The organism is Aliiroseovarius sp. F20344 (assembly GCF_023016155.1).
GTDB lineage: Bacteria > Pseudomonadota > Alphaproteobacteria > Rhodobacterales > Rhodobacteraceae > Aliiroseovarius.
In genome coordinates this window covers 1,365,275-1,422,945 of sequence record NZ_JALKBG010000008.1, presented here as the reverse complement: position 1 = coordinate 1,422,945, position 57,671 = coordinate 1,365,275, and the positions used below count along the sequence as shown (strand labels likewise).

General features: G+C 56.8%; 53 protein-coding genes (2 of these 53 running past the window's edge). 23 read left to right on the top strand and 30 right to left on the bottom strand.

The features are described from left to right. Nucleotides 1-206, top strand: the final stretch of a protein-coding gene (hemA, locus tag MWU55_RS15945; RefSeq protein WP_246937815.1) for a 5-aminolevulinate synthase. The gene continues 1,018 nt to the left of window position 1, outside the view; only the last 206 of its 1,224 coding nucleotides appear in the window; the start codon falls outside the window, past its left edge; the stop codon is at nt 204-206. 1 nt (nt 207) lies between these two features. Next, nucleotides 208-711, top strand: coding sequence for a DUF2478 domain-containing protein (locus MWU55_RS15940; protein ID WP_246937813.1), 504 nt, complete (start codon nt 208-210; stop codon nt 709-711). A gap of 3 nt (nt 712-714) precedes the next feature. Here the strand turns inward: MWU55_RS15940 and MWU55_RS15935 are convergent, their stop codons facing one another. The 9 genes from MWU55_RS15935 to cobA form a co-directional block, all read right to left on the bottom strand. Next, entirely contained in the window at nt 715-1,431 is a 717-nt protein-coding gene (locus tag MWU55_RS15935) for a CbiX/SirB N-terminal domain-containing protein (RefSeq protein WP_246937811.1), read from the bottom strand. Between the two features lie 67 nt (nt 1,432-1,498). Continuing rightward, nucleotides 1,499-3,061, bottom strand: coding sequence for a nitrite reductase (locus MWU55_RS15930; RefSeq protein ID WP_246937809.1), 1,563 nt, complete (start codon nt 3,059-3,061; stop codon nt 1,499-1,501). Continuing rightward, entirely contained in the window at nt 3,036-4,250 is a 1,215-nt protein-coding gene (gene nirJ, locus MWU55_RS15925; RefSeq protein ID WP_246937807.1) for a heme d1 biosynthesis radical SAM protein NirJ, read from the bottom strand. The genes MWU55_RS15930 and nirJ overlap by 26 nt, the downstream gene beginning before the upstream one ends. A gap of 1 nt (nt 4,251) precedes the next feature. Next, nucleotides 4,252-4,740 (bottom strand): Lrp/AsnC family transcriptional regulator, encoded by a 489-nt coding sequence (locus tag MWU55_RS15920; protein ID WP_246937805.1) that lies wholly within the window; start codon nt 4,738-4,740, stop codon nt 4,252-4,254. Then, nucleotides 4,737-5,189, bottom strand: coding sequence for an AsnC family transcriptional regulator (locus tag MWU55_RS15915; protein WP_246937802.1), 453 nt, complete (start codon nt 5,187-5,189; stop codon nt 4,737-4,739). Before MWU55_RS15915 ends, MWU55_RS15920 begins: the two co-directional genes overlap by 4 nt. Then, a complete protein-coding gene (locus MWU55_RS15910; protein ID WP_246937801.1) occupies nt 5,186-6,184 on the bottom strand; it encodes an Lrp/AsnC family transcriptional regulator in 999 nt (332 codons plus the stop codon). The genes MWU55_RS15915 and MWU55_RS15910 overlap by 4 nt, the downstream gene beginning before the upstream one ends. A gap of 3 nt (nt 6,185-6,187) precedes the next feature. After that, nucleotides 6,188-7,339 carry a cytochrome D1 domain-containing protein gene (locus tag MWU55_RS15905; RefSeq protein ID WP_246937799.1) on the bottom strand — a complete coding sequence of 384 codons (1,152 nt, stop codon included), beginning with the start codon at nt 7,337-7,339 and terminating at the stop codon, nt 6,188-6,190. Further along, nucleotides 7,336-7,641 carry a cytochrome c gene (locus MWU55_RS15900; protein WP_246937797.1) on the bottom strand — a complete coding sequence of 102 codons (306 nt, stop codon included), beginning with the start codon at nt 7,639-7,641 and terminating at the stop codon, nt 7,336-7,338. The genes MWU55_RS15905 and MWU55_RS15900 overlap by 4 nt, the downstream gene beginning before the upstream one ends. Further along, on the bottom strand, nt 7,634-8,398 hold the full coding sequence (cobA, locus tag MWU55_RS15895; protein ID WP_246937796.1) for a uroporphyrinogen-III C-methyltransferase: 765 nt from the start codon (nt 8,396-8,398) through the stop codon (nt 7,634-7,636). The genes MWU55_RS15900 and cobA overlap by 8 nt, the downstream gene beginning before the upstream one ends. Nucleotides 8,399-9,196: 798 nt before the next feature. Between cobA and MWU55_RS15890 the strand changes: the two genes are divergently transcribed. From MWU55_RS15890 to MWU55_RS15855, 8 genes are all read left to right on the top strand, one after another. Further along, nucleotides 9,197-11,401, top strand: a complete 2,205-nt coding sequence (locus MWU55_RS15890; protein WP_246937794.1) for a NosR/NirI family protein — start codon at nt 9,197-9,199, stop codon at nt 11,399-11,401. Beyond that, entirely contained in the window at nt 11,398-13,311 is a 1,914-nt protein-coding gene (gene nosZ / locus MWU55_RS15885; protein ID WP_246937792.1) for a TAT-dependent nitrous-oxide reductase, read from the top strand. The genes MWU55_RS15890 and nosZ overlap by 4 nt, the downstream gene beginning before the upstream one ends. Before the next feature lie 4 nt (nt 13,312-13,315). Then, complete coding sequence (locus MWU55_RS15880) at nt 13,316-14,575, top strand: nitrous oxide reductase family maturation protein NosD (RefSeq protein ID WP_246937789.1); 1,260 nt, start codon at nt 13,316-13,318, stop codon at nt 14,573-14,575. Next, nucleotides 14,565-15,461: an ABC transporter ATP-binding protein gene (locus MWU55_RS15875; protein WP_246937787.1), complete on the top strand. Its 897-nt coding sequence runs from the start codon at nt 14,565-14,567 to the stop codon at nt 15,459-15,461. Before MWU55_RS15880 ends, MWU55_RS15875 begins: the two co-directional genes overlap by 11 nt. Further along, the gene (locus MWU55_RS15870; protein ID WP_246937784.1) at nt 15,458-16,279 is read left to right on the top strand and encodes an ABC transporter permease subunit; all 822 of its coding nucleotides are present in this window, start codon (nt 15,458-15,460) and stop codon (nt 16,277-16,279) included. Before MWU55_RS15875 ends, MWU55_RS15870 begins: the two co-directional genes overlap by 4 nt. Further along, entirely contained in the window at nt 16,276-16,794 is a 519-nt protein-coding gene (locus tag MWU55_RS15865) for a nitrous oxide reductase accessory protein NosL (protein WP_246937782.1), read from the top strand. The genes MWU55_RS15870 and MWU55_RS15865 overlap by 4 nt, the downstream gene beginning before the upstream one ends. Further along, on the top strand, nt 16,791-17,690 hold the full coding sequence (locus tag MWU55_RS15860) for an FAD:protein FMN transferase (protein WP_246937779.1): 900 nt from the start codon (nt 16,791-16,793) through the stop codon (nt 17,688-17,690). The genes MWU55_RS15865 and MWU55_RS15860 overlap by 4 nt, the downstream gene beginning before the upstream one ends. Before the next feature lie 139 nt (nt 17,691-17,829). Beyond that, complete coding sequence (locus MWU55_RS15855; protein ID WP_246937777.1) at nt 17,830-18,528, top strand: Crp/Fnr family transcriptional regulator; 699 nt, start codon at nt 17,830-17,832, stop codon at nt 18,526-18,528. 12 nt (nt 18,529-18,540) lie between these two features. Here the strand turns inward: MWU55_RS15855 and MWU55_RS15850 are convergent, their stop codons facing one another. From MWU55_RS15850 to MWU55_RS15800, 11 genes are all read right to left on the bottom strand, one after another. Continuing rightward, complete coding sequence (locus tag MWU55_RS15850; protein ID WP_246937774.1) at nt 18,541-18,960, bottom strand: plastocyanin/azurin family copper-binding protein; 420 nt, start codon at nt 18,958-18,960, stop codon at nt 18,541-18,543. 64 nt (nt 18,961-19,024) lie between these two features. Next, the gene (locus MWU55_RS15845; protein ID WP_246937772.1) at nt 19,025-20,851 is read right to left on the bottom strand and encodes a NapC/NirT family cytochrome c; all 1,827 of its coding nucleotides are present in this window, start codon (nt 20,849-20,851) and stop codon (nt 19,025-19,027) included. A 101-nt stretch (nt 20,852-20,952) separates the two neighbouring features. Beyond that, on the bottom strand, nt 20,953-22,629 hold the full coding sequence (locus MWU55_RS15840; RefSeq protein ID WP_246937770.1) for a cytochrome D1 domain-containing protein: 1,677 nt from the start codon (nt 22,627-22,629) through the stop codon (nt 20,953-20,955). Between the two features lie 274 nt (nt 22,630-22,903). Beyond that, a complete protein-coding gene (locus MWU55_RS15835; RefSeq protein WP_246937767.1) occupies nt 22,904-24,457 on the bottom strand; it encodes a phosphomannomutase/phosphoglucomutase in 1,554 nt (517 codons plus the stop codon). A gap of 45 nt (nt 24,458-24,502) precedes the next feature. Then, the gene (locus MWU55_RS15830; protein WP_246937765.1) at nt 24,503-25,714 is read right to left on the bottom strand and encodes an ABC transporter permease; all 1,212 of its coding nucleotides are present in this window, start codon (nt 25,712-25,714) and stop codon (nt 24,503-24,505) included. A gap of 1 nt (nt 25,715) precedes the next feature. After that, nucleotides 25,716-26,420: an ABC transporter ATP-binding protein gene (locus MWU55_RS15825; protein ID WP_246937762.1), complete on the bottom strand. Its 705-nt coding sequence runs from the start codon at nt 26,418-26,420 to the stop codon at nt 25,716-25,718. Further along, complete coding sequence (locus tag MWU55_RS15820; protein WP_246937760.1) at nt 26,413-27,657, bottom strand: efflux RND transporter periplasmic adaptor subunit; 1,245 nt, start codon at nt 27,655-27,657, stop codon at nt 26,413-26,415. The genes MWU55_RS15825 and MWU55_RS15820 overlap by 8 nt, the downstream gene beginning before the upstream one ends. Nucleotides 27,658-27,785: 128 nt before the next feature. Beyond that, the gene (nagA, locus tag MWU55_RS15815) at nt 27,786-28,928 is read right to left on the bottom strand and encodes an N-acetylglucosamine-6-phosphate deacetylase (RefSeq protein ID WP_246937757.1); all 1,143 of its coding nucleotides are present in this window, start codon (nt 28,926-28,928) and stop codon (nt 27,786-27,788) included. Next, nucleotides 28,925-29,956 carry an SIS domain-containing protein gene (locus MWU55_RS15810; protein ID WP_246937754.1) on the bottom strand — a complete coding sequence of 344 codons (1,032 nt, stop codon included), beginning with the start codon at nt 29,954-29,956 and terminating at the stop codon, nt 28,925-28,927. Before MWU55_RS15810 ends, nagA begins: the two co-directional genes overlap by 4 nt. A gap of 26 nt (nt 29,957-29,982) precedes the next feature. Further along, nucleotides 29,983-30,738, bottom strand: coding sequence for a GntR family transcriptional regulator (locus MWU55_RS15805; protein ID WP_246937751.1), 756 nt, complete (start codon nt 30,736-30,738; stop codon nt 29,983-29,985). Beyond that, entirely contained in the window at nt 30,725-31,612 is an 888-nt protein-coding gene (locus MWU55_RS15800) for a BadF/BadG/BcrA/BcrD ATPase family protein (protein ID WP_246937748.1), read from the bottom strand. The genes MWU55_RS15805 and MWU55_RS15800 overlap by 14 nt, the downstream gene beginning before the upstream one ends. Before the next feature lie 170 nt (nt 31,613-31,782). Here MWU55_RS15800 and MWU55_RS15795 point away from each other — a divergent pair, with 170 nt between their 5' ends. The 6 genes from MWU55_RS15795 (at nt 31,783) to MWU55_RS15770 (ending at nt 37,806) form a co-directional block, all read left to right on the top strand. After that, the gene (locus MWU55_RS15795) at nt 31,783-32,676 is read left to right on the top strand and encodes an N-acetylmuramic acid 6-phosphate etherase (protein WP_246937745.1); all 894 of its coding nucleotides are present in this window, start codon (nt 31,783-31,785) and stop codon (nt 32,674-32,676) included. Nucleotides 32,677-32,698: 22 nt separating this feature from the next. Then, complete coding sequence (locus MWU55_RS15790; protein ID WP_246937743.1) at nt 32,699-33,952, top strand: ABC transporter substrate-binding protein; 1,254 nt, start codon at nt 32,699-32,701, stop codon at nt 33,950-33,952. A 64-nt stretch (nt 33,953-34,016) separates the two neighbouring features. Beyond that, nucleotides 34,017-34,931: a sugar ABC transporter permease gene (locus MWU55_RS15785; protein ID WP_246937741.1), complete on the top strand. Its 915-nt coding sequence runs from the start codon at nt 34,017-34,019 to the stop codon at nt 34,929-34,931. A 12-nt stretch (nt 34,932-34,943) separates the two neighbouring features. Then, nucleotides 34,944-35,783: a carbohydrate ABC transporter permease gene (locus tag MWU55_RS15780; protein WP_246937738.1), complete on the top strand. Its 840-nt coding sequence runs from the start codon at nt 34,944-34,946 to the stop codon at nt 35,781-35,783. Beyond that, the gene (locus MWU55_RS15775; RefSeq protein WP_246937734.1) at nt 35,780-36,814 is read left to right on the top strand and encodes a Gfo/Idh/MocA family oxidoreductase; all 1,035 of its coding nucleotides are present in this window, start codon (nt 35,780-35,782) and stop codon (nt 36,812-36,814) included. The genes MWU55_RS15780 and MWU55_RS15775 overlap by 4 nt, the downstream gene beginning before the upstream one ends. Next, entirely contained in the window at nt 36,811-37,806 is a 996-nt protein-coding gene (locus MWU55_RS15770) for an ABC transporter ATP-binding protein (protein ID WP_246937732.1), read from the top strand. The genes MWU55_RS15775 and MWU55_RS15770 overlap by 4 nt, the downstream gene beginning before the upstream one ends. Nucleotides 37,807-37,904: 98 nt before the next feature. Here the strand turns inward: MWU55_RS15770 and MWU55_RS15765 are convergent, their stop codons facing one another. From MWU55_RS15765 to MWU55_RS15740, 6 genes are read right to left on the bottom strand one after another with little or no spacing between them, the layout of a single operon-like run. Then, the gene (locus MWU55_RS15765) at nt 37,905-38,708 is read right to left on the bottom strand and encodes a carnitinyl-CoA dehydratase (protein ID WP_246937729.1); all 804 of its coding nucleotides are present in this window, start codon (nt 38,706-38,708) and stop codon (nt 37,905-37,907) included. Continuing rightward, complete coding sequence (locus tag MWU55_RS15760; RefSeq protein ID WP_246937727.1) at nt 38,705-40,732, bottom strand: acetate--CoA ligase family protein; 2,028 nt, start codon at nt 40,730-40,732, stop codon at nt 38,705-38,707. The genes MWU55_RS15765 and MWU55_RS15760 overlap by 4 nt, the downstream gene beginning before the upstream one ends. Nucleotides 40,733-40,734: 2 nt before the next feature. Continuing rightward, nucleotides 40,735-41,895 (bottom strand): acyl-CoA dehydrogenase family protein, encoded by a 1,161-nt coding sequence (locus MWU55_RS15755; protein ID WP_246937725.1) that lies wholly within the window; start codon nt 41,893-41,895, stop codon nt 40,735-40,737. After that, complete coding sequence (locus tag MWU55_RS15750; RefSeq protein WP_246937723.1) at nt 41,895-43,295, bottom strand: carnitine 3-dehydrogenase; 1,401 nt, start codon at nt 43,293-43,295, stop codon at nt 41,895-41,897. The genes MWU55_RS15755 and MWU55_RS15750 overlap by 1 nt, the downstream gene beginning before the upstream one ends. Next, on the bottom strand, nt 43,296-44,072 hold the full coding sequence (locus MWU55_RS15745; protein ID WP_246937721.1) for an SDR family oxidoreductase: 777 nt from the start codon (nt 44,070-44,072) through the stop codon (nt 43,296-43,298). After that, entirely contained in the window at nt 44,069-44,980 is a 912-nt protein-coding gene (locus MWU55_RS15740; protein WP_246937719.1) for a 3-keto-5-aminohexanoate cleavage protein, read from the bottom strand. The genes MWU55_RS15745 and MWU55_RS15740 overlap by 4 nt, the downstream gene beginning before the upstream one ends. Before the next feature lie 82 nt (nt 44,981-45,062). Here MWU55_RS15740 and MWU55_RS15735 point away from each other — a divergent pair, with 82 nt between their 5' ends. Further along, a complete protein-coding gene (locus tag MWU55_RS15735) occupies nt 45,063-46,037 on the top strand; it encodes a helix-turn-helix domain-containing protein (RefSeq protein ID WP_246937717.1) in 975 nt (324 codons plus the stop codon). Here the strand turns inward: MWU55_RS15735 and MWU55_RS15730 are convergent. Genes MWU55_RS15730 through MWU55_RS15715 form a run of 4 tightly spaced genes read right to left on the bottom strand, consistent with a single transcriptional unit; the run spans nt 46,012 to nt 50,087 of the window. Beyond that, a complete protein-coding gene (locus MWU55_RS15730) occupies nt 46,012-46,668 on the bottom strand; it encodes an NnrU family protein (protein ID WP_246937715.1) in 657 nt (218 codons plus the stop codon). The genes MWU55_RS15735 and MWU55_RS15730 overlap by 26 nt on opposite strands. Nucleotides 46,669-46,720: 52 nt before the next feature. Continuing rightward, nucleotides 46,721-47,683 (bottom strand): glucokinase, encoded by a 963-nt coding sequence (locus tag MWU55_RS15725; RefSeq protein WP_246937712.1) that lies wholly within the window; start codon nt 47,681-47,683, stop codon nt 46,721-46,723. Next, on the bottom strand, nt 47,683-49,023 hold the full coding sequence (locus MWU55_RS15720) for a GH1 family beta-glucosidase (protein WP_246937709.1): 1,341 nt from the start codon (nt 49,021-49,023) through the stop codon (nt 47,683-47,685). Before MWU55_RS15720 ends, MWU55_RS15725 begins: the two co-directional genes overlap by 1 nt. A 38-nt stretch (nt 49,024-49,061) precedes the next feature. Then, on the bottom strand, nt 49,062-50,087 hold the full coding sequence (locus MWU55_RS15715) for a substrate-binding domain-containing protein (RefSeq protein ID WP_246937707.1): 1,026 nt from the start codon (nt 50,085-50,087) through the stop codon (nt 49,062-49,064). A 259-nt stretch (nt 50,088-50,346) separates the two neighbouring features. Between MWU55_RS15715 and MWU55_RS15710 the strand changes: the two genes are divergently transcribed. The 6 genes from MWU55_RS15710 to prfB all read left to right on the top strand — a co-directional run. After that, the gene (locus tag MWU55_RS15710) at nt 50,347-51,699 is read left to right on the top strand and encodes an ABC transporter substrate-binding protein (RefSeq protein ID WP_246937704.1); all 1,353 of its coding nucleotides are present in this window, start codon (nt 50,347-50,349) and stop codon (nt 51,697-51,699) included. Nucleotides 51,700-51,791: 92 nt separating this feature from the next. Continuing rightward, nucleotides 51,792-52,787 (top strand): sugar ABC transporter permease, encoded by a 996-nt coding sequence (locus MWU55_RS15705; RefSeq protein ID WP_246937702.1) that lies wholly within the window; start codon nt 51,792-51,794, stop codon nt 52,785-52,787. Then, nucleotides 52,784-53,920, top strand: coding sequence for a carbohydrate ABC transporter permease (locus MWU55_RS15700; protein WP_246937953.1), 1,137 nt, complete (start codon nt 52,784-52,786; stop codon nt 53,918-53,920). Before MWU55_RS15705 ends, MWU55_RS15700 begins: the two co-directional genes overlap by 4 nt. Nucleotides 53,921-53,923: 3 nt before the next feature. Further along, nucleotides 53,924-55,558 (top strand): alpha-amylase family glycosyl hydrolase, encoded by a 1,635-nt coding sequence (locus MWU55_RS15695; protein WP_246937699.1) that lies wholly within the window; start codon nt 53,924-53,926, stop codon nt 55,556-55,558. Between the two features lie 2 nt (nt 55,559-55,560). Next, nucleotides 55,561-56,670: a sn-glycerol-3-phosphate ABC transporter ATP-binding protein UgpC gene (gene ugpC, locus MWU55_RS15690; RefSeq protein ID WP_246937695.1), complete on the top strand. Its 1,110-nt coding sequence runs from the start codon at nt 55,561-55,563 to the stop codon at nt 56,668-56,670. Between the two features lie 168 nt (nt 56,671-56,838). After that, on the top strand, nt 56,839-57,671 hold the 5' portion of the coding sequence (prfB, locus tag MWU55_RS15685) for a peptide chain release factor 2 (RefSeq protein WP_246937691.1). The gene runs 295 nt beyond the window's last position; 833 of the gene's 1,128 nt are visible here — the first part of the coding sequence; the start codon lies at nt 56,839-56,841; the stop codon falls past the right edge of the window.

The window sequence follows — 57,671 nt, the reverse complement described above, 5'->3', positions numbered from 1 at the left end:
GTAAATTCATCACAGATACGCTGATGCGCGACTTCGGGGTCTACATTCAACCGATCAACTACCCAACCGTACCCAAAGGGACCGAGCGATTGCGGATCACTCCGTCACCGGTTCACACCGATGCTGACGTTGCGCATCTGTTGGGCGCACTGGAAGAATTGTGGTGCCAGTGCGAGATCGCGCGCGTTCCCTTGGCGGCGCAGTAAGATGCGGATTGCGTCTGTTTCGGCGTCCGGGCGTGGGGAAACGGATCGGTTTTTGGCGGACCTCGCGGCGACCTTGGAACGTGAAGGGAAGCGGACGGTTGGAGTTGTTAAGGACCTTGGCCACCAAAGCGCATTTGAAAACGGGTGCGATATGAAGGTGCGCGTTTTGCCCGATGGCCCGGCGATTGCGATAACCCAAGCGCTTGGACCCGGATCTGATGCCTGTCGTCTAGACCCCGCTGGAATTGCTGAAGCGGTCATATTGGTGACGAAGCGCGGGGTGCGAGACGCGGATGTATTTATCCTAAACAAATTCGGACCAGAAGAAGCTGAGGGCCGAGGGTTTCGCGCGGCCATCGCCGAAGCAATCGAAAATGATGTACCAGTTTTGGTCGGGCTTGGGGCGGGGGCAAACACCCATAAGGGCTTTGCTGCCTTCACGGGCGATATGGCCGAGACGTTGCCAGCAGACCTAGGTGCCGTCCTGACCTGGGTCAGCGGCTGACGTTCATCCCATTGCTGCGATCAGGGGTGTGCCTTGTCCGTCCAGATGTGATTTGATCGCACGGGCAACCATTACGTCCACGCCCGGCAATTGGCTGATCACGGGCAACACCCGCCCGTCGAATCCGGCAGCTTTCAATTCTTCATGCACATCGCGGCGCACGTGGTCGCCCTCCATCGCGAAAAAGGGCAGGCAAAGGCTTTCGGCGTTGAACTTGTTTGCTTTTTCAGGGATCGAAGGGGCCTGTTCCAGAAAGCCGATTTCGATGGATGTGTCCCCTAATGCACCTTCCAACTTCTGGGCAAATTCCCGGGTCGCACGCTCTGGAGCAGGACGGCCGCTACCGGACCCGTGTGCCACAAGAAGCAATGGATTGCCATTCTGTCCTTCGACCCGCAGTCCTGCCGCTGCTAAACCGGGTAAGTTCGGGTCCATTCCGAAAGGCGACATCAATTCGACCGGAGCATCGCCGAGCCGCCCTGCCAAACACGTGCGCACAAACCAACCATCGGACATGAAAAGCGGGTAAACAGGTGCTCCGGGTTTCGTATTCTCAAGTGCATCTTTTACACGCCCTTGGGCAGCCAGTGTCGCACAGCCCAGCTTTACACCCGGAAGGTGGGATTGCACGCGAGTGACATAGTCGGCCAGAGCCTCTTCTGCAGGTTCAGGCGAGGACGGTTGGCCGTGCGAGATGATCAGCGCGTCGAATTGTTCCATGGCTGGCTCCTTCTAGGGCTGGCGACGAAGGTGGTGACCGGGGCGGGATTGAGCCCGCCCCAGAAGCTTAGTGGCTGGTACCTTCTTCGAAGGTGATTTTGTTCCAAACGTTGTATTTTCCAGACGGCTTGCGCATGGGCAGACGTTTCACAATCTCAAGTGTCTTGGCGTCGTAAACCAAAACCTCGCCATCATCCTCCCAGACCGAGACCAATGCGTGGCTGCCATCTTTGGTAAACTCAACATGTGCAACGGTCGCGTCAGGTACGGGCCGCAGGGTTTTCACGATCTCAAGGCTTTGCTTATCGATGATATGCATCGCGTCTTTGTTTGGTCCGAAGAATACATCAGCCCAGACATAGGGCGAGTTTTTGTGGCTGCGCATGAAGAAGCCGGGGCCTTCGGTTTTAACCCGTTTGATGGTTTCCCAGCTTTGCATGTCGATCACCGAGACGACGCCCTCTTTCAAATGCGGCGTGGCCATCACGGTCGTGTCGCCATACGCCCATGTGATACCTGATCCAAGATGCGGCATGCCGGGCAAATCAAGATCTGCTGCTTTTTGGCCGATGACAAGATCGATGACCAATCCATCTTCGCCTTTGCGCGACGCGCCCATCACGTGTTCATAGCTTTGGTCAAAGAAGAAATCGTCCAGAAAGTCGGGCGTAGTGATCCTGCGGATCGGGAAATCGGTTTCTTGCGGCGTTGGGCCTTCGATGCGCCAGTCGTGAGTAAAGCCACCTGCAAAGATATTCAAATCGGGGGTTTTGCTGTACGAGACCTCCCAAATCTCGGGCACATCTTTCAGCGCCAACACAAAGCTTTCGCGTGGAGGTGCTTGGTACACGGCGGATACGCGACTGGGGGTGCCATCTTTACCGATGACGTCATGGACTTCCACAACAGACAGGTCGTCGGTAGACAAAATGGTCAGCGTGTTGGGCAGATAATTCGCCACGGCCAGCCATTTGCCGTCTCCGGACATGGCGATGTTGCGGCTGTTCAGGCCCGCGCGGATGCGACCAACCTGTTTCAGCGCATAGATATCATATTTCTGAACCCAACCGTCCCGTGACATGATGAAGACGAACTTGCCATCTGGGGTGAATTTTGGCCCGCCATGCACAGCAAAGGGCGTTGCAAACCGGTCGAGAACCTCAAACGTGTCGCCATCCAGAACGGATACATGATGGTCACCAGTCTCCACCACAAGCGTGATGTTCATCGGGTCTGAAGACCAGACCGGTCTATCAACAGGCGCATAGTCTTCGTCCAGCACGCGGCTGGCCATGATCTGTTCCTCACCCCAAGGCGGGACAACCTCAAGCGGGGTTTTCAGATAGGCGGCCAGTTCGGCGATGCGTTCGTCTGACAGATCCTCGGCATAGCCAGGCATTTGCGTGGCTACACGGCCATCGCGGATCACCGCTTCGATTTTTGGCCCACGCATTCGTTTCAGGCTTTCCGGAATAAGTGCCGGCCCTTGCGCGCCCAAACGGTTGGCTTCGTGACAATCGGCGCAGAATTCCATGTAGTCCGCTTGAGGATCTGCACTTGCACCGAAAGGAAGCGCGGCAAAGGCCAAAGCTAGGACAGCGGCTTTAAAAGAACTGATGTTTCGGGTCATTGCTTTTTCCTCGGAAAGGGGTGACTTCCAATCGGTCGGCATCAGCCACACCGATTTCGTCATTCGTCAGATAACAGGCCGGATCTTCGGCCCATGGATCGCCCGTGACTTGCAAGGCGCGGATGCGTGTGTTGCCACCGCAGACATCTTGGATTGCGCAGGCTCCACAGCGCCCTTTCAAGGGGCGGGGACGGGTACGCAGTGTGGCCAGCATTTGGTCGTCGCCGGTCCAAAGGTCTGAAAACTTTTCGTCTTTTACATTTCCGACCGTGTAATCGGACCAATAGGTGTCTGGGTGAACTTTGCCCAGAAAGTCGATGTTTGCGACCCCCAGACCGGAGGAGTTGCCACCCCAAGCCACAAGGTGTTCACGCAAATGGGCAACCTTATCGGCGTCGAACTTTTCCGCCGCCCATCGCAGGAAGTAACCCGCATCAGCGTCATTGTTGCCGGTTACGATGTCCAGCTGACGGCCGCCATTCGCGCTTTCCCAAGCGCGCTCAAGCAGCAGGTCCAGGCCCTTGCGGGTCATCAGGTGATGAGCGTCTTCGCCGCGGTTTTTGTCGCCGCGTCCGGCGTAGACCAAGTGGGACAGATAGAACTTGTCCACCCCTTCATCTTCGCAGAGCTTGATCAGGTCGGGCAGATGATGCTGGGTGCCTTCTGTCAGGCAGAACCGCAATCCGACGCGTACATCGCGTTTTTTCAGCTCTCGCACGCCGCGCACGGCCGCATCAAACGCTCCATTCACACCTCGAAACCAGTCGTTCGTCTCGCCAATCCCATCGATCGAGATGCCGACATAGTTGAACCCGATCTCAGCGACCTGATCGGCGGTCTTCCCGAATATCTTGGTGCCGTTGGTGGACAATGCCAGCACGCGGGTTAGTTTGCGGGCGCGTTTGGCCAGTGGGAACAGATAGGGGCTGTCTAGGGGTTCACCACCCGACAAGATGATCGCAGGAACTTTGAATTGTCCCAGGTCTTCAAGCGTCTCAAATGCTTGTTCCTCAGACAATTCGCCGGGAAAATTCACGTCTGCGGACACGGTATAACAGTGGCGACAGCGCAGGTTGCAGCGACGTGTCAGGTTCCAGATCACCACAGGTTTCACCATGCCCGAGCCTCGGCGCTGACGCACCGGTGTTGGGTTGGCAAGTTGGTGCATGTATTCAGTCAGGCGGAACATATTAGTCCCCTTTCTTACGAAGCCGCAGCCCCGTCTTTTTCAAAATACGTGTGGAATAGAGTGTGTCTGAAGCACGCAGTGCATCGCCCAACAACGCCACAATCTCTTGCCGCTTTTCCTCGACTTCGTCGCGTGACGATCCGTGAACCATGGCAAACAAATTGTAAGGCCAGTCTGGCAGCGCGCGCGGACGTTCGTAACAATGGGTCACGAAAGGCAGGGCACCGATTTTGGGGCCAATCTTGCCGAGAGCGTCGTCATCAACATCCCAAACAGTCATGCCATTGGCGGTCATACCCAGCTTATAGTGATTGGGGGCAGCAGCGATCCGGCGGATGACACCGCTTTCTTTCATTGCAGCCAAACGGGTTATCAGGTCGTTTTCGTCAAGTCTCAACCAGCCAGCCACTTCGGCATATGGGGCCGGGACCAACGGCAGGCCAGATTGCAGCGCTTCGATGATGGCGCGGTCTGTTGCGTCAATGCTCATGCTGCCACCCTGAACCCAATAAAGAATTCCCGAAGTTTGGGAAATTGCATGACCTCAAGACCTGTCTCTTGCTCGATCCGCGTTGCAATCTGGTCGATGCAATCGGGCGTTTCACAGGCAAGCACGAACCACATGTTCAGCTTGTGCGAACGTTCATAATTGTGGGCGACTTCGGGGTGAGCATTCACTTGCTCGCACACCTCGTCAAAGCGATCGGCGGGCACCTCCATGGCGCAGAGGCAAAAAGCTCCACCCATAGCTGCCGCGTCAAAAAACGGGCCAAAGCGGGTCAACACTCCCGACGCGCGCAGGTTTGCGACGCGGGTTAAAAGTTCGTCTTCGGTCAAGCCCATTTTTTCGGCCAATGGGGCAAAGGGGCGATGGTCAAGCGGCAAGTCATCCTGCAACGCGTTCACCAATGCTCGGTCAACTTCGTCGATTGTACTCATATTGCGGCCTCCTTTGATCTTGCGATCATTGCGCCGGTTTGGCGGAAACAGCGGGTTGAGAAGAGAACTTTGTGATCCACATTCGACAGCGCGGGCAGGGCCTTTGCGTTATCCAGAACTGCCAGTGCATCTTCGCGGGACTGAGCATGAATCATGCAATAAAGCCGATAAGGCCAGACGCCCGCGACGGGGCGACGTTCATAGCAAAGCGTCACGCCGGGCAAGGCAGCCAACTGTGTGCCGGCTTCATAGATGCGGCCTTCCGGCACGTTCCACACAACCATCGCATTAGATTTCCAACCCAATTTGCGATGACGTACAATCACACCAAAGCGCGACAGGATACCCGCGTCTGACAAGGCGCGAATGCGGGTGATGACCTCTTGTTCAGTCCGCAATAACTGGTCGGCAACCACGGCATAAGGGGCAGGGACCAATGGCATGCCAGTGGTCAGAATGCTCATCAACTCTTTGTCACCTTCGCGGATTGCGGATTGGTCCAAACTGCGCGGGCTGGAATGAGTGACAGGGGCTGCCTTCCCGTTCATCTTAAAGCCAAGGTCGATGTTGAACGGCTGCTTCAATCGCAGATCCAACACGCGCAGCCCTGTGCGACCCGCGATACGTTCAAGTGAGGCATTCACCGCATCGCGATCCGGACCCGTCGCAACAAACCAGATGTTCCACTGGTCTTCACGCTCATAGGAATGATTGACGCCGGGGTCTTCGTTGATGATCGCCGCGACCTTTTCGACCTGATTTTCAGGGACGGCAACCGCCGCCAAGGTCGAGGCCGATAGGGTGTTCGGGGCGCAGGTTGCACCTACCCGTGTGACGTGACCCGACTCCTGCAGGTCAGCAAGGCGGGTCAGCACGTCTGTCTCGCTGGTGCCGATTGCAGTCGCAAGCGCTGCGAAAGGGCGTGGCACCACAGGGAAGCCACGCTGCCAATCGTCCAAAAGGGCACGGTCGATGGGGTGGGCGATATCTTTCATCGCTTATAGCCCCGTCCTGTGCGCGCGAGCGGTGAAAAAGATGCCTGAGGGGCTGTCAGCCTCAATCTCGCGCAGCAGGTCGAACGTGTGGGTGTCATAGACTTTCACCTTGTTCTCATCCCGCACACTGACCCAGATTTCGTGGCCGCGCGAGGTGAACTCCATGTGCAGCACGGCTGGGCCGGGTTTGAATTCGTGGATGATTTCCTTGGACACGGTATCGATCACCTGAATGGTGTCGTTTTTTGGGTGGGCGAAGTTGACCCAGACCTGACGCCCGTCAGGGCGGGCCATGGCAAATACCGGCTGGCTATAGGTTTTGGTGCGGCCGGTTTCTTCCAGCGTGTTGGCGTCGATCCAGAGCACCTCGTGGTGACCAACGGCAGGCAACACAAACTCAGCGCCGGTCAGCGCCCAACCTTCAAGGTGAGGCATCTTGTAGACCGGCATATCTTTTTGTCCGCGCCCATAATTGGGCAAAACACGGATGGGTTTCGGGTTGTCCTGCCAAAGGTCGAGCGCGGTCAGGCCATCCTCGCCAAAAAGCCCCGTGATATAGGTGCGTCCATTGCCAGTCACCAATGCGTCATAGGGGTTTTCACCCATCTCAGGGATCTTGGTGATCGCAGGGGCGCCTTCACCAGACATGTCGGCAATCCAGGTCTCGCCCGTGTCCCACATGGTGAACACAAAGCGGCGGCCCGGCGCGTCGACCAGCCCGATGGTTTTTGATCCGGTCGGGATGTCGGCCACCATCTCCAGCGTGTCGGCATCAAAGACGCGCACGCCGCCCGGTTTGTAGTTCGATACGGCAACCAGTTTGCCATCGTCTGATATAGCCCCTCCGATCGAGTTGCCACCTTGCACAACACGGTTCGCGATCTTGCGTTCCACGATGTCGACTTTGGTCAGGCCTCCGTCGCGGCCAAACACATAGGCAAAGCGTTCGTCGGGGGAATACACCATCGAGGCATGAGATAGATCGCCCAAGCCTTCGATCCGCGCGAGCGACGCGCGCTCGGACTGATCAATCAACAAAACCGAGCCTTTGGCACGTTCGATGATCAATCCTAAGTCCCCTGTCGCGATGGTCTCGGCAATGGCTGTGGTGCCTAGCGTTGCGGCCAGCGCAAAGGTGGAAATCAACGTTTTCATTGGGTGTCCCCTTTCAGAAGATAGTCAGCGATCCAAGCGGCCTCTTTTTCGGTGATCAAAGGGCGCCACGGGGGCATTGCGGTGTCCGGGATGCCGTCGAGGATGACAGTCGTCAGAACCTCGGCGTCGTAATGCTCGATGGTCTCGGGGCGAATGTCCGGGCCAAGCCCACCTTTCAGCGTCAGTCCATGGCACGAGCCGCAATCCTGATGCACCAGACGTGTCAAGGCCGTCGGGTCCAAAGCAGGCTCACCAGAATGGGCGGCCCCAGTCAGAAGCAGCAGTGCCAGGAGGTTACGCATGGGCGGCGACCTCTTGGGCAGGATCGGGCATGGCGTCTGCGTAAAGCGTGACGACCTTGCCGATGACAAACAGTGTTGGCGGTTTTAAACCCGCCTCACGCGCATCCTGAGCCACGTGATCAAGCGTCGATACCAATCGCCGTTCGTCTTTTGTGGTTGCCTGCGAAATCGCCAGCACAGGTGTGCTGCCCGGCAACCCTTCGGTCATAAGGCCGACCGCGATCTGGCCGATATTGGCCACACCCATATAGATAACCAGCGTCGTGTCGGGATTTGCCAGCCGTTTCCAGTCAAGATCCAGCACGCCATTGGCTTGGCGATGCCCCGTCACATACTGCACCCCAGTAGCCAACCCACGATGGGTCAATGGGACCCCTGTGACACTGGCCACACCTTGGGCGGCGGTGATGCCCGGTGCGTATTCGACCTCAATCCCTTGGGAGTGCAAATAGGCGGCTTCTTCCGAGCCACGCCCAAAAATCAGAGGGTCTCCGCCTTTTAGCCGGGCAACAATGCGTCCTGCGCGTGCCTCTTGGGCCAAAATCTCGTTTATGCCGTCTTGGGGAACTGTGTGGCGGTCTGAAGACTTGCCCACGAATATCATTTTCGCGTCTGCACGCGCCATTCCCACAATCTCGTCCGAGACAAGGCGGTCATAAACCACGGCATCGGCCTCACTCAGCATGCGGGCGGCCTTCATGGTCATCAATTCCATGTCTCCGGGGCCTGCGCCGATTAGATATACTTTACCGGTCATTTTCTCTCTCGCTCGTCAAATGGCTGGCTGGACGCCACACACCACTTAGGAGACGAAAGCGCTGCTGAGCGCGTACAAAACATCGCCAGCGGGTGAGGCTTGGGCCGGTTCGTGGCGGTAAGATGGGCTGGCAAATGCCTCCGCGCCTTGACGAATGTTAAGTAAATGGAAGAACCAAGTTCAGATTGGAACTGCGACCTCCAAACACCGTTCCACTTACGTGTCGCGCATCAGATGCAATTGACAGTTGTCAAGGCGAGGCGCTGGCCCGCGCCCCATTGTCTCATGGAATCATCGATTGGGGCCATGGATGCTATTTCACCGGCAAAAGACAGAAACGAATGCGTCAGGAGGCCGGAGTGGCCGCCTGTCTTTCCGTGCGCTTCTTTCACTGTTGGGTGTTGTTGCACTGGTTTTACAGCCACTAACGGCTTCAATCGGACATGCCAGCAACATGACTTGGATTGAGATCTGTTCTGACGGTGAAGGCACCTTTGTTCAGATTGATCTGGGCAGCGGCGAATCCGATTCCGAGGACAATCAAACTTGCTGTGAGGACTGCTCAGATTGCGGAATCTGCTCGTCTTCAATGACAGGCCTGTCTTATGATCCGGTTGAAAGGCATTTTGCCGGATCCGGTTTGACCCAAGCCACAAGTTTGCAGACCCAGACATTTGGCTTAGACCAAGATCGCGCTTGGCCTGAAACCCGTGGACCTCCAGCCGCGAACACTGAAAAATCGAATTGCGCCGCGCGTGGCGCATTCACAGCAATCCCTCATCTAAAAGGAGGTGCGCTGTGATCTTAAAGCGCGCAATCTATTCTTGGCTCTGTGCCCTTGTCTTGATCCTGTCCGGGGTTATGACCGATACGGCAAAGGCCGACAGCCTTGCCAAATTCCTGCCAGACCTGACACCTGCGGATCTTGCCCCCGGCGCTGATGCGTTTGGTCCGATCCGCGACGATGTGCCTGTCGCTCCGATCCTGAAGGGTGGCGAGGCAATCGCCTATGCGTTCCTGACCTCGGACTTCGTGGGCACGACGGGATACTCGGGCAAACCCATTCACGTTGTCGCTGCGATTGACCCTGATGCCGTACTGACCGGTGTTAAGCTTGTAGAACACTCAGAACCCATTGTTTTGATTGGCATTCCCAACTCGAAAATGGTCAAGCTAACCGAGGGCTATGCCGGGCTCGACCTGAAAGCCGAGGCTGCTTCGGGCGGTGATGCACATGACCTTGATATTATCTCGGGTGCGACGGTCACCATCATGGTGATTGATGACAGCCTTGTGCGGGGCGGCATTAAAGTGGCGCGTGCGCTGGGACTGGGCGGATTGTCTCCGCGCCAGGCCGATGGGCCGAAGCGCGAGATTGACCTGACAAATGAAGAGGTGTCGGACTGGACGACCCTGTCTGGCGACGGGTCGGTGCGCCGATTGACGCTGGATATCGGACAGATCAACGCGGCGTTTGAGGCGACTGGTGACCCCAAAGCCATCGCACGCCCCGAACGTGGTGCGCCTGAGGATACGTTCATCGACATGCACATGGCGGTCGTGTCCGTGCCTTCGATCGGCAAATCCCTGTTGGGCGAGGCCGAGTTTGCCAACCTGACCGGCTGGCTGGAAGAGGGTGAGCACGCCATCCTTTTGCTGGGCCGCGGGGCTTACAGCTTCAAAGGATCCGGATATGTACGCGGTGGCATCTTTGACCGTATTCAGTTGATCCAAGGCGACAATTCGGTGCGCTTCTTTGACAAGCAGCAGCGCCGCTTGGGCGATCTGGCCACTACGGACAGCCCAAGTTTTGCTGAACTTGATCTGTTCAAAATCCCTGCCGAAGCCGAGTTTAATCCCGCTGAACCCTTCCGCCTGCAATTGCTTGCGCAGCGCGCAATTGGCGCGGTCGAAAAGACGTTCTTAACCTTTGATCTGGGTTACAAGCTGCCCGACCGTTTCCTGATGCCGGTTGCCGCAGCCGCGCCGATTGTTGATGACGCAGATGCCGAAGCCGCCGCAAAGTCGGCCCTTTGGAAACGCATCTGGAAGGACAAAACGGTCGAGATCGGCATCCTAGGTGCGATGCTTTTGGTGCTGACTGGTGCGTTCTTCTTCCAGTTCCACGCGACACGCAACGCGCGCGCATTCTATTGGTTCCGCATTGGCTACCTGACCTTCACGTTGGTGTTCCTTGGTTGGTATGCAAACGCACAGCTGTCCATCGTGAACCTGATGGCGCTGGCTGGCAGCCTGCGGTCGGGCTTCACTTGGGACGCTTTTCTGATGGATCCGCTGGTCTTCATCCAGTGGTTCGCGGTGGCCGCTGCCCTGATCTTCTGGGGCAGGGGGGCTTACTGCGGTTGGCTGTGCCCCTTCGGTGCGTTGCAAGAGCTTTTGAACAAAGCCGCCCGTGCGTTGAAAGTCCCGCAATGGACCTTGCCGTGGGGCCTGCATGAACGCCTGTGGCCAATCAAATACATGATCTTCTTTGGGCTGTTTGGACTGTCCATGGTCTCGATCCCGTTGGCCGAAACCTATGCTGAGGTCGAGCCGTTCAAGACTGCGATCATCTTGAAGTTCGTACGCGAATGGCCCTTCGTGGTCTTTGCGGTGGTCCTTCTGATTGCCGGGCTGTTCGTCGAACGCTTCTATTGCCGCTACCTGTGCCCACTGGGCGGAGCACTGGCGATCCCCGCCCGCATTCGCATGTTTGAGTGGCTCAAGCGCTATCACGATTGCGGCCATCCCTGTCAGACCTGCCGCAACGAATGCCCTGTTCAGGCCATCCATCCGACAGGCGAAATTAATCCAAACGAGTGTGTCGACTGCCTGCATTGCCAGGTTCTGTATCAGTCGGCCGACAAATGTCCGGTGGTCATCCGCACGCTTAAGCGGCGGGCCAAGACCGGCGTGGCGGACCTGAATATCCCGTCAAAGAAACCACCGGCGAACCATCCAAACGCCAAAAGAACGTCAGCTCCTAAGGAGGAAACACAATGACTGATAAGAACGAAAAACTCTCAATGACCCGCCGGGGTATGCTGGGGGCCACCGCTACGGGCGCGGTCTTCGCAGGTACCGGTATCGGTTCGACACTGATGTCAGCCAAAGAAGCAAGTGCAGCTGCCAACGCGCATCTCGAGCCTGGTGAACTGGACGATTATTACGGTTTCTGGTCTTCAGGCCAAACTGGAGAACTGCGCATCTTGGGTGTGCCGTCCATGCGTGAATTCATGCGTATCCCCGTGTTCAACCGTTGCTCGGCAACTGGTTGGGGACAAACGAATGAATCGCTGAAGGTTCTGACCGAAGGTCTTCTGCCTGAAACCAAGCAGTTCCTCGCGTCGAACAACAAAGTCACCTATGACAACGGCGATTTGCACCACCCACACATGTCTTTCACAGACGGTACCTATGACGGTCGCTTCCTGTTCATGAACGACAAAGCCAACACCCGTGTGGCGCGTGTGCGTTGCGACGTGATGAAATGCGACAAGATCATCGAGATCCCGAACGCGCATGACATCCACGGCCTGCGTCCGCAGAAATTCCCGCGCACTGGCTATGTCTTCGCCAACGGCGAACATGAAGCACCACTGGTCAATGATGGCAAAATCCTGGACGAGCCAGAGCAGTATGTGAACATCTTCACCGCCATTGATGGCGACGAGATGGAAGTGGCTTGGCAGGTGATTGTCTCGGGCAACCTTGATAACACTGACTGTGATTATCAGGGCAAATACGCCTTCTCGACCTCGTATAACTCGGAAATGGGGATGACCTTGCCCGAGATGACCGAGAACGAGCTGGACCACGTTGTTGTGTTCAACATCGCAGAAATCGAAAAAGCGATTGAGAACGGCGATTATCAGGAAATGAAAGGCGTGAAAGTCGTGGATGGCCGTAAAGGTCAGAACAAGAACTACACCCGCTACATTCCGATCCCGAACTCGCCCCACGGCGTAAACGCGGCCCCTGACAAACAGCACATCATGATCAATGGTAAACTGTCGCCCACCGTTTCGGTGATCGACGTGACCAAGCTGGATGATGTCTTTGCTGGCGCGGACGAGCGTTCGTGCATCGTGGCCGAGCCCGAACTGGGTCTTGGACCGCTACACACTGCATTTGATAACCGCGGCAATGCCTATACCACGCTGTTCTTGGACAGCCAGGTTGTGAAGTGGGACATCGCCAAGGCGATCAAAGCTTATGCTGGCGAAGAAGTTGATCCGATCGTTGACAAAGTGGACGTGCATTATCAGCCCGGTCACAACTCGACTTCGATGGGTGAAACTGCGGATGCTGATGGTCAGTGGCTGATTTCGATGAACAAGTTCTCGAAAGACCGCTTCCTGAACGTGGGCCCTTTGAAGCCTGAAAACGAGCAGCTGATTGATATCACCGGCGACAAGATGAAGGTGGTCCATGATGGCCCGACCTTTGCCGAGCCGCACGATTCAATCATCGTTCGCCGCGACATCGTGAACCCGGTCAACGTATGGGATCGCAACGACCCGATGTGGGAAGATGCCCGCAAACAGGCCGAAGCCGATGGCGTCGATCTGGATGAAGGCTCGGACGAGATCATCCGCGATAAGGACGATCCCACCAAGGTACGTGTCTACATGTACTCGATCGCGCCGACATTCTCGCTTGAGAAGTTCACTGTGAAGCAGGGTGACGAAGTTACGGTTTACGTGACCAACCTTGATGACGTGGATGACGTGACCCACGGGTTCTGTATGGCCAACTTCGGTGTCGCCATGGAAGTCGGTCCGCAGGCAACTGCATCGGTGACCTTCGTCGCTGACCGTCCGGGTGTTCACTGGTTCTATTGCCAGTGGTTCTGCCACGCACTCCACATGGAAATGCGCGGCCGGATGATGGTCGAGCCACGGGACGCTTAAGACGATGCGCTGGCTCCTGACCCTTGGATTTGTCCTTTCTGCCACCTGCATGCAGGCGGCCGATTGGGACGTGCCCAATACGCCAGGGGCTATTCGCGAAACACTGGCTCGGGCCGCAGAGGGCGACACGCTTCGCCTGCGGCCCGGGACCTATCTGGAAACTGTTGTGCTGGACAAGCCCATCACGCTTGACGGGGCTGGCCATGCCACCATCGACGGGCAGGGCAAGGGCAGTGTGATTACCGTGACGGGTGATGACGTCACCGTTCAAGGGCTGACCGTGATCGGCTCAGGGTCTGAACATGAAGGCATCGACAGCGGCATCCAGCTTACAAAAACCGCACATGCCCCGATTATTCGGAACAATGTGGTTCTGGGCAATCTTTACGGCATCGATATCCACGGTGCGGATGATGCGCTGGTGTCAAACAACCAGATCGAAGGCCGCCAAGACCGCCGCATGAATGCGCGTGGCAACGGCATCTATGTCTGGAACGCCCCCGGCGCGATTGTCGAAGGAAACGAGGTTCGTTGGGGCCGCGATGGCATCTTCGTCAACTCGTCTAAGAAAAACATATTTAGAAACAACACTTTCCGAGATCTGCGATTTGCCGTGCATTACATGTATGCCGATAATTCCGAGGTCACGGGTAATGTATCGATCGGTAATCACCTTGGTTATGCGGTCATGTTCTCAACCCGCGTGAAAGTGACCGACAATGTGTCGATCGATGACCGCGACCATGGGGTTATGCTGAACTATGCCAATCGCAGCGTGATCACCGGAAACTATGTTAAGAACGCGGCTGAGAAATGCACGTTCTTATACAATTCGAACAAAAACGATTTCTCGGGCAACTGGTTTCAGGGCTGCGGGATTGGCATTCATTTTACTGCCGGGTCCGACAACAATCGCATTGTTGGCAACAGCTTCATCGGCAATCGAACACAAGTGAAATACGTGTCGACCAAATGGGTCGAATGGTCTGAGGACGGGCAGGGTAACCACTGGTCCGACTTCGCCGCGTTTGACGTGGACGGAGACGGCGTGGCCGACGCGCCCTATCGTCCCAATGACAGCATGGATCACGTACTGTGGACCCAACCCGCTGCAAAAATGCTTCTTGGCTCTCCGGCTGTTCAGCTGGTGCGCTGGTCTCAATCCGCTTTCCCCGCGCTTTTACCGGGCGGGGTGGTGGACTCTCACCCACTTATGCAAGCACCGAGACCGCCTGCAATCGCAAAGGTGCCCCATGACGGATAACGCACTGACTATTGAAAACGTCCGGAAGGATCGCGGCAGCGCGACTGTTCTTGATGACGTGTCCCTGATCGTACAACCCGGCGAGCGCGTGGCGCTTCTGGGTCACAACGGGGCCGGAAAATCGACCCTGATCAAAACTATTCTGGGCCTGACACCACTCACGGCTGGCCGGATAAGCGTCGATGGCGCGAATCCCGGCTCTGCTCAGGCCCGACGGCTGACCGCTTACCTCCCCGAAGCGGTCAGCTTCCACCCTGCTCTGACGGGCCGCGAACAGCTAACCTTGTTTGCGCGCCTTGATGGGCAGGCCGCGGATGTGCCTGGTCTGTTGGACCGTGTGGGGCTGTCCGACGCGATGGACCGCCGGATCGGTGCCTATTCCAAAGGCATGCGGCAACGGCTTGGGTTGGCACAGGTACTGCTTGGTAATCCCAAAGTGGCGTTGTTGGACGAACCCACCAGCGGTCTTGACCCGATCTCGCGGCAGGATCTGTACGCCATCATAGATGAGCTGGCCGGGCAGGGGACAGCAGTTTTGATCGCCAGCCATGCCTTGACCGAGGTGGAAGCCCAGACAGATCGGATCGCCATTTTGCGCCAAGGCGTGAAGGTGGCTGATGATGCGCTTGAAAGCTTGTCGGCCCAAGCTGGCCTGCCGACCAAACTGCGCATTCGCGCAACGGGCACCCATGCCGATCAGATTGCCGAAACGATGGGCGGCACACGCATAAACGGCGCCTCGGTCGAGGTCCTTTGTACACCTGACCAGAAGATGGCCCGGCTGCGCGATGTGGCCGCCATGGGCGAGGCTGTTGCGGACATTGAAATGACACCGCCGCGGCTGGAAGACCTCTATCGCCATTATGCCAAGGAGGGGATGCAATGACCCGTTTCCTGTCCATCGCTGCTACAGAAATGCTGATCCTGCGTCGCAACCGTTGGCTGCTAATGGCGACCATCATCATGGTGTTATTCGCGCTTGCGTTGACCTTTGCTGGCAGTGCGCCTACGGGCACGTTGGGCGTTGATATGCTGACCATTTCGGTCACGTCGATGACGACGCTATCCGTCTACCTCGCGCCATTGCTGGCGTTGATGATCAGCTTCGATGCTATCGCAGGCGAGGCTGAACGGGGCAGCTTGTCGCTGCTACTGTCCTATCCTGCCGGGCGCGGAGAAATCTTGCTCGGCAAATTCGCAGCCCACCTCGCGGCGCTTGGATTTGCCATGACCGTCGGCTTCGGTTCGGCGGGCGCCATTGCGGCGTGGTCAGGCGGGGCAGGGGCAGACAGTCTGATTGCTCTGGCGCGTCTGATCGCGACCTCGATCCTGCTGGGCGCGGTTTTCCTTGGGCTTGGTTATCTGGTGTCTGCCCTGTCGCGCAGCGCGACCGCCGCGGCAGGCCTATCCGCCGGGCTGTGGCTGGTCTTTGTTGTGCTCTATGACCTCGGCCTTCTGGGCGCAGTGGTAATGGATGGCGGCGGCAGCTTCACACGCTCAATCTTCCCGTGGCTGATGGTGGCCAACCCGGCGGATGCATTCCGGGTCTGGAACATCGCTGCCTCGGACGGTGTTGCTTTGGCATCTGGCATGGCGGGCGCGGCGCAAACCTTGCCTGCATGGGCAGCGCCTGCTTCGTTGGCCATCTGGCCGGTTCTGGCATTCCTTCTGGCCCGCGCCGCTTTCAAGAGGGTCGAACCATGAAACGCATATTCTTTCTCGCGGTACTAACGCTCGCCGCTTGCAACGAAGACGAAGCGAAAACGCCCCCACCGCCTGCCGATCTGACGGAACAAGCGCTGAGTTATTTCTGCCAGATGAACATCGCCGAACATGGCGGCCCGAAGGGGCAAATCCATTTGGAGGGCCACCCAGCCCCGCTTTTCTTTGCGCAGGTGCGTGATCTTATGGCGTATCTGAAAAGCCCCGAACGCGAGGCTGCGATTACGGCCGTTTACGTCAGCGATATGGGCGTTGCCCCCAGTTGGTCGGAACCGGGCATTTCGAACTGGATCCCCGTTGGCGAAGCGAGCTTCGTGGTCGGTGCCCGCGTTGCGGGTGGCATGGGAGCCCCTGAAATTGTGCCCTTCGCTGAACCAGAAAATGCCACCGCATTTGTTGAAACCTATGGCGGAGAGGTGTTGCCGCTTGATGCAATCCCCGATGATGCCGTTTTGGCCCCAGTCGACCTGACTCTCACTCTGGAGACCCCATCATGACACGCTTTGATCGCCGTCGCTTCTTGACAATCACAGCGGCTGCCATGGCTTTGCCATCCGCTGCTGCGGCCTCTACTGTTGCGCGCTGGACCGGGCGGGCCTTGGGCGGGCCTGTTTCCATGCAACTCACCGGTCTGAGCGACGCCGAGGCGCAGCCTATTTTTGCTGCAGTCGAAGCCGAGCTTGTGCGACTAGAGGCAATTTTCAGCTTGTATCAGGACAATTCTGAGTTGGTCCGCCTAAACCGGGATGGGCAGTTATCAGCGCCATCGGCTGAGCTTTTGTCCGTGCTCAGCCTGTGCAACGCACTGCATTCTGCAAGTGACGGAGCATTTGATCCCAGCATCCAACCCTTGTGGCGCGCGATCGCGATGACCAAAGGGGATGACGATATTTCCGCAGCGAAACAGTCGGTTGGTTGGGCTCGTGTTCGCTTTGACACAAAGAATGTCCATCTTCCAAAGGCGGGTGCTTTGACCCTGAACGGCATTGCGCAAGGGGCGATCACGGATGCCGTGGTTGATCTTTTGAAACGCCATGGGCTTCAAAACGTGTTGGTCGATATGGGTGAAATTGCAGCTGTTGGGAACGGACCAAACGGTCCTTGGGGTATTGGCGTGGTGTTCCCCGATGGCACGCTGGTACACCGGTTGACCGCTCATGATCGAGCCATAGCCACGTCTGTCCCCGATGCGATGACCATTGGCGCTGGCAGTGGCCATATTCTGACCCCGTCAGGGACGCGCGCGCGCGTGAAAATAGCATCGGTTTCTGCCCCTCGTGCGGTGCTTGCGGATGGGCTTTCCACAACGCTATGCCTCGTACCCAAAGAGCAATCATTAGACGTCTTAAAGGCATTTAACGGCGCGCGTTTGGAGTATTTCGAACGAGCTTAGATCATTCTAGTTGGGTCTTTTGGGGACATTAAACAGATTGGCCAAACCCGATCTGATTTGCCCTCTATACAATCCGGCAAGTTGCAATGCGCCTAAGGAACGGCGTATTCATTTACATATCAAGCTAAGGGAGCCAGATATGCAGCCAGAGCATAAGGCGGTGGCGCATCAGTCGTTGCTGTTAAGCAGTATGCCATCGGATGATGCCGAAGCATTGCTTTCGCGCGCCAGCGTGAGCAACTATGACCGTGGACAAACAGTTTTTCTGCAAGGTGAACGGGCAACCGCCATCTTCATTGTGGTTGCTGGCTGGGCAAAGCTTTATCGTATTGCACCAAGTGGAGCCGAAGCCGTTGTGGGTGTGTTCACCAAAGGACGCAGCTTCGGCGAGGCACTGGCTTTTAGGGGGGATGTCTACCCGGTTTCATCGGAAGCTGTGACGCAATGTACCCTTTTGCGCATTGATGCCGAGGATTATCTGCGCCGTATCCGAGAGGCACCGGAAGCTGCAATTTCATTGTTGTCAGCAACTTTTGTGCATTTGCACAACCTCGTTTCCCAGATCGAAGCCCTAAAAGCGCGCACTGGAGCCCAGAGGGTGGCCGAGTTCCTGTGCGAGCTTGCCGAGTGTCAGACAGGCGAGTGTGAAGTTGTGCTTCCCTATGACAAGATCCTGATTGCAGGCCGTCTTGGTATGAAGCCCGAAAGCTTAAGCCGAGCTTTTGCCCGGCTGAAGGATGAGGGGGTTCAGGTCAAACAGAATCGCGCCAAAATCAGAGATATCGATCACTTGCGTATCTATTGTGAAGAAGATCCCGCACAAGCGTGGTTGCGGTAAGAGTTAGCCAGTTTATTTCCCGGCGACTGTAATCATCCCGATCATCTTCTGCGTTTCCCAATGCGGACCACAAAGATATTCCTGGTCACCCTCGGTCAAGAATGTGAACTCGATGGCCTCCTCGGGGAAGGCGCGATCACTTTCGGGCTCGTTCGGGACAATGACGCTGTGGCTGGTGCGTTTATCGACATTCACCCAACGGACGGTGGTTCCGACGGGAACGACCAGTTCGGCGGGGCAGAAATTGTACTTGTACATCTTCACCACAATGACGCCCTCTGCTTCAGCCGAGGGTGTGCCGGTGAGCTCGACATAGCGTTCTTCTGCTTCAGCGCAGATGGTCGCGGTTTTGTCGTCGTCAGCAAACACAGGAAGTGCTGCACATAGTGCGACAGAGAAGGGCAGGGTCAGTTTTTGCAAGATATGAAACATGGGTGAACCTTTCCTACTTTGGAAAAAAACGCGGCGGTCGGTTGAGGTGACCGCCGCGTCAGTTTTACTGTGCGACCACGTTAATCGCGGCTTCTGCATTATCCAACGCGAGCGTGGTATTTAGCGTTACATGGTGGAAACGAGCAGCTGCATAGTCATCGTGGATTGCAAAGCCAACAGTATAAGTTTGGCCTGCTTCCAAGCTGACGTCTCCGGTCCCTCCGGCCAGAGGTCGTGAGAATGTCACCGTCCAGGTGCCGTCCGGAGCGAGGTTGGCTTCGGCAGCCATTTCACCATCATTCTCGACCCGTCGATCCAACAGATACCCGTTCGAAGACGATCCATCAGCGTACACGCGCATCAGATCCAAGAACGTACCATCAGCCAGAAGCTGATCGATTTCTGCGGGGTCTTTCAGTTGATCCCAACCGCCTTGGGCTTTACCACGACGACCTTTGATCTCGATCTTCGTCCGGCTTTCGGCCAGATATTTGGTGATCGTTTTATCGGCTTGAAGCTGAGAAGCTACAGCGCTGTTGGCTGCGATTGCTTCAGTGCCCGGGTCAAATGACATGTAGCTGTTATCTGCGTGACAGCTTGCCCAACACCCGACTTGTGAGCCCAATTCAATCCCAGTTCCGGTGATCATCATGCCAACCTTGATCTGGTTGTCAGGGTCCATTTTGCCGCCTTCAACAAACGGGACGGGATTGTGGCCACCATCCGTCCATTGCAGACGGAAGTAGATGTTCTGGTCGTCGTATGTGGCCTGTAGCGAGGCATTGATGAAGCCGCGTTTGCCAGAGATCGGAGTGGGTTCAAGCTCATCTCCTTTGCCGCCACCGCCAGCCACAATTTTGTTGCCAATCGTCTCAAGCTCTTGTGCGTGACAGGTGGTACATTGATCGCCACCTTTGGTCAGCGGACGCGCGCCCCCGTGTTGCTTTCCGTTCTGCACCCACTCGAACGAGGCCTGGCCCGGGTAGAAGAGGGTTAAATCGGTGGTGGGCACACTATCCCATGCCACATTCCCGGCAACCGCATCACCTGATGGTGCAGCGGCTGGATTGCCTGTGGTCGCCTCCTGTGTTGGGGTGGATGTATTGGCCAGTTCTGCTTCTACCTTGGCACGTTCATCCGTGCGTGCGGCTTCAACGGCCGCCATGATACGTGCTTTCTGGGCTTCTTCATCGGCTTTGCGTGCTGCGGCTTCTTCCGCTTCTTTCGCTTCTACGCGGGCAAGGCTGTCCAAATACGCCTGAGGAATTTCGCGGATGAATTTCGGGTTTGGTGCCTCAAGGACCTCCAAATACTCCTCTTCGGCGCGATCACGTACATCAAGGTGCGCGATACCTTTGTGACAGTCGATACATGTCTGACCGCTTTTCATCGCATTAAGGTGCTGTTGGCGCGCACGGGGGGCCTGATACTCGGGCATCATGCTGTCGAAGTGGTGACAGTTGCGGCATTCGCGGCTGTCTGTGGCCTTCATCCGTTCCCATTCGTTCATCGCCAAATGCAGTCGTTTGGCATCGAATTTCTCGGGCGTGTTGATCGTGCCGACCGCTTTGCCCCAAAGCTCTCGCGAGGCTTTGATCTTGCGGATGATTTTGTGGGTCCAATCCTTGGGCACGTGGCAGTCGGAACAGACAGCGCCAACGCCCGAACGGTTCACGTCGTGGATTGTCCCTTTGTATTCTTCATAAACATAGTCTTCCATCTCGTGGCACGAAATGCAGAAATCCTTGGTGTTCGTGGCTTCCATGGCGGTGTTAAATCCACCCCAGAAGATAATCCCGGCGACGAAGACGCCGGCAACGCCTGCAAGCGGCATGCCCCAAAATAGCGTGCGTCGCCAAAGTGGCTTTTTGGGTTTTGGACCGTTGGTCATTGTCCAGGCTCCGTATTAGCTGGGTTGATGGTCGGCCCCGTGAGGGACAGCAAAAAAGGGCGGGCGCTTGGCCCGCCCCCTTGGGTGTCTTTAGGTCGCCATTAGGTGACGTGGTTCGAACGGTTGTAGACGTTGAACTTGCCGGTCGGGGCGTAAAGGCCTTTCACACGGGCTTTTTCTTCAAGCGTCTGGGCGTCATAGATAACCATTTCGCCGTTCGGCTCTTTCGAAGAAGCACGGTTCCATTTTGAAACCCAGACCTCGGTACCATCCTTATTGAACTCGAAGTGAACGGCGACGTTGCCTTCCTCTTCGGTGATCTGGATGGTTTTCACGATCTCACCGGTTTCTTTCGAGATGACCTGAACCGACTGCTGCACTTCAAGCTCTGGGTGCTTCGTCTGGTCAGCCCAAACGTAGTTAGAGTTCGGGTGCGTCCGGATGAACAGACCTGCACCATCGGTTTCAACCTCGTAGCAAGTCTTCCACGCGTTGTCGGCGTTGCCTTCAGGGTCGTTGCCCCAAACTGTTACAGTGCCTTCACCCAAGTGGGTTGTGCCAGCAACAGGACCACAGTTCGGATCGTTCCAGTTGGCGCCTGGGCCGGGGTGCGGCAGCGGAGCAGTGTCGATCATCGCCTCAAGCTTGCGCTCTTTGGTGTCGACAACAACCATCTTGTTCGAGGCGTTCGCCGCGATCTGGAAGTAACGACCTGTTGGGTCGAAGAAACCATCGTGCAGGAACTTGGCTGAGTTGATCTTGTCGATCCGCAGGTTGTCCAAGTCAGAGTAATCAACCTGCCACAACTGGCCCAGTTCTTTCACGGCAACGATCCATGTGGGTTCGTTCGGCGTGGTGTAGATGGCAGCCACACGGCTTTCTTCTACATAGTCGCCGTCCACGTTGGTGCCGCGGGTCGAAACCACTTTCAGCGGCTCCATGGTTTGTGCGTCCACGATCGCGAAGTGCGGAGGCCAGTAAGCGCCACCAATGACGTACTTACCATCACCGGACACAGCCACGTCACGCGCGTCATACCCAATGGTAACCTCTGAGACCAACATCTTGTCTGGCGTCTGCCAGAGGTCGATTTTAGTCATCTTGCCGTCGCGGCCCATTGTGTACCAGAAGCGGCCCGGATTTTCCGGTTCTTCCAGCTTGTGGTGTTCGGACGCTTTCAGAACGTGCACAGCATAACCCGTTGGGATGTGTGCCAGAACTTCTTTGGTGTCACCGTCGATTACGGCCACTTTACCTACGTCACGCTCGATGACGACGAAGAAGTTTTCCCAGTTGCGGCCGTGCAGCGGCTCGGTTGGGTAATCGGCTTCTTCGACATAGACCTTGCGGGTCTCTTTCATCATGGCCAGTGACATTTCTGGCGGCTTGGGCGGATCCATTTGGATATAGGTCGCCATATCCTTGATTTCCTGCTCGGTCATGATGTCCGAGAAGTTGTTCATACCGCCTTCGGTACCCCAGGAGATGATTTTCTCCAGGCGTTCCTGACCAAGCTTCAGTGTGCCACTGACGGTTTCTGTGCCGTCAGCGTTCTTGGTTTTAACAACCGGCTCAAGACTTTTACCGGTTGCACCTTTGCGCAACACGCCGTGACAACCGGCGCAGCGTTCAAAGTAGAGTTGTTTAGAGGCTTCGAAAGCCTCATCGCTTAATGTGGGACCTTCGGCCATAGCTGGCAGAGCGACGCTGCCTAGCATCATGGCAAAGCCAATCCCTAGCGAACTGCGGATTTTCTTTTGGGTGGTTCCAAGTGACATGATCACTCTCCGTTTGCTTGGTGAGGCAACGGGACAGTGCGCCCAAAAGCGGCGGGGGAACTTGACAATAGTCAACGAAGCTCTCGAAAATGTGAGTTCTCTTCTTTCAGCCTTGGTCGCGGACCATTACATCGCATGGATTGGCTGCGTCATCCGGTAACCGATTGAGCGCCGATCGTTGACTGCATCTGAGGGCCTACATCGTACTTATTGCAAGCGCCGCGAGCGTTGTGGCAATCTCGAACCGTTTTGCCGGAACATCTAACGATGCCGATCAGGTCGTCGTGTCAGCGTTCTTTTCTATGAGCTGCACAATCTCAGAAACCAGCGTTTCGATAGCTGGGCCATCTTTGTTCGTTTCGACGTTCAGTCTTAAAAGGGGTTCTGTGGAAGACATGCGCAGATTCATGCGCCACGTGTCAAAACTCATGCTCAGGCCATCCAGCCGGTTGATGTTATTTGCTGTTGCTTCATAGGCAGTGAAAACCTTCTTCATGCAGGCTTTTGCGTCGCTCACAACAAAATTCCGTTCACCGGATGATGGGAAGTCAGCTTTCATCTCGGCCACCAGCCCTGCAAGGGTCTGTTCTGTGCGCCCCAAATACTCAATCAGTTTTAGCCAAGGGATCATCCCGCTGTCGCAGGACATGAAGTCGCGAAAATAGTGGTGGGCGGACATCTCTCCGCCATAGATGGCGCCAGTGTCACGCATGGCCTGCTTTACATGAGCATGGCCGGTCTTTGAAGTCGCGGCAGTGCCGCCGTGGCGTTTGATCTGATGTGTGGTGCTCCAGATGACACGCGGATCATGAACGATCGTTTCGCCGGGAGTGTCCGTAAGAAATGCGGAGGCCAGCAGTCCCACAACGTATTCCCCTTCGACAAACGCGCCTGTGTGGTCAAAGAAAAAACAACGATCGAAATCTCCATCCCACGCGATCCCAAGATCAGCTTTTAAACGACGCACGGCGTCGGCTGTTTCTTGGCGGTTTTCGACAAGCAGAGGGTTTGGAATGCCTTTGGGAAAGCGACTGTCAGGCGTGTGGTTGATGCGGACAACGTCTAAGGAATTTGCCGCGTCACCCAGCGCGTCAAGAATGGCGTCGAAAGCGGGTCCAGCCACCCCATTGCCTGCATTCACCACCAGCTTCAGGTTGCCGATCTCCGCCTTGTTAACAAGGTTAATGACATGCGCGGCATAAGCGGGCCGGGGATCTTGCTTGGACACGGTGCCGGGGGTGCTGACCTTAGCCTTTGCCGAAGGCCTTGTGGAGGCCAGCATGGCCACTTCATCAAACTCTTGCGGTGTCAAAGGGCGGCTGCCGGGCCCAACCAATTTCATCCCGTTGTAATCGGCCGGGTTATGCGATGCCGTCACCTTAATCCCGCCGCAGGCACGGTAGTGATCGGTGGCAAAATAGACCTCTTCAGTGCCGGCAAGCCCAATGTCGATCACATCTACCCCCAGCGACACCAAACCATCGGAAAGTGCCTTGTGAAACTCGGGGCTGGTGTGTCGGCAATCATGCCCTAGAACTACAGTCTTGGGTGTCATGACCTGCACAAATGCCAAGGCAATGTCGCGCACCACAGAGGCATCAAGATCAACACCGATTTGCCCCCGGATGTCGTAAGCTTTAAAGCAGGTTAGACGTGAGGGATGTGAAGTCTTGCTCATGTCATATCCCATTGTTCCGGCAAAGAAAGCGCCCGTCTTCCATGGGTATTGCGCCTTTGCACCCATACCCAAAATTGTCATGTGATTGTCGTCGTTTCGATCATGGTCGGATGGAACGCCAATGTCCACAACGGGCGAAGGAAATCTCATAAACCTTGGCTGGTTGACCTTGCCTGATCTGCACGGATGCGTTTGTCATTCGTGACGCAATGCCTCGATTGGATCAAGACGTGCGGCGCGACGTGCGGGGAAGTAGCCGAAGATAACGCCAACCAGCGCCGAGAACCCGAATGCAAGCAGGATCACACTGAAGTCCGGCGTGAAGGGGATCGAGAGCCATTTCGCACCTAAGATCGCGAAGCCGAGGCCCAGACCAATACCGATCAACCCACCGATCAAAGACAGGATTACGGCTTCTACAAGAAACTGTAAAAGAACCTGACGCGCCTGCGCGCCAATCGCTAGACGGATGCCAATCTCACGCGTGCGTTCTGTGACCGAGACCAGCATGATGTTCATGATCCCAATGCCGCCAACCAGAAGACTGACCGCTGCAACCGCCGAAAGAAGGCCAGTCAGGATGCCGGTGATCCCGGATAGCATCGTCGCGAATTGCTTCATGTCGAGCACTTCGAAATCGTCCTCTTCCCCCCGGCCTATGCGCCGCAGATCACGCATCAAAAGGGTGATTTCCTCCATCGTGTCTTCAACCGATGCACCGTCGCGTACAGAAATGTAGAAGGCCAGAACTTCGGTATTGCCTGCAATTCGGCGATGATAGGTCTTCAGAGGTAGGATTACGAAATCATCCTGATCACTGCCAAAGGTGGATGCGCCTTTCGATTTCAAAAGGCCGACGATTTCGCAGGATAGCGTCTTTACGCGGACTGTTTCTCCAATAGGGTCCGAGTTTCCAAACAGGCTTTGGCGTACGGTTTCACCGATGATGCAGACAGTTCGCCCAGACTGTATTTCGCCGGTTTCGAAGAAGCGGCCACGGAGCAGCTCCCAGCGTGCGGCTTCGAAGTAGCGGTTGTCAGTTCCAACCACGTCCGTGCGGCGGTTTTCGTTTCCAAATATCACGCGGGCGCGAGTTTGACTGATCGGCGCAGAAATAGCGACATCGGGGATCTGGTCCTGCACCTCGTCGTTCATACGTATTGAGAACATCTTTGCCGCGGTTCCACCGGGGCCGCCTTGCATGACGTCTTGTCCCGGCATCACCATGACGACGTTGGTGCCCAGTTTCTCGACATCAGCGGTGACTTGTGCGGTTGATCCTTGTCCGACGGTGACCATCGCGATCACAGCGGCCACGCCGATGACGATGCCCAAGACCGTCAAAAGCGAGCGCATCGTGTTCCGGAAAATGGCCTGAATGGCCAAGCGAACGGTTTCCCACAACATCTCAGGCAGCCCTCGGTTTACGGTCGTCGCGTTCGATGCGTCCGTCCACCATCCAAATCAGCCGTTCCGCATAGTCCGCCATGTCTTGTTCGTGTGTCACCATGATGATGGTCAAGCCTTCGTCACGGTTAAGGTGCTGTAACATCTCGATGATTTCGACAGACGTTTTGGTATCAAGGTTTCCCGTCGGCTCGTCTGCAAGAACCACTTTCGGATTGCTGACAAGTGCTCTGGCGATTGCGACCCGCTGCTGTTGGCCTCCTGACAGCTCGCTTGGGTCGTGATGGGCACGTTCCTCAAGGCCAACTTTTCGCAGCGCTTCAAGCGCCGCCAGTTGGCGCTCAGCGCGTGGGACGCTCTTGTAGATCAACGGAAGCTCAACATTTGCCAAAGCACTTGTGCGCGGCAAAAGATTGTAACCTTGAAATACAAACCCCAGATATTGCCGCCTAAGCAATGCGCGCTGGTCGCGCGTTAACGTGCCGACTTCAACCCCGCAGAACCTGTAGTTGCCACTTGTCGGGGAATCGAGGCATCCGATCACATTCATCGCAGTTGATTTGCCGGACCCGCTGGGGCCCATGATGGCGGTGAACTCTCCGGATTCGATGGTCAGGTCAACATGATCCAGCGCCCGCACGGCAATCTCGCCTTCGCCATAAACGCGGCTGATATCTTCAAGTTCGACAACAGCGGTCTCAGCCATCGATCTGATCCGTAATCAGCACGTCGCCTTCCACAAGTGACCCATGCTGAATGACCGTCATACGCCCATCGGTTTGACCCGCAGTGACGGCGATTTCTTGCGGTACTCCATCCTTCAGAATCCAGAGCGTCTTATTGTCAATTTCAGCACCCGCATCCTGCATATCAGGGATCAGCATACCAAGAAGTCCGCTGCGGTCTTCGTCATCACCCGTATCCATTTCTTGCGGAGGCGTATATCGAAGTGCCGCATTCGGAACCACGAGAGCATCGGAGATCTCGGCAACGACGATGTCGGCCGTTGCGGTCATTCCAGGGCGCAGCAGAAGATCCGAATTATCAACGGTCAGGATTGTCTTATAGGTAACCACCCCGTCCACAATCTCGGGCGAGACGCGGACTTGCGTGATTTCGGCGAGGAATTGTTTTTCATCATAGGCATCTACGGTGAAAGAGGCCTTTTTCCCAACCGCAACACTGCCGATATCAGCTTCGTCGACATTCACCTGCAACTCCATCTGCTCCAAGTCTTGGGCGACGGTGAAAAGTATCGGTGCGGACAAGGACGCGGCAACGATCTGTCCCGGATCTACCGTGCGATCCAGCACCACGCCATCAATGGGGGAACAGATACACGCGCGATCAAGATCGGTCTGGTGCAGATCAAGGTTCGCCTCGGCCAGGGCTCTGTCAGCCACCGCTGATTGAAGCTCCGCCTGTGCCCGTTTGAAGGCCGCTTGCTTTGTGGAAAACACCTGCTGAGAGGTCACGCCGCGTGCTTCCAGATCAAGCGCGGCTTCATATTTCTCGCGCGCATCGTCTAGCAATGCCTGTGCGACAGCAACACGAGCGATTGCCGCGTCAAGCGACGCCTTTGCAATCAGCAACTGGGCCTCAAGTTTGCGCGTGTCGAGCCGCGCCAGCACTGTGCCAACGGTCACGGTGTCGTTAAAATCGACTTCAACCGATGCGAGCGTGCCTGATAGCTCGCTTGAAATCTCAACCAAGTTCGTTGGTTCGATTGTCCCCGTCGCTGTGACCGTCACAACAAGATCGCCGCGACTGGCAGTGGCAGTTTCGTATTCAACTCTCTCGGCCCCTCCGGGTCGAAGGACAGCAAACCAAAGAGCCGCTACAGCAATGAGTGCAGCAAGAGACGACCACAGCCAAAGCCGCCCGCGCCACTTTGGTTTCCCAAGTTGCAATGTCTGCGAGATATCTTCGCGAACTTCATTCATCGATAATCCTGCCAATACAGCCTTATCGAAATCTACAGTGATATTACCGGGCGTACCTTGATCCTGATCAGTTAGTCTCAGACCATAAAGTCGGGTGTTTAAGTTTCATCCATGGAAAATGGAGCTGACTAGGGCGCCAGCAGAGAAACACGGCTTAGATCCTCAGAGATGCGGATCAGGTCGGCTAGCTCGCAGGCAACGCTGCTTGGGGCGATCAAAGGTGCTCCGATCAGCGCCGCAGGCGTATGTGTCGCAGCATTCAGCGCGTCTTCCAACGGGACGCCCACCTGTTTGACCATCACGCGGACTGCTGTGATCAAATCCAGATCAGCGCCTGCCAATGTGCCATCCTCAAGCGTCAGGCGTCCATCTTGACGGCAGATGGTCCGGTTGTTGAGCTGAAACGACTTGGCATCTGACCCAGCGACCGCCATCGCGTCGCTTACCAGAAAGATACGCCCGGGTCCGGTTTTTGCAGCCCACGCGGCGCGGATGCTTTCAGGGTGTACATGGATGGCGTCAGCAATCAGTCCCGTTGACACGGCCCCACGGGAAAGTGCCGCCCCAACAAGGCCGGGCTCGCGATTTCCAAGCTGGCTCATGGCGTTGAACAGATGCGTGACACAGCGCGCACCGGCGTCGAAATACCGCCGACAGGTTTGATAATCAGCATCGGTATGTCCAAGCGATACAAGCACGCCTGCATCGGCGAGGGCGGTAACCTGCGCCTCGGTCACGTTTTCAGGGGCGATGGTGACTTTCAGGCAGGGCAGGGAGTCGGCAACCTCGATCAAAACGGCAAGGTCTTCGGGCTCCATTGGTCGGATGAGATCGGCGTCATGGGCCCCTTTGCGTATAACCGACAAATGCGGCCCTTCAAGGTGAAGCCCTGCAATGCCGGGTACACCTTCGCGAATTGCATCAATCGTTGCGTTGATTGTGGCGCGGGTGTTTTCAGGCGTGTCAGTGATCAGCGTGGGCAGGAACTGCGTGACCCCAAGCGCGCGATGTGCGCGGGACATGCGCCGTAGAGTTTCGACCGATGGGTCGTCGTTCAACATGATCCCATCGCCACCGTTTACCTGAAGATCTAAGAAGCCGGGGCTGAGGATGTCACTGGACAAATCGATCACTTCGCCGCGGTCTGGCAGGGTGTCTTCGGGGCCAAAGCCCGCAAGCTTCCCGCCCTCAAAACAGATCGCGTGATCGTCATGGAAGCGAACACCATCAAAGATGCGTCCACCACGAAATGTCACCACATCTAAGGTCATACCGTTTCTGTCACTTTCTTCAGATGGCGCGGCGTGTCTGGGTTGATCCCACGTCGGGCCGCCACAGTTTCAACCATGCCATAGAACGACACGATCGAGGCCACGGGATCGGTAATCCAATGATCGGTTCGAACATGCGGAAGGCAGGTCGCGCTTTTGACGCGATCCGATGTTGCGAACGCCAGCGCGCCCTTGTCCGCCAACGCATCAGCAACTTCGGCCACGCTGTCCTCGGCCGCATCGCGGGCTGCAAAGGCGATCACCGGAAAGCCCGGTTCTACGATGGAAACGGGGCCGTGCAGAACTTCGGCTGAGGAATAACTTTCGGCGTGGATCTGGCAGGTCTCTTTGAATTTTAATGCGGCTTCATTCGAAATCGCCCAGCTGGGACCGCGTCCAAGGGTGAACAGGGAACGCCCATCCACGGCCTCGACCACAGACGACCAGTCGCATTCTGTTGCCTTTTGCAAATGGCCGGGCAGGGCGTGAATTGCTTTGAGCAAAGCGGCGTCTTCTTTGATTTGCGCGAGCAACCACACTCCAGCCACAAGGGACGTGACAAAAGTTTTTGTCGCCGCAACGCTAAGCTCTGGACCCGCGTGGATCGGCAGGGTCGCCGTGGTGGCTCGCGACAAAGGGGAAGTCTCATCATTGGTGATGGCCACTGTGTAAGCGCCGGTTTTGGCGAACGCTTCCGTGAGCCGCACGATGTCCGGGCTTTGGCCCGACTGTGACACCGAGATGCACAGCGATCCTTCGCCCGCAACATCGACGCCATAGATCGATTTGATTGATGGTCCGACGGATGCCATGGGCAGTCCAAGCAGCAGCTCGCTAACATATTTCAGGTAAGTCGCCGCGTGATCGGATGACCCACGTGCGACCGACAATAGGAACCGAGGGTCGCGGGCGCGAATTTCTTCGGCAGTGGCCAGAACACCTGTACGACCTTCGGTCAAAAGGCGTTCAACAGCATCTGGGATCTCGTTTATTTCGCGCCGCATGCGCGTGGTTGTATCAGAGGACATGTCAGGCAGCTTTCATGTTTGTCAGGTCAGTTCGAAAGGCGCAGCTCGGCCACAAAGTCATAGGCGTCGCCGCGATATACAGATCGGGTCAGCTCGGCCACGCGTCCGCTTTCAAGGTACGAGATGCGTTGAATGCTCAACCCAGCGGTTCCCTCGGCAACGCCCAAAAGGTCCGCGTCGTCAGGGTCCAGATTGATGGCCGAGATCTTTTGCACCGCGCGCACGGGGCGATTGCCGTTTTGCTCCAGCACTTCGTAAAGCGAACGCGACACTTCAATCGGGTTGGGCAAGATGTCCAGGGGCAGCGAAGCCCGTTCCAGCGCCATGGGCTGTCCGCCAGCCTCACGCAAGCGATAAATACGCGCGACCGAGTCTCCGGCCGCCAGCCCCAGCGTAAGCACCTCTTCTGGCGACGGAATAAAGACCCCGCGTTCCAGCCAGCGCGAGGTGGTTTCCAATCCGCGCCGCTTCATGTCTTCGGTGAAAGACGTCAGATGCGACAGGGATTGTTCGACGCGCGCGACGGGCGCACGCACAAAGGACCCGGAGCCCTGGCGTTGTTCGACGACGCCCAGCTTCACCAGCTCCTGAATGGCTTTGCGCACGGTTACGCGCGAAAGATCGGTGATCTCGGCGATCTCGCGCTCGGGCGGAAGTGAGCTGTCGGGGGGCAGGATGCCTTTGTCGATTGCATCTTCCAATCGACGACGAAGCTGTACATAGCGCGGTCCGGAGCGTTGTCCAAGCCAGCCCTGAGGGTCGAGGAAATCAGAGACATTCATTGGTGATCTCCTCGCTAAATTCCTGTGCCAATGCCAAAGCCCCGGACAAAGGTTGCCCTAGTGGCTCTGTGATGCAGCTTTGCATTTGATCTGGCAGATATGGTGCAAAATGCGGGGCAATTCCGCCGGTCAGGCAAATGGCCATGCCCGGGGTCCAACCTAGGACGGGCAGGATATCTGCGATGCTTTGACCCGCTTCTTGCATGACCTGTTGGGCAAGCGCATCGCCCGCTGCGGCATATTCTGTGATGGCAGGCGCCAGCGCGCCGAAATCGACAGGGCGGGCGGTCGCCGCGAAGGCGACAATGCCCGCTGCATCTGAATGCAAATCCAGAAAGTGCTTTGACAAGTCACTATGAGGCGCAATGCCATCAACGGCATCAAGCGTGACGGACAAGCCGCGACGTCCAACCCATTGGGCGGATGCAGGGTCTCCAAGCACGGGCCCCCAGCCACCAGCAAACTTGCGCGCGCCATTTACCTGTGCAGCTACAAATGACCCTGTGCCGCAATGCGCCACCACGCCGTCGCTAGCGCCCAACGCGCCTTGCAGTGCAGAGGGACGGTCATCTTCGACGCGGATACGAGTAAAGGGTAGGGCCTTTGCGACCTTCTCAGCAATCGCGGACCCCGCGACACCTGCCAAACCGGCATAAGTGGGCAGTTTGCTTAGCTCATCCAGCGACAAACCGGCAATGGCTCCAAGCTGATCCAAACCGCGTATAATCTCAGCGATTGCGGTATCGAAATTCGTGGTGACATTGGCTGACCCAAGCTCAACCACGGTGTCACCATCATTATTCCGCACGGCAAGACGGCAACGGGTTCCGCCGCCGTCGATGGCGAGAATAGGTGAAGTGGTATGGGTGGCCATGCGATTCATGAGAATACCTATATAATACCTTTGCATGCTTTAAAAGACCAAATTGAGATAACTTGCAGTGATATTGGGGTTAATCCCGTGTTTCTGGTCGTCAAAAACTAAATGGTAGACAAATGGTATCTAATAGGTATGTTATTTGGCAAGCCTAAGGGGGGAATCACGTGTCGATAAGGGTCACAGAACAATTGCATGACATGGCTTTGGGGCTTGATCGCCGCCCGCTGGCCGAGATTGCACTGCTCTTGTCACAAGGACAGGGGGCCGCCGCCGCCTGTGTTGATGCGGTAGCTGTTCAGATCGCCCAAGCAAGCCAGTCGATGGCGCGCAGCATTTCCTGCGGCGCAAAGCTGCACTATGTGGCTGCAGGATCATCCGGCCTGATGGCCGCCGCTGATGCGATGGAGCTTGGCGGCACATTCTCAATCCCTCCTACTCAGATCCGCATTCACATGGCAGGTGGGCTTCCCACTGGCGCCGAAATGCCCGGTGGCACGGAAGACGAAACCGACCAGATTCGCGAAAGCCTTGCGGGTGTGGGTGAAGACGATACAGTGATCGCCGTTTCGGCAAGCGGTTCAACGCCTTACACGATCGAGGCTGCGCAAATCGCGAAGTCGGTTGGGGCGTCGGTGATTGGCATTGCCAACAACGCTGGCACAGAATTGCTGACGCTGAGTGATCACCCCATTCTTTTGACCTCGCCGCCCGAAATCCTGTCCGGTTCGACGCGAATGGGGGCAGGGACCGCGCAGAAAATTGCGCTGAACATGCTGTCGACACTGATGGCGGTAGAACTTGGCCACGTGCATGATGGCATGATGGTCAATCTGACCGCGGACAACGCAAAGCTTGAACAGCGTGCGCGTAGTATCGTGGCGCAGATTGCTGCTGTTGATGAAGCTGCCGCAGCAACCGCTTTGAAGCTGGCGAAGGGGTCCGTGAAACCCGCCATTCTGATCGCATCCGGCATGGGCAATTTAAGTGAAGCCCAGGCCCAACTGACTGCCAGCAAGGGGCATTTGCGTCCTGTGCTGGAGAAACTAAAGAACCAATAAATCAAACCTTTGGGAGGAAAACATGAAACGCAACATTATCTCACTGGCACTTGCTGGTACGGCGCTTGTCGCAACCACTGCCTATGCCGAGGACGTCACGCTGACCATCGAAAGCTGGCGCAACGATGACCTGACCCTATGGCAGGACAAGATCATTCCGGCTTTTGAGGCCGAACATCCCGGCATCAAGGTGAAGTTCACCCCGTCGGCCCCTGCGGAATACAACGCAGTGCTAAACTCGAAACTGGACGCAGGCTCTGCCGGTGACCTGATCACTTGTCGCCCGTTTGACGCCTCGCTGGCCCTTTATGATGCGGGTCACCTTGCTGATCTCGGCGGCATGGAAGCCATGGGCAACTTCTCGGACGTGGCGAAATCCGCATGGCAAACGGATGATGGCTCGGCCAGCTTCTGTGTGCCAATGGCATCCGTGATCCACGGTTTCATCTACAACAAAGACGCGTTTGCCGAGCTGGGCATTCAGGTTCCGAACACCGAGGCCGAGTTCTTTGCAGCCCTCGACAAGATCAAGGAAGATGGCAGCTATATCCCGATGGCGATGGGCACCAACGACCAGTGGGAAGCCGCGACGATGGGCTATAACAACATCGGTCCGAACTACTGGAAGGGTGAAGAAGGTCGTCTGGCGCTGATAAAAGGCGAACAGAAACTTACCGATCCGCAGTGGGTTGCACCGTATGCGACATTGGCCAAATGGGGCGGCTATTTGGGCGACGGCTATGAAGCTCAGACCTATCCGGACAGCCAAAACCTGTTCACGTTGGGACGTGCTGCAGTTTATCCGGCCGGTTCATGGGAAATCTCAGGCTTCAACGCTTTGGTTGACTTCGAAATGGGGGCCTTCAAGCCGCCCGTCCAGAATGCGGGCGACACCTGCTATATCTCGGACCACACTGATATCGGCATTGGCATGAACACCAAGACCGCAAACCCGGACGCGGCTAAGACCTTCCTGTCTTGGGTGGCCAGCCCCGAGTTTGCGTCAATCTTCGGCAACGCTCTGCCGGGCTTCTTCCCGCTGTCCAGTACACCTGTTGAGCTGGAAGACCCACTGGCGAAAGAGATCGTAGGCTGGCGCGGCGAGTGCGAGAGCACAATCCGTTCGACCTATCAGATCCTGTCGCGTGGCACGCCGAACCTGGAAAACGACACCTGGGGTGCTTCGGTTGCCGCCATCAAGGGCACTACGTCGCCTGAAGAGCTTGGTCAGAAACTGCAAGACGGTCTGGCCAGCTGGTACGCACCGCAACAGTAACCTCCCTCTGTTGCAAACGACCCGGACGCTTTGATGGCGTCCGGGCACACACCCGGAGATTCCTATGCAAAAGCCTCGAATTCGCTGGCACATAGCCGTTTTTCTTGCGCCTGCGGTGCTTGTCTATACGGCGGTGATGATCTTCCCACTGTTCAACACGTTGCGCCTGTCCCTGTTCAGCAAGATTGATCAAGAGCGCGTCTATGTCGGGCTTCAGAACTTCCAGACCCTGTTTGGCGACCCGATCTGGTCGGAACAGTTCTGGAACGCATTGGGCAACAACTTTTGGTTTTTCCTGATCCACATGTTGGTTCAGAACCCGATCGGCATCGCACTGGCCGCGGTCCTTAGTCATCCGAGGCTAAGGTTCGCCGCACTCTATCGGTCGGCCATCTTCATCCCGACAATCCTTAGCTTTGTGATTGTTGGCTTTGCTTGGAAACTGATCCTGTCGCCCATCTGGGGCATCGCGCCCGGGATGTTGGACGCAGTAGGTCTGAAATCCCTGTTTGCGCCGTGGCTTGGCAAAGAAGAATACGCACTGACCACACTTGCGCTGATCTCGGTCTGGCAGTTCGTCGGTATCCCGATGATGCTGATCTACGCAGCCCTTCTGTCGATCCCAGAAGAGGTTTTAGAAGCGGGCGAGATTGATGGCATCACCGGCATGTCGGCCTTCTGGAAAATCAAGCTTCCGCTGATCCTGCCGTCGATTGGCATCATCTCGATCCTGACTTTCGTGGGCAACTTCAACGCGTTCGACCTGATCTATGCCGCCCAAGGCGCGTTGGCCGGGCCGGATTTCTCGACTGATATTCTGGGCACGTTCATGTACAGGACTTTCTTTGGCTTCCAGCTGCAACTCGGCGACCCGCATATGGGATCGGCCATCGCAGGCGCCATGTTCGCGATCATTCTGGTCGGTGTCTGTATCTATCTATTCGGCATCCAAACCCGGATGCGCCGGTATCAGCTGTAAGGAGTTAGGACCATGAATCAGGCCCGCACAAACCCGCTTAATACAGCCGCAATGCATGGCGCGCTGATCCTTTACACGCTGATCGCGCTGTTCCCGGTCTTCGTGATCCTGATCAACAGCTTCAAGACCCGGAAAGCGATCTTCCGCGAGCCTTTGGCGATGCCGGATGCGGACAGCTTTTCAATGATCGGCTATCAGACGGTGATGAAGCAGGGGGACTTCTTCCTCTACTTCCAGAACTCGATGATTGTGACGGTTGCGTCGCTGTTCTTCGTGCTTTTGTTCGGCGCGATGGCCGCCTTCGCACTGGCCGAGTACCGCTTTAAAGGCAACACGCTGATGGGGCTTTATCTTGCCCTCGGCATCATGATTCCAATCCGCATCGGCACCGTTGCGATCCTTGAGATGATGGTGGCGACCGGGCTGGTTAACTCGCTCTGGGCGCTGATCCTTGTCTACACTGCGCAAGGCCTGCCACTGGCCGTCTTCATCTTGTCCGAGTTTATGCGGCAAGTGTCAGATGACCTAAAGAACGCAGGCCGGATCGACGGGCTGTCAGAATACACGATTTTCTTCAAACTGGTGCTGCCTTTGGTACGCCCGGCAATGGCAACGGTTGCGGTTTTCAACATGATCCCAATCTGGAATGACCTGTGGTTCCCGCTGATCCTGGCCCCGGCTGAGGAAACGAAAACCCTGACCCTGGGTAGCCAGGTCTTCATTGGCCAGTTTGTGACTGATTGGAACGCGGTTCTGTCCGCGCTGTCGATGGCGATCCTGCCGGTCTTAGTGCTTTATGTGATCTTCTCGCGCCAGCTGATCCGCGGCATCACGTCAGGAGCCGTGAAATGACACGTGTTCTGATTGCAGGGCTGGGGAATATGGGGATGAGCCACGCGCTGGCGCATCACCACCACCCAGACGCCGAGATTGTCGGAGTGGTCAATCGCTCGGGTGAAACTGATCAACCTGAACTGGCCACCTATCCGATCTACACAGATTTCCACGAGGCACTCGCCACCACTCACCCCGACCTCGTGGTCATTGCCACCTATTCCGACAGCCACGCAGACTATGCCGTGGCTGCGATGGAAGCAGGCGCGCATGTCTTCGTCGAAAAGCCCTTGGCAACGACTGTGGATGACGCGCGCCGGGTGGTGGAAACGGCGACCCGGCTGGGCCGGAAACTGGTCGTGGGATATATCCTGCGCCACCATCCCAGCTGGGTACGCCTGATCGAAGAGGCGCGCGCCTTGGGTGGGCCTTATGTTTTCCGCATGAACCTGAACCAGCAAAGCAAAGGCGCCGAGTGGGAGACCCATAAAGCCCTGATGCAAACTACCGCCCCGATTGTCGATTGCGGGGTGCACTATGTCGATGTCTGGTGTCAGATCACAGATGCCAAACCCGTGCGCGTGAACGGGATGGGGCTGCGCCTGTCAGACGAAATCGCGCCGGACATGTACAATTATGGCCAGTTTCAGGTCACTTTCGACGACGGATCGGTTGGCTGGTACGAAGCCGGCTGGGGCCCCATGATGTCCGAGACCGCGTTCTTTGTGAAAGACGTGATCTCGCCCGCAGGGTCCGTGTCCATCACCGAAGCTGATAAGGCTGGGTCTTCTGATGTGGATGGCCACACAAAGGTCGGTGGGTTGCTGGTCCATCGCCCTGATGGTGACACCCTGATCAATCTGCCCGATGAACCCGGCCACCAAGAGCTTTGTGATGCCGAGCAAGCCTATATGCTGCGCGCGATCCGTGATGACATCGACCTCACCCGCCACATGCAGGACGCCGTTCAGTCGCTGGCCATTTGTTTGGCCGCTGACGAAAGCGTCCGTTCCGGACAACCCGTAACCCTAACGGAGGTGACGCCATGACGGCGCTGACCCTGACCAATGTGAACAAGTCCTTCGGCAATGTTCATGTGTTGAAAGACATCAATATCGAGATTGAAGATGGCGAGTTCGTCGTTTTCGTCGGGCCATCTGGCTGCGGCAAATCCACTCTTTTACGGGTGATCGCGGGGCTTGAGGATGCAAGCTCGGGTGAAATTTGCATCGGTGATGACGTCGTCAACATGATCCCACCGTCCAAGCGCGGTCTTGCGATGGTGTTTCAAAGCTACGCGCTTTATCCGCACCTGAATGTGCGCAAAAATATGTCGCTGGCGCTGAAACAGGAGAAGCAACCGAAGGACGTGATCGACGCCCGCGTGGCCGAAGCCAGTCGGATGCTGAACCTTGACGACTATCTGGATCGTTTCCCGTCGGAACTGTCGGGTGGTCAGCGCCAGCGTGTCGCCATTGGACGTGCGATTGTGCGACAGCCTCGGCTGTTCCTGTTTGATGAACCTTTGTCGAACCTCGACGCCGCTTTGCGTATGAACACGCGCATCGAAATTGCAGAGCTACATTCGCAATTGGGCGCCACAATGATCTATGTGACCCATGATCAGACCGAAGCGATGACCTTGGCCGACAAAATCGTGGTGTTGCGCGATGGCCGGGTGGAACAGGTTGGCAGCCCTATGGAGCTTTATAACAACCCAGCCAACCAGTTTGTCGCGGGTTTCCTTGGCTCCCCTGCCATGAACTTCCTGCCTGCAAGCCTTTTGCAGGACGGGGACGCGCGGACAATGGGCGTTCGCCCAGAGGATCTATTTGTAACAGAAGATGGCGTGCTTGAAGCCCATGTGAGCCATGTCGAAAAGCTGGGTGGAGATACCAACGTAATTGCCCGCGTAGGGGACCGGCAGATCACGGCCCGTTTGTTTGGACAGCATGACGTGGCCGATGGGCAGCCCATCAGATTTGGGTTTGATCCAGACAACGCCTATTACTTTGATAAGGATGGCGCACGCGTCCTCTGATCGAAAGCGGCAGCGTAGATCACCTTCGCGGATAAAACAGGTAAGGGCGCTGCCTTTCACCTTTTAGACTTGATCAGGCAATCAGCCGTATGGGCTGATTACTTGCCCTTCCAGACCGGATCACGCTTTTCGGCAAAGGCACGCGCGCCTTCCAGTTGGTCTTCCGAGCGATAGAGCGTTTCGACCGTTTCGAATTGGCTTTTGGTGATTTTGTTCAAGGCATCTTGGAATTTCATATCCTCTGCCTCGCGCACGACTTCCTTGATTGCGGCATAAACCAACGGTGGGCCAGAGGCCAAAAGGTCGGCCAGTTTGTGTGCCTCATCCATCAGGTTAGCTGCCGGGTAGATGTGATTGATCAGCCCCCAACGTGCGGCTTCCTCCACGTCGATCCAACGACCGGTCAGAAGCATCTCCATCGCAATGTGATAGGGGATCCTCTTAGGCAGTTTGATTGAGGCCGCATCCGCCACCGTGCCCGACCGGATTTCGGGCAGGGCAAAGCTTGCGTGATCGGCGGCTAGAATGATGTCTGCAGACAGGGCAAGTTCCAGCCCGCCGCCGCAACAAATGCCATTCACGGCGGCAATGACGGGCTTGTTCAACCCGCGCAGTTCCTGCAGTCCGCCAAACCCACCCACGCCATAGTCGCCATCTACCGCATCCCCCTCGGATGCGGCTTTTAGATCCCAGCCTGGGCAGAAGAATTTCTCGCCCGCGCCGGTCACCACGGCCACGCGCAAGTCGGGATCATCGCGAAACACAGTGAACACCTCGCCCATGATCCGGCTGGTGGCCAGATCAATGGCGTTGGCCTTAGGGCGATCCAAGGTGACCTCAAGAACATGACCGCGTTTGGCGGTGCGAATGGGGCCTTCGGTCAGGGCGGTTAGATCAGTCATGTCTTATCTCCTGTGCGGATCAGGGCGTCTGCGGCCACGGCGCCATCGGCCATGACCATAAGCGGGTTCACTTCAACTTCGGCCACGGGATTGGCCAGTACATAGGACTGGATTACATCCACCGCGTCCAGCACGGCGTCCATATCTGCGGGCGGCGCACCGCGGTAGCCTGTCAGCAAGGGGGCGATTTTGAGTTTCCCCAAGGCAGTGCGAATGTCGACCCGACTGGCAGGAACAAGCAGGGATTGGCTGTCGTTCAGGATTTCGGTCAAGGTGCCGCCTGCGGCGACGGTCAGAACGTACCCATGCGCCGGGTCATAGGTCACGCCAATCAGCAATTCTGCCAACACGTCCGTCAGCATCTCCTCCACCAGAAAATGGTCTGTCGGCATGCCCTCAGCCGCGCTTGTAACAGCTCTGCTGTCCAAGAGGTTTAGATCCACTGCGCCAGCCTCGGTCTTATGGGCGATGCCTTCGCCTTTCAACGCCACTGGGAAGCCAATTTCTTCGGCGGCTTTAGCCGCCGCAGCAGGCGAGGTGACGCGCATCGATTTGGGAACACGCAGCCCATGTTGCGCCAGAGAGGCCTTTGCCTCGGCCTCTGACAGGATGCTGCCATGGGCTTGAGGTGGTGCCAGGAAAAGCGGTTCCAAAATAGGCTCGGGCAAGTTGGCCGCGATTTCGATCGCAGTCATTGCAGCTCCCATCCCCGAGAACGGTACAATCCCGCGTTCAACCAATTGCGCCGCGACGCTTTCGGGCATGGTATCTGGCAATGAGGCGAGAATGCCCATCGGTAGGCCGCTTGCCTCTTTGGTTGCGGCGACCGCTTCGATCACCGTGTTCCACTCAGCACTTTCACAGCGATCGGCGCGAGGAAAGTCCAGAACCACCAAGCCCAGCGACAAATCCGAGTGCATAAGCGCAGTGAAGGTTGCCGTCATGGCGACCTCGTCCCCCCAGATATACGTGTGGTAGTCCAAGGGATTGGCCAGCGCGACCCTAGGGCCAAGCGCGTCACGCAGACCGATCGATTGCTCTGGAGTAAGATCAGGGAATGAAATCAGACGATTGTGGGCCGCATCAGCGATCAGGCTTGCTTCGCCACCTGAGCACGAGGCAGATGCAATTCGGTTTGAGGGCAGCGGGCCAGCAACATGAAGAAGTTTAATCGTTTCAAGAAAACCAGATAGGTCGTGCGCTTGTCCTATGCCAAGACGGGCTAGCAAAGCGCTAGCCCCTGCGTCGCTACCAGCAAGCGAGGCCGTGTGAGATATGGTGGCTGCCTGTGCCTGATCAGAGCGACCGATCTTAAGAGCAATGATAGGCTTGCCAAGCTCGTGGGCGCGCCGGGCCAATGCCTCGAATGCGCGCAGGTCTCCGACCCCTTCGACATGCAGCCCAAGCACCGTGACGCGAGGATCTTCTAACAATGCTTGGCCGATCTCGGCCAATCCAGTCTGTGCCTGATTGCCAGCTGTGACCACGTAAGCCACGGGCAAACCACGCTTTTGCATGGTCAGGTTGATCGCAATGTTGGAGCTTTGGGTGATGATCGCCACGCCGCGGTCACACCGAACTGCGCCATGTTGGTCAGGCCAAAGGGCGGCGCCATCAAGCATGTTCAACAGCCCATAGCAGTTGGGGCCGATGATCGGCATGTCGCCCGCAGCGGACAACAAAGCCTTTTCCAGATGTTCACCGTCTTCAAGCTCAGATTTTGCTTCGCGAAAGCCAGAAGCAAAGCAGATCGCTCCGCCTGCACCAGCCGTGGACAGGACCGCAACGGCTTCGATGGTAACGTTACGATTTACACCGATGAAGCTGGCATCGGGGGCGGAGGGCAAAGCCTCGATCGACGGGTAAGTGGCGACGCCGGAAACTTCGGATTTCGTCGGGTGCACCGGCCAAATGTCGCCAGAAAACCCAATCTTACGACACTGTTCTATCACGTTGGCGCACCACACTCCGCCACCAATCACCGCGATGGAACGTGGGCGTAGAAGCCGATCTAGGCGGCTCATTCTTAAGCACCAAGCGGCCGGAACAAGTCGCGGCTGATGATGTGACGTTGGATTTCTGATGTGCCGTCCCAGATGCGCTCGACCCGGGCGTCGCGCCAGAAGCGCTCAATCGGGAAGTCGTTCATAAGCCCCATGCCGCCAAAGATTTGCAGCGTGGTGTCGGTGACACGCGCCAGCATTTCAGAGGCATAGAGTTTGGCCGATGCGATCTCTCGGTTGGCCGAAAGCTCCTGGTCCAAACGCCATGCGCCAGAGAGGGTCAACCAGTCGGCGGCATCAATCTCGGTGATCATGTCTGCGACTTGGAAGCTGACGCCTTGGAATTTGGCGATGGGTTGGCCGAATTGTTTGCGCTCAGCCGCGTATTCTAACGCCATGTCAAAACAACGACGTGCGCGGCCAACGCAGAAGGCGGCGACGGTTAGGCGCGTGGCATAAAGCCATTCGTTCATCACCGCGAAACCGCCATCGACTTCGCCCAGAACCTGTGCGTCGGGCAGGCGGCAGTTGTCGAAATCCAGTACGTAGTTTTTGTAGCCTTTGTGACTGACCGAGGCGTAACCCTCGCGAACTTCAAAGCCCGGTGTGCCGCGATCAACGAGAAAACATGTGATCCGTTTCTTGGGTCCTTTGGAGGTTTCGTCCACACCCGTAGCGACAAAAACAATAAAGAAGTCAGCATGTTCCGCGCCAGAGATAAAGTGCTTGGAGCCGTTCACTACCCAGTCGCCTTCATCACGCACGGCCGAGCATTTCATACCCCGAACATCCGAACCGGCATCGGGTTCGGTCATGGCGAGAGCGTCCATTTTCTCGCCGCGTATTGCTGGCAGAAGATAGCGTTCACGCTGGTCGCCTTCGCAGGCCATCAGGATGTTCTGAGGGCGTCCGAAGAAATGAGTGAGCGCCATCGAACCACGCCCAAGTTCGCGTTCCACAAGCGTGAAATCGAGGTGTGACAGGCCAGCCCCGCCGACCTCCTCGGGGAAATTACAGGCGTAAAACCCCAGATCCACGCATTTCTGTTTGATCTCCTGACCAAGCTCATGGGGTACTTGTCCGGTGCGCTCAACCATGTCTTCATGCGGATAGATCTCGTTTTCCACGAAACTGCGCACGGTTGAGACGATCATTTCCTGTTCTTCTGATAATCCGAAATGCATCACGCATCTCCTTTGGCGTGCAGGGCGGCGAGCGCTTCGACGCGGGCTTCGACATCGGCGCGCGGCGGGCAGGATTTCCGTGTGTTCAGGTCCACGTGCAGCAGGAATTGATCGCAGGTGGCAAGCAGTCCATCATCCGATGTGCGCTTCATTTCATGCCACAGACGCAATTTCTTGCCTTCGCCCAGTGTCACTGTGGTATCCACATATACCGCTTCGCCTGCGTGACACTCATCAATGTATTTGATGTTGGTCTCGGCAGTGAAATAGCTGAGGCCCGAATCGATATACTCCGCATCCGCCCCCACATGGATCATGATACGGTCAGCGGCGTCTGAGAAGACCTGCCCATAGCGCCCTTCGTTCATGTGGCCGTTGTAGTCAGTCCAATCGATGGGGACGTCGCGGGTGACGGTGCGCATAGGCGTCTCGTCCGCCATAAATGGCCACAGACCCGTTTCATGGTCGCGGATCACCCGGCCTGCGCCAGACCCGTCACCACGTGCCTTCAGGGCGCGCAGCATCGAAACGAGGTTGTCGTCGCGCAGACGCTCAAGCTCACGGATCGACAGGTGGCCTGATTGCGCGTCGGACTGGCCTGCGATTAGGTCCACAAGCTCGTCTGTGAACTCAGGCACATCCATCAGCTTGGTCCACGGCCATGACAGGCAGGGGCCAAACTGGGCCATGAAGTGCTTCATGCCAGCCTCGCCACCGGCCACGCGGTAGGTTTCAAACAAGCCCATTTGCGCCCAACGCAGGCCGAAGCCCATGCGGATCGCTTCGTCGATTTCCTCGGTCGTGGCGATGCCGTCTTTGACCAGCCACAGCGCCTCGCGCCAAACAGCCTCAAGAAAGCGATCCGCGATATGGGCGTCGATTTCCTTACGGACCTTCAAGGGGTACACTCCGACGCTGCTTAGGATGTCGGCTGCGCGGGTGCAGGTGTCTGCGTCCCCAACCAGTTCGATCAGCGGCAACAAGTAGACCGGATTGAACGGGTGCGCGACGATCGCGTTCGCACCTTTCTCGTTTAGTTCCGAAGGTTTGAAGCCTGAAGTTGATGAGCCGATGATGGCGGTTTTCGGTGCCAGCGCCATGAGATCTGCAAACACTTTGTGTTTCAGATCCAACCGCTCTGGCACGCTTTCCTGCACCCAATTCGCATCCGCGACAGCTTCGGCCAGATCAGTGTGATAGGTCAGCTTTCCTTCTGTCGGCAACGCTGTTTCATAAAGCCCCGGAAGCGCACGGCGCGCGTTGGTCAGGACTTCGCCGATCTTGCGTTCAGCTTCGGGGTCGGGGTCGAACACCGCCACGTCCCATCCGTTCAAGAGGAAGCGTGCGGCCCATCCGCCGCCTATCACGCCACCGCCAATAATCGCTGCTTTCATAGTCATCTACCCAACCAAACTTTCTGTATGTCCATCGACGGCCAAGGCCTGACCCGAGATCTTGCAACTGGCGTCCGACGCTAGGAAAAGCGCCGTGTCTGCCAAATCATCCGCTGTGACCCAAGTTTTCATTGCCACGCCCGTCACGTAACGCTCGCGCAGTTCATCCGGGTCCAGCCCATGGGCCTCTGCCTCGCGCGTGATCACCCGTTCCATGCGCGGGCCTTCGACGGCTCCGGGGCAGAGCGCGTTCACGCGGATGCCATAAGGGCCGAGTTCGGAGGCCAGCGTTTTCATGAGCCCAATAACACCCCATTTGGCAGTCGCGTAAGGCGACCGCATAGGATAGCCCCAAAGTCCCGCCGTAGACGAGGTCAGAAGCATACTGCCGCTGCCCTGTTCCTTCATATGGCGCGCGGCCCAGCCGCAGGCCAGAAAGGCTCCGTCCAGATTGGCGGAAAGGCAGGCGCGCCAGTCGTCCAGCGACAAGTCTTCGATCGCACCCGCCGGACCGCCGGTGCCGGCATTGGCGCAGAGCATGTCGACTCCGCCCCAGTCATTGTCCAACTGGTCAAACAGAACCTGCATCTGGTCTGTCTGGGTCACATTGGCCGCAACCGAGATAACACCGGGCAGGGTGCTTGCCGTTTCTGCCAACGCATCCGCGTCCATGTCACAGATCGCGACCTTGGCGCCTTCGGCGTGGAAGCGGCGGGCGAAACAAGCGCCGATGCCGCTGCCGCCAGCGGTGATCAAAACGCGTTTGTCTGAAAGCCCGCTCATACAGGGGCCCGCTTAGTGAGACCAAGTTTCTTACGCACCTCTTCCGGGCCAATGACCCGCGCGCCCATGCCTTCGATAATGCCGCGGGCACGGGTCACAAGCTGTGCGTTGGTGGCAAGCTCGCCCTTGGCAAGCCACAGGTTGTCTTCCAAGCCCACACGCACATTGCCACCCGCCAAGACCGCAGCGGCGACATAGGCCATCTGATTGCGTCCAAGCCCAAAGGCCGAGAAAGTCCAGTCGTCCGGCACGTTGTTCACCATCGCCATGAAGGTGTTCAGATCATCCGGGGCGCCCCACGGCACGCCCATGCACAGCTGCACAAGGGCGGGACCGTCCAACACGCCTTCCTTAACCAGCTCTTTGGCGAACCAAAGGTGGCCGGTGTCAAAGGCCTCGATTTCCGGTTTCACGCCCAGATCGGTCATCATCTGGCCCATAGCACGCAGCATGCCGGGCGTGTTGGTCATGACGTAATCGGCTTCGGCGAAGTTCATCGTGCCGCAATCCAGCGTGCAGATTTCGGGCAGGCATTCGGCGACATGGGCTACGCGTTCTTCCGCACCAACCATATCAGTGCCCGCTGCGTTCACGGGGAGGGGCGCATCTGTGGAACCAAAAGTGATGTCCCCCCCCATGCCCGCCGTAAGGTTCAAAACCATGTCGACATCAGCGTCGCGGACACGGTCGGTTACCTCACGATAAAGCTTCAAATCACGCGATGGGACACCGGTTTCAGGATCGCGCACGTGGCAGTGGACCACGGCCGCGCCAGCTTTGGCCGCTGCGATGGCGCTGTCGGCGATCTCTTTCGGGCTGCGTGGCACATGGGGCGACCGGTCCTGCGTCGACCCCGATCCGGTCACGGCACATGTGATGAATACGTCTTGGTTCATGGCGAGCGGCATCTTGGTCCCTCCTGATGCGGTGTTTCACCTGTTCATCACATGAGGAATTGACGGATGGATCCGTGCGGAATTAGTTTGCATTATGCAGATTTGGTCAAAATCCGACTCCGGAACGCGGGAAATTGCGTTTCTCTTATTCGACAGGTTCTCGAACCTTGCGCTTGCAAACCTGTTGGAGCCTCTGCGGGCGACCAACACGTTGTTGGGGCGCGAAGCATATCGCTGGCGCATTGTGACACCGGATGATGATGTGGCGCACACCTCAAGCGGGTTGCCGATTATGCCCACGGCGCGTCTGGCCGAAATTGACAAGGGTGACGTGGTTTATGCTGTTGCAAGCTATGACCACATCCGCCACTCAAATGCGGATACCAACAAGGTTTTACGCGGTTTGGCGGGGCGGTTCACTTCTGTCGCAGGGGTGGATGCCGGGTGTTGGTTGTTGGGGGCCGCAGGGTTGCTGGATGGGTATCGCGCGACCATTCACTTTGATTTGCAGGATGCCTTTGCCGAGCAATTCACGGACATCGACGTTGAACGCGCGCGCTGGTTGCAGGATCGCGACAGGATCACATGCAGCGGCGGAATGGCGGCGTATGAGCTGACCTGCGAGCTGATCGGGCAGGACCACGGGGCCGCTATTCTGTTAGAGATCAACCAGATGTTCATGTCCGAAAACGCCACAGCGCCGCAGATCGTGGCGCGCGCGCGTTCGGATCGCCGCGTGGACACCTGCCTGCGCGCGATGGAAGCCAATATTGAAACCCCTTTAACGATCCCCGAGTTGGCACAACTGGCGGGTTGTCGACAGCGCGATCTTGAGGCGCGGTTCGAGCGCCATTTCGGGGCATCGCCACGCAAGGTCTATCGACGTCTGCGCCTGAATGCAGCGCGTCGGATGTTGGAGGCGGGCGGGTTGTCGGTTGCCGAAGTCTCGCTTCGGTCCGGCTATGCAGATGCCAGCGCCTTTGCGCGCGCCTTCCGGCAGGAGTTCGGTTTGACGCCGCTGGCCGTTGCACGTGGTGAGCTGGTTAGGGCAGGGGTGTCACGCCGATGATTGCGCTGTGGTAGCGAATGAGCAGCAGATAGACAACAACGCCGAAGAAGACACGTATCACACCTGATTTGGTGACTGTAATTTCACGCTTGGTGTTTGCCAGTTGTTGCCATATGTCGATGCCCAGAAGCCTTTGATTGCGCTTGTCGATGATCCGCTTTCCAAGGGCTGAGAAGCTGGCGAATATGCCAAACAGGATCAAATGGGCCAGATTGCCGTTGGGAACCAGATGACCCAGCGACCACAGAAGCAACGCAGCCAATAGGGGATGGCGCACCCAGCCGACAATGCCCGCCGCACGCGGATCAAACAGGTCATTGTTGCGGCCCCCAAACGACAAGGCGTTCGGTCGCCCAATGGCAAGCGATGCGATCAACACCGCAGCTGCCATTGCGATCAGCGTCACATGGTTTTGCCAAGGCGCCCAAGGCCACAGCTCGACAAAGGGGGCGCGGTTGGCGGCGATGATCACCATAGTCAGGGCCGCGATGGACAGAGCTGAATAAGCAAGTGTAAAGCTCGGTCCACCCAAATGCGCCACGATGCGTGACTTAATAGCTGGGCGCACCGGGATCGAATGGGTCAGAAAAAACAGAAGTATCGCAACCGCGTATATGAGCCAATCCAGCATGACCTGCCTTTTTTGCCTGTGTGGTTCCGCTTTGCCCGGATCTTTAACCCGATCAGTGCGTTTGGCGGAACTCTTCCAAGAAACTGGCACATCCCGTCAATGCGGCATAATCGTCGGTGACAAGACGGATCGGAAACTGATCCAGAAACGGGCCAAAGCGCCCTTTGTCCTGCCAAGCCTCGGCAAAGCCGGTCTGATCCAGCCATGGCGTGATCGCGCGGGACATGCCGCCGACCAGATAGATGCCGCCGAAGGGCAGGGTGGTCAGCGCCAGATCGCCCAGAACGGTGCCAAGGAAGCCGCAAAAGAGGTTGATCGCTGCTTTCGCGGTCGCATCCCCCTCTGACGCTGCTTGAAAAATCGTGGCCGAGGAGGCCCCGATAGGCTGGCCTGCACGGTGGCAATGCCAATCATGGCAATGACCAAGTCCGCGCCCCGACAATGCGTCTTCGATGGCAGCGTGCCCAAAGCGCTCGCGGGCGTATTCCGAAAAGGCAAACTGATCACCCGTGCTGACCGGAAGTGTTGCGTGGCCACTTTCCGCAGGTGGAACAATACGACCGCTTGGCGTGTGGTAGGCCACGGCCGAATTGAAACCAGTCCCGATGCCCACCACAAGATGTGCCGCGACGGGTCCAGCGTCCGGGCCCTCTTTCAAAGTCTCCATGTTGGAAGGGGCAATGCTCCCAATCGCATGCGCTTGCGCCTGAAGGTCGTTCAAAACATGGGCGTCTTGGGCGCCCGTCGCGCCGGACAATGCCTTACAATCAATGGTCCAATCTAGATTGGTCAACCGACCGGCCCCATCACGCACCGGGCCCGCAATGGCTACTGCGGCCTGATCAAAAGGCCCAGCTGAATGGGATTTCTGATACGTGATCAGAATGTCTTCGAGGCTTTTATGTTCAGCATTTGGATATTTCTGAATGCTGTCTGGTAGAACTTCCCCATTCCGAGAAACGGCAACACGCGTGTTCGTGCCGCCAACATCGGCAACAATGGCTAGATGGTGCATCAGCTATTCAAAGCCTCTCTGATAGCGCTAAACGATGCCTTCGGATAACGATTTAAAGTCGCCCAGTCCACATGAATTAGGCCAAATCGTGGGGCATATCCCATTGCCCATTCGTAATTGTCCAAAAGTGACCAAACAAAATAGCCTTTGACCGGCACACCTTGGTCCAATGCACCTTGGACTTCGGCAAGGTGATCCGACAGATAGGCAATGCGGTCGGGGTCAGACAACGGATCACCCGAAAGCTCGGACATGCCGGCCATACCGTTCTCAGTCACATATATCGGAAGATCGCCGGTATAGTCCCGCTGCATCATTGTCAGGAAATGTGACAGACCCTGCGGATAGACCTCCCAGTTCATGGCGGTTTTGGGCAAGGGGCCTTCGACTTCGACCGTAGCGGGCCAGGGTGCGGGGTGGTTTTCCACTGTGGGAGCCGCGTCATAAAGCTTGCGCGTATAGTAATTCAGCCCAATCCAATCGATTGGCTGCGTGATGATGTCGAAATCGTTTTGCCACCCCTCCGGCAGATGCGCTTCCATCCCATTTAGTACTTCCTCCGGATAGCAACCCTTGGTGATGCCAGACAGGAAGAAGTGATTGTAGATGGCGTCCTGAACACGTGCTGCTTCGCGCGCGCCATCCGATGTATTCGCAGGGGCGGCGAACTCCATGTTGCACACAGCGCCCAAGTTTTTCATCCCCAGCCCGCGCATGACCTGCGTTGCGCGCCCGTGGGCCAGCAAAACGTGATGCATGGCCCGTGCGGTTGCGCGGATGTCGCGCAGTCCGGGGGCGTGCGCCCCTTCGAAATGAGACAGCCACGACACGCACCACGGTTCGTTGATCGGGGCTGCGGACCAGATGCGATCCCCAATACGGGACATGATCACGTCGGTATAATCCGCAAACCAGTTTGCAATGTCGCGATTTCGCCAGCCGCCCAGATCGGACAGGGTCGAAGGCAGCTCCCAATGGTAAAGCGTTGCGGCTGGTTTAATGCCTCTCTCCAACAGCCCATCCACCAAACGTTCATAAAAATCAAGACCTTGCGTGTTAACTGTCCCGCGCCCTTCGGGAAGTACGCGCGCCCAACTTGTCGAGAACCGATAGACATCAAATCCCGCAGCTTTCAGCAGGTCCAGATCCTCATCAAGTCGGTGAAGGTGATCGCATGCAATCGCACCGTTTTCAGCGCCCGCAACATTTCCCGGCGTCGCGGCGAAGTCATCCCAATGGGTGCGACCAGCGCCGCCAGCGGCGTGTCCTTCAATTTGATAGGCCGAGGTCGCGGCCCCGAACAGGAAGCCAGTCGGAAAATCCGATCGATGTGGCAGCATCAGCGGTGATCCTTCAAGTTAGAGTGTCGAATGTTTGGTCAGTCTCGGCTCATCGGACCGGTGGACATGCCGAGCATCAGTTCAGCCTCCAGCAAGACCTCGGTCGGGCTGTCTTTACCGTTGATGATGTCGATTAGCATTTGCGAAGCGCGCCGTCCGGCCTCGCGGACCGACGATCGTGTGGCGGTGTAGACGGGGATGTCCTTGCCATTTCGGAAATAGCTAAGATCATCGTCATAGGTGATCAGGGACACATCGCGACCCATGGTCAGGCCAAGCTCTTCAATGCCCCGCCGCACGCCAATGGCCATGATCATTGAGCTGACAAGGATCGCGCTTGGCGGATTGGGTTGCGCCAAAAGCGAACGGGTGAGGTCATGCCCCTGCGCTTCGGTCATTTCGCCCGAGAACATCAAGGCCGGATCCGATGCGACGCCCCGTGCGGCCAACGCTGCTTCGTATCCCGCACGGCGTCTGGCGGCAAAGTCCATATGCTCGAGACCGTTCAGAAGCGCGATGCGCTTGTGGCCCAAATCCAAAAGCAGCTCGGTCGCCCGTTGGAAGGCGCGGGTGTTGTTTACATCAACCCACGCATAAGGGGCGGTCGCATTCGAACTGCGACCGTGCACCACATAGGGAATTCCAAGCTTGTTCAGGAAAGGAATACGTTGATCGTTCAGGCTCGGCGCGTGGATGATCATCCCGTCGACATTCCGCTTGGTCGCGAAGCTCCGGTAGGCCTGTTCCTCGTCATCATCAGAGACAACGGACAGCAGCATGTCATACCCATTTTTCGAATACACTTCGCCCGCACCGGCGGTGAAATCGGCAAACACCGGGTTTACCATTTCATGCTTGGCGCTGATGGGAATGACGTGCCCGATTGCCATCGCGCGCCCTGTGGCCAGCGCTCGGGCGCGGGTATTGGGGGCATAGCCATGCGCACGTGCTGCGGCCGTGACTTTCTTGCGCGTCGCCTCGGAAACCTCTGGGTAGCCGTTCAGCGCGCGGCTCACCGTGGTGGGCGAAAGTCCAAGAAGGTTCGACAGTTCTTTCAGCGTCATCTGTGCGAATTCCAAAGCGGTTTGAGAGTCATGCAAAGCCACCGAACGGGCGTAATTCTTAACAGGCTAATCCTGAGATGCATAATATGTAAAGGAAAAATGCCGAATTAATGATTGCGCTAACAATGCTGTTGACAGGAATCGGTTAAAAAGTAACTTTGAGATATTCAAAGCGCTTTGGGAGATCACGTTTTCCGGCGCGGGTCAGGGTTTCTGGCCGAAACATCATCACTTTGATGAGATGTCGTGGGAGGACATTATGAAAAACGTGTTTTACGCAAGCGCTGCCGCGTTGGCCGTATCGGCCGGTGCTGGGTTTGCTGATGGTCACCTCAAATTCGCTCCGGGCGAGGGGGATTTCACATGGGCAAGCTTTGACGAGCTGAAATCGATGGACCTGTCTGGGGAATCCATCTCGATCCTTGGGCCGTGGCTTGGACCGGATAAAGAGCTGGTTGAAAGTGTGATCCACTATTTCGAAGAAGCCACGGGTGCCGATGTTCAATATTCCGGTTCCGACAGCTTCGAGCAGCAGATTGTCATCGACTCAGAAGCCGGAAGCGCACCCAATATTGCGGTGTTCCCGCAACCGGGTCTTGCCGCTGATCTGGCCTCTAAAGGGTTCCTTTCACCCTTGCCAGCAGGCACCGATGATTGGGTGCGCGACAACTATGCTGCCGGGCAAAGCTGGGTGGATCTGGGCACCTATGCCGGTAAAGACGGCAATGCCGCACACTATGGTTTCTTCTATAAAGTCGATCTGAAATCGCTGGTTTGGTACGTGCCTGAAAACTTCGAGGATGCAGGCTATGACGTGCCGCAATCGATGGAAGAACTGAAAGCGCTGACCGATCAGATTGTCGCTGATGGTGGTGTGCCTTGGTGTATTGGTCTGGGTTCAGGTGGTGCGACTGGCTGGCCAGCAACCGACTGGGTCGAAGACATGATGCTACGCACCCAAACACCTGCCGACTATGACGCCTGGGTTGCAAACGACCTGAAGTTCGACGACCCGAAAGTTGTGGCCGCAATTGAAGAGTTTGGCGCGTTCGCCCGCAATGACGCCTATGTCTCGGGCGGGGCAGGTGCTGTTGCAACCACCGACTTCCGCGACAGCCCGCAAGGCATGTTTGCCTCGCCGCCGCAGTGCTACATGCACCGTCAGGCCAGCTTCATTCCCAGCTTCTTCCCGGAAGGCACCGAAGTGGGCGTGGATGCGGATTTCTTCTACTTCCCGGCTTACGAAGGCAAGGATCTGGGCAAACCAGTTCTGGGTGCAGGGACGCTTTGGGCGATCACTGCCGACAGCAAAGGCGCACAGGCGTTCATGGACTTCCTGAAGTCGCCGATCGCACATGAAATCTGGATGGCTCAAACCGGCTTCCTGACCCCGCATAAGGGTGTAAACACCGGCGTCTACACAGATCCAACTGTGGCTAAGATGAACGACATCCTGCTGAACGCAGACACGTTCCGGTTTGATGGGTCGGACCTGATGCCGGGTGCTGTTGGTGCTGGTGTCTTCTGGACAGGCATGGTGGACTATGCAGGTGGCAAGGATGCCGCTGAAGTTGCCGCCTCGATCCAATCCACGTGGGATTCGATCAAGTAATCTGAACCCAAGCAATTAACCCCCGGCGGCGGCGTCGCCGGGGCGTTTAATCCAAGCTGAATGCCCTGCGCTTCGGTTGGAAAGGGGGAGACATGCAACAAGCAATCTTCGCGGTGTCGACGATCATCATCGGTGTGTTTGGCTGCGTCGCCTATTTCTATTTCTCGAACGTTATCTTGGATCGACTACTGCCCGCCAAAGGGCCAAATGCCGGGCGCAACATCAACCGGGCGAATGCTATCCGCCCCTGGCTGTTTGTCTTTCCGGCGCTTGCGATCCTGTCGATCTATCTACTCTATCCTGTGTTTTCGACCTTCTTCTTGTCACTGCGCAACTCAAGCGGAGAGTTCATCGGCGTTGGCAACTACACGTGGCTCGCCGGGGACGAGAAGTTTCGTGAAAGCCTTGTAAACAATCTGCTTTGGTTGCTGGTCGTGCCCGCAGCTTCGACATTCTTCGGACTTGTTGCGGCGGGACTGACCGACCGGATCAAATGGGGGCAAGCAGCGCAAAGCCTTGTCTTTATGCCCATGGCGATCAGCTTTGTTGGCGCGGCGGTGATCTGGAAGTTCATCTATGACTATCGCGGGGACAATCAGGGCGAACAGATCGGCCTTTTGAACGCAATTGTCCAGATGTTCGGCGGCGACCCGCAGGCGTGGATCACGCTTCCTTTCTGGAACAACTTCTTTCTGATGGCGATCCTTGTCTGGATCCAGACAGGCTTTGCCATGGTGATCCTGTCGGCTGCCCTAAAAGGCATCAGTGAAGAAACGATCGAGGCCGCTTACCTGGACGGTGCAAGCCCGCTTCAAGTCTTCTTTAAAATCAAGATCCCGCAAATCTGGGGTACGATTGCAGTGGTCTGGACGACCATCACCGTGACCGTCTTGAAGGTTTTCGACATTGTTTTTGCGATGACCAACGGCCAATGGGGCACGCAGGTTTTGGCCAATCTGATGTATGACTGGATGTTCCGCGGATCCCCTGACTTCGGGCGCGGATCAGCCATTGTGGTTGTGATCATGCTGTTGGTTACGCCCGTCATGGTCTGGAACATCTACAACGCACATAAGGAGTCACGCTGATGGATATGGCAGGAGGCAAATCCCGCCTGACATGGGCGGTCAACCTGTCGGCGGCCGTGTTGGTGCTGCTGTGGATCATCCCGACGGTGGGGCTTTTGATCAGCTCTTTCCGGGATCGGGATGCCATCTCAACCTCGGGCTGGTGGACGGCTTTGTCGGCATCGGAAAAGAACGTGATCGAACGTGCGCTGGCCCCCGGCGAGGCGATACAAGAGGGCGACATCTGGGTGATCGAAGGGCGTGTGCTTGAAGGGCAAGGCATTACCGTCACGGCCTTTGGTATCACTTCGAAAGAACCCGAGGCCTTTGCCCCCGGCGACACTGCAACTCATGCGCGTGGACACAAGATCACGGTTCAAAGTGATGGCAACTATCGCATTGAATATGCAGAAGAGCCCAGCGGAAAACGCGGGCAACGCCTGTTCGTGCGGGCCGAAACGCCTCCGGGCTTCACATTGGATAATTACCGTGAGGTTCTGTTTGCCGAGGGCATGGGGCGATCGCTTCTGAACACGCTGACCGTGACCATCCCGGCGACCATCATTCCGGTGCTTGTGGCAGCCTTTGCGGCCTATGCGCTGGCATGGATGGAAATGCCGGGCAGGGCGCTTTTGGTCGCCGCCGTGGTAGGCCTTCTCGTCGTGCCATTGCAGGTCGCCTTCATCCCCCTTCTGAAACTTCACATTGGGATCGGGCTTGGCAAAGGGTATTTGGGCATATGGCTTGCGCATACAGGGTTTGGATTGCCCTTGGCGGTCTTCCTGTTGCGAAATTACATGGTCGGTCTGCCCGGAGAGATCATCGAAAGCGCCCGTGTGGACGGCGCCACCGATTTCCAGATCTTCCGGCGCATTATTCTGCCGCTGTCCTTCCCGGCGCTGGCGTCCTTCGCGATCTTCCAGTTCCTTTGGGTCTGGAATGACCTTCTGGTCGCCAAGGTCTTCCTTGGCACCGGCGAAGATCAGGTGGTCATGACCGGCCGCATCGTGGACCTATTGGGATCACGCGGTGGCGATTGGGAAATCTTGGCGGCTTCGGCCTTCATCTCGATTGCTGTGCCGATTTTCGTCTTCTTCTCACTTCAACGCTATCTTGTGCGCGGCCTATTGGCCGGTTCGGTCAAAGGGGGCTGAAACATGAACGCAACTGTTTCCCAGAAAGACATGAGACATCTGGCCAAAGACCCCGATTGGTGGCGTGGTGCTGTGATCTATCAGGTCTATCCGCGCAGCTATCAGGACGACAACGGCGACGGAGTTGGGGATCTGGCCGGGATCACGCGACGTTTGCCGCATATAGCGTCATTGGGCGTGGATGCGGTTTGGATCTCGCCATTCTTCAAGTCTCCGATGAAAGATTTTGGATATGACGTGTCGGACTATTGCGACGTGGACCCAATGTTTGGGTCGCTGTCCGAATTCGACCAACTGATCAGTGCGGCCCATGGGTTGGGGCTGAAAGTGATGATCGATTTGGTGCTCAGCCATACGTCGGACCAGCATGCATGGTTCATTGAAAGCCGTCAGGATCGCGCGAATGATCGCGCCAACTGGTTTGTTTGGTCCGATCCGAAACCGGATGGCACTCCACCAAACAACTGGCTGTCGATCTTTGGCGGTTCGGCGTGGCAGTGGGACGGAAAGCGCGAACAGTATTACCTGCACAACTTCCTAACGTCGCAGCCTGATCTGAATTTCCACGAACCTCAGGTTCAGGACGCTTTGCTGGACGTCGTGCGGTTCTGGTTAGAGCGTGGCGTGGACGGGTTTCGTCTGGATACAATCAACTTCTACACTCATGACGCACAGTTGCGGGACAACCCGCCGCTGGCGCCCGAGGACCGCAACAGCTCAATCGCGCCGGCGGTGAACCCCTATAATCATCAGGAACACCTTTACGATAAGAACCGGCCAGAAACACTTGAGTTTCTTCGGAAATTACGTGCCGTGATGGAGCCTTACGGCGCTGCCGCCGTGGGCGAGGTGGGTGATGCACAACGCGGGCTTGAGATCATGGGTGAATACACCCGTGGCGATGATCTGGTGCAGATGTGTTATGCGTTCGAACTGCTCTCAGGCGATCAGCCGGATGCGGCTCGGGTGGCGGAAGTTATGAACACAGTGGCGAGAGTCGCCTCTGATGGATGGGCCTGTTGGGCCTATTCCAATCATGATGTTGCCCGCCACGCGACCCGCTGGGCTTTGACGAAGGATGCGCAACGCTTGTTTGCCACGCTTTTGTTGAGCCTGCGCGGATCGGCTTGTATCTATCAGGGCGAAGAGCTGGGGTTGAGCGAAGCAAAGGTCGCTTTTGAAGATTTGCAAGATCCTTATGGCATTGAGTTCTGGCCGGAATTCAAAGGACGCGACGGATGTCGCACGCCTATGGTGTGGTCGGCAGATGCGCCACAGGGCGGGTTTTCTTCGTCCAATCGCACATGGTTGCCGGTTGCGTCAGAACACCTACCCATGGCCGTTGACCAAGCCGAAGCCCAACCCGCAGCCTTGATCCATCACTATCGTCAGGTGATTGCTCTGCGTCGCGCGCACCCTTCCTTGGCGAAAGGCGAGATGGTTAACCTTGAGGCTGACGGACAGGTTTTGCGGTTTGAACGGTGCCACGGATCAGAACGCATCCTGTGCCAGTTCAATCTCGGGGATGCACCGTCAATGGCACGTCGCCCTGATGGGAACTGGAGTGTTTTGTTTGGCCATGATGGCGAACAACTCCCTGCTTGGGGCGTTTCAATCGTGAAGATGGAAGAGGTGTAGTCATGGCCAGCTTGAAACTTACAGATGTTGTCAAAAGCTACGGTGCGGTCAATGTCCTGAATGACATCGATCTGGACATCGAAACGGGCGAGTTGATTGTCTTTGTCGGCCCCTCGGGCTGCGGAAAATCCACGCTTCTTCGCATGATTGCTGGGCTTGAACGGATCACGGCTGGGACGTTGGAAATTGATGGTGAGGTCGTTAATGACGTGCCCCCAAGTCAGCGTGGCATCGCGATGGTGTTCCAATCCTATGCGCTTTATCCGCATATGACGGTGCGCGATAACATGGCCTTTGCGCTGAACATCGCGAAGAAATCGAAGGCCGAGATTGATGCTGCCGTCGAAAAGGCGGCCAATGCGCTTCAGCTTGGACCTTATCTTGATCGTTTGCCGAAAGCTTTGTCCGGCGGGCAGAGGCAGCGGGTCGCCATCGGGCGTGCGATTGTGCGCGACCCCAAGGTCTATTTGTTTGATGAACCGCTTTCGAACCTTGATGCTGCGCTTCGGGTCGCCACCCGGATTGAAATCGCGCAGCTGAAAGAGGCGATGCCGGAAAGCACCATGGTCTATGTCACCCACGATCAGGTCGAAGCGATGACGCTAGCAGATCGTATTGTCGTTCTGGCCAACAAGGGCATCGCACAGGTCGGAAGCCCGCTTGAGCTCTATGAACGTCCACGCACCGAATTTGTGGCGCAATTCATCGGCTCCCCGGCGATGAACCTTCTGCCTGGCAAGATCACCGCGACGGGGGCGCAAACACAAGTCACCTTGGATGCAGGTGGCGTGGCAACCACCGAGATTGCCACAACGGATGCCGATTTGGGCCGCGAGGTTAATCTGGGTATCCGACCCGAGGATTTCGTGCTGGCCGACGGCGATGCGATTTTTGAAGGTGAAGTCGAGATTGTCGAAGCACTGGGGGAAGTATCGCTTTTGTATCTGCCCGCAAAAATGTCAGTGGGCGAGGGGGCAGACAGTGCCAACCAAACCCATCTGATCGCCAAACTGCCCGGCATTCATGATGGGTTGAAAGGCCAGAATGTGCGCCTGACGGCGGATCCGTCCAAATTGCAACTGTTCGCAGGTGGCTTGTCCCTGCGCACCTAAGGCGAGGGTCCCCCCTTCGCATCACTCACGACTGCAAGCAGGGCCGCACGGGCATTGTTCGTGCGGCCTTATTCATTATGCAGGCTTATGGGCATCCACCATCCGGCTTGCCCATCTCGCCCCTGATTGCTATTGCGAGGGACAAGATTTCGGACAGGGAACGAACCCATGCGGGCAGAGGCTCAGAACAACGTTGACGCAATCGAAAAATCCCTGGCGCTTTTGCGTCAGCGGATCGGTTGGGATACGGCCGAACATCGTCTTGAGGAATTCAATGCGATGACCGAAGACCCGGACCTGTGGAACGACCCTGAGCGTGCCCAAAAACTGATGCGCGAGCGTCAGTCACTTTTGGACAGCGTGAACAGCTATAAGTCCATGGCGCAGGACATGCAGGACAACATCGACCTGATTGAACTGGGCGAGATGGAAGAAGATGACGAGGTTGTGTCCGAGGCCGAAGATGGCCTGAAAGCCCTCGTCAAAAAAGCCGCCGCGGCCGAGCTGGAAGCGCTGTTGGATGGCGAAGCAGATAGCAACGACACGTTCCTTGAAATCAACTCGGGCGCTGGCGGCACGGAAAGCTGTGATTGGGCGTCGATGCTCGCACGTATGTACGTTCGCTGGGCTGAAAAGCAGGGCTATAAGGTCGAATTGCAGTCGGAAAGCGCGGGCGAAGAGGCAGGAATCAAATCCGCGTCCTATAAAATCTCGGGCCACAACGCTTATGGCTGGCTGAAATCGGAAAGCGGCGTACACCGTCTGGTACGGATTTCGCCTTATGACAGTGCCGCGAAGCGCCACACCTCGTTCAGCTCGGTCTGGGTATATCCAGTGGTCGACGACAATATCGAGATCGAGGTGAATCCCTCTGACATCCGTATCGACACTTATCGGTCGTCAGGTGCTGGTGGGCAGCACGTGAACACAACGGACTCGGCTGTGCGGATTACCCACATCCCGACCGGGATTGTGACCACCAGTTCTGTGAAGTCGCAGCA

Coding starts and splice junctions, on each gene's coding strand:
- MWU55_RS15915 (WP_246937802.1), bottom strand. CDS start 5,189: ATGAGTACAATCGACGAAGTTGACCGAGCATTGGTGAACGCGTTGCAG.
- MWU55_RS15875 (WP_246937787.1), top strand. CDS start 14,565: ATGACGGATAACGCACTGACTATTGAAAACGTCCGGAAGGATCGCGGC.
- MWU55_RS15770 (WP_246937732.1), top strand. CDS start 36,811: ATGACGGCGCTGACCCTGACCAATGTGAACAAGTCCTTCGGCAATGTT.
- MWU55_RS15765 (WP_246937729.1), bottom strand. CDS start 38,708: ATGACTGATCTAACCGCCCTGACCGAAGGCCCCATTCGCACCGCCAAA.
- MWU55_RS15900 (WP_246937797.1), bottom strand. CDS start 7,641: ATGCGTAACCTCCTGGCACTGCTGCTTCTGACTGGGGCCGCCCATTCT.
- MWU55_RS15730 (WP_246937715.1), bottom strand. CDS start 46,668: ATGCTGGATTGGCTCATATACGCGGTTGCGATACTTCTGTTTTTTCTG.
- MWU55_RS15750 (WP_246937723.1), bottom strand. CDS start 43,295: ATGACTATGAAAGCAGCGATTATTGGCGGTGGCGTGATAGGCGGCGGA.
- MWU55_RS15745 (WP_246937721.1), bottom strand. CDS start 44,072: ATGAGCGGGCTTTCAGACAAACGCGTTTTGATCACCGCTGGCGGCAGC.
- MWU55_RS15880 (WP_246937789.1), top strand. CDS start 13,316: ATGCGCTGGCTCCTGACCCTTGGATTTGTCCTTTCTGCCACCTGCATG.
- MWU55_RS15725 (WP_246937712.1), bottom strand. CDS start 47,683: ATGCACCATCTAGCCATTGTTGCCGATGTTGGCGGCACGAACACGCGT.
- ugpC (WP_246937695.1), top strand. CDS start 55,561: ATGGCCAGCTTGAAACTTACAGATGTTGTCAAAAGCTACGGTGCGGTC.
- MWU55_RS15800 (WP_246937748.1), bottom strand. CDS start 31,612: ATGGCCACCCATACCACTTCACCTATTCTCGCCATCGACGGCGGCGGA.
- MWU55_RS15695 (WP_246937699.1), top strand. CDS start 53,924: ATGAACGCAACTGTTTCCCAGAAAGACATGAGACATCTGGCCAAAGAC.
- MWU55_RS15705 (WP_246937702.1), top strand. CDS start 51,792: ATGCAACAAGCAATCTTCGCGGTGTCGACGATCATCATCGGTGTGTTT.
- MWU55_RS15835 (WP_246937767.1), bottom strand. CDS start 24,457: ATGAGATTTCCTTCGCCCGTTGTGGACATTGGCGTTCCATCCGACCAT.
- MWU55_RS15710 (WP_246937704.1), top strand. CDS start 50,347: ATGAAAAACGTGTTTTACGCAAGCGCTGCCGCGTTGGCCGTATCGGCC.
- nirJ (WP_246937807.1), bottom strand. CDS start 4,250: ATGTTCCGCCTGACTGAATACATGCACCAACTTGCCAACCCAACACCG.
- MWU55_RS15845 (WP_246937772.1), bottom strand. CDS start 20,851: ATGACCAACGGTCCAAAACCCAAAAAGCCACTTTGGCGACGCACGCTA.
- MWU55_RS15810 (WP_246937754.1), bottom strand. CDS start 29,956: ATGTCCTCTGATACAACCACGCGCATGCGGCGCGAAATAAACGAGATC.
- MWU55_RS15910 (WP_246937801.1), bottom strand. CDS start 6,184: ATGAAAGATATCGCCCACCCCATCGACCGTGCCCTTTTGGACGATTGG.
- MWU55_RS15720 (WP_246937709.1), bottom strand. CDS start 49,023: ATGCTGCCACATCGATCGGATTTTCCGACTGGCTTCCTGTTCGGGGCC.
- MWU55_RS15905 (WP_246937799.1), bottom strand. CDS start 7,339: ATGAAAACGTTGATTTCCACCTTTGCGCTGGCCGCAACGCTAGGCACC.
- MWU55_RS15940 (WP_246937813.1), top strand. CDS start 208: ATGCGGATTGCGTCTGTTTCGGCGTCCGGGCGTGGGGAAACGGATCGG.
- MWU55_RS15825 (WP_246937762.1), bottom strand. CDS start 26,420: ATGGCTGAGACCGCTGTTGTCGAACTTGAAGATATCAGCCGCGTTTAT.
- MWU55_RS15760 (WP_246937727.1), bottom strand. CDS start 40,732: ATGAGCCGCCTAGATCGGCTTCTACGCCCACGTTCCATCGCGGTGATT.
- MWU55_RS15865 (WP_246937782.1), top strand. CDS start 16,276: ATGAAACGCATATTCTTTCTCGCGGTACTAACGCTCGCCGCTTGCAAC.
- MWU55_RS15740 (WP_246937719.1), bottom strand. CDS start 44,980: ATGCCGCTCGCCATGAACCAAGACGTATTCATCACATGTGCCGTGACC.
- MWU55_RS15935 (WP_246937811.1), bottom strand. CDS start 1,431: ATGGAACAATTCGACGCGCTGATCATCTCGCACGGCCAACCGTCCTCG.
- nosZ (WP_246937792.1), top strand. CDS start 11,398: ATGACTGATAAGAACGAAAAACTCTCAATGACCCGCCGGGGTATGCTG.
- MWU55_RS15755 (WP_246937725.1), bottom strand. CDS start 41,895: ATGCATTTCGGATTATCAGAAGAACAGGAAATGATCGTCTCAACCGTG.
- nagA (WP_246937757.1), bottom strand. CDS start 28,928: ATGACCTTAGATGTGGTGACATTTCGTGGTGGACGCATCTTTGATGGT.
- MWU55_RS15780 (WP_246937738.1), top strand. CDS start 34,944: ATGAATCAGGCCCGCACAAACCCGCTTAATACAGCCGCAATGCATGGC.
- MWU55_RS15850 (WP_246937774.1), bottom strand. CDS start 18,960: ATGTTTCATATCTTGCAAAAACTGACCCTGCCCTTCTCTGTCGCACTA.
- MWU55_RS15785 (WP_246937741.1), top strand. CDS start 34,017: ATGCAAAAGCCTCGAATTCGCTGGCACATAGCCGTTTTTCTTGCGCCT.
- MWU55_RS15790 (WP_246937743.1), top strand. CDS start 32,699: ATGAAACGCAACATTATCTCACTGGCACTTGCTGGTACGGCGCTTGTC.
- cobA (WP_246937796.1), bottom strand. CDS start 8,398: ATGACCGGTAAAGTATATCTAATCGGCGCAGGCCCCGGAGACATGGAA.
- MWU55_RS15715 (WP_246937707.1), bottom strand. CDS start 50,087: ATGACGCTGAAAGAACTGTCGAACCTTCTTGGACTTTCGCCCACCACG.
- MWU55_RS15735 (WP_246937717.1), top strand. CDS start 45,063: ATGCAGATTTGGTCAAAATCCGACTCCGGAACGCGGGAAATTGCGTTT.
- MWU55_RS15920 (WP_246937805.1), bottom strand. CDS start 4,740: ATGAGCATTGACGCAACAGACCGCGCCATCATCGAAGCGCTGCAATCT.
- MWU55_RS15840 (WP_246937770.1), bottom strand. CDS start 22,629: ATGTCACTTGGAACCACCCAAAAGAAAATCCGCAGTTCGCTAGGGATT.
- MWU55_RS15860 (WP_246937779.1), top strand. CDS start 16,791: ATGACACGCTTTGATCGCCGTCGCTTCTTGACAATCACAGCGGCTGCC.
- MWU55_RS15855 (WP_246937777.1), top strand. CDS start 17,830: ATGCAGCCAGAGCATAAGGCGGTGGCGCATCAGTCGTTGCTGTTAAGC.
- MWU55_RS15830 (WP_246937765.1), bottom strand. CDS start 25,714: ATGTTGTGGGAAACCGTTCGCTTGGCCATTCAGGCCATTTTCCGGAAC.
- MWU55_RS15870 (WP_246937784.1), top strand. CDS start 15,458: ATGACCCGTTTCCTGTCCATCGCTGCTACAGAAATGCTGATCCTGCGT.
- MWU55_RS15820 (WP_246937760.1), bottom strand. CDS start 27,657: ATGAATGAAGTTCGCGAAGATATCTCGCAGACATTGCAACTTGGGAAA.
- MWU55_RS15805 (WP_246937751.1), bottom strand. CDS start 30,738: ATGAATGTCTCTGATTTCCTCGACCCTCAGGGCTGGCTTGGACAACGC.
- MWU55_RS15775 (WP_246937734.1), top strand. CDS start 35,780: ATGACACGTGTTCTGATTGCAGGGCTGGGGAATATGGGGATGAGCCAC.
- MWU55_RS15930 (WP_246937809.1), bottom strand. CDS start 3,061: ATGACCCGAAACATCAGTTCTTTTAAAGCCGCTGTCCTAGCTTTGGCC.